The organism is Psychrobacter muriicola 2pS (assembly GCF_904846535.1).
Classification (GTDB): Bacteria; Pseudomonadota; Gammaproteobacteria; order Pseudomonadales; family Moraxellaceae; genus Psychrobacter; species Psychrobacter aquimaris.
In genome coordinates, this window is the sequence record NZ_CAJHBC010000001.1 from 519,043 (window position 1) to 570,616 (window position 51,574).

The window sequence follows — 51,574 nt, forward strand, 5'->3', positions numbered from 1 at the left end:
TTGATAAAAACGTGCAAGATTCTCGCCCTGCTCATTCGGATTTACGTTAAGGACTTTACCAAAATCTAAACCGAGATATAGCACGATATCAGCAAAGCTTAATTGTTCACCGACCAAATACTCACGACCTTCTAAAATATTTTCAAAATAAGCAAGGGCTTTAACAGCGCGGGCAACAGATGGTGCGACAAACTCTGGTACTTGCTCAACGCGTTGGGCTTTGGACGGATGGCTGTGCTGAAAAGCCAGCATAAAGTTATACAATACCTCAAACTCAGCAATGCGGCGCATAGCGCACACTTGTGCACGTTGTATCACATCATTACCCATCACCGAACGCTCACCATAGACACGGTCTAGATACTCACATACAGCCTGCGAATCATTGAGTACTGTGCCATCACCTAGTACTAGAACTGGCACGGTCTGCATTGGATTTATTTTGGTGAACTCGTCTGACATTTGCTCATTGGCAGCAAAATCAATGTCAATCACGTCAACGTCATCCATATCATCGACATCGATGCCTTTTGACGCTAACAAAATAAGGGCTTTACGTGGATTGGGCGCGGTACGAGTGACGTATAGTTTTTTCATGGAAAACTCCTTGTAAGATTGGGTAAAAGCGAGGCAACGCTATCTGGTTTTATTATGGTTATTACGCTGTTGATTATAGATAAAGACTAGCCGTACTCTACACAACAGTTATATCCTACTCTGCTCATCATAGCAAAGCCTTATTGAGCTTGCTTTTTTGATCAGAAACTAAATAAAACAAAGCCCCACAACTTTACGTCATGAGGCTTTGTTTTATTCTAATCATCCAATAACGCTACTTATTTATTGGGTGCAGGCGTGGTACGTAGATAAGGCTTAATTTCTGTATAGCCTTTAGGATATTTGGCCGCGATATCTTCGTTTTTGACACTTGGTGGAATGATGACATCATCACCGTCTTTCCAGTCAACTGGCGTGGCGATATTATATTCATCAGACAATTGCAGAGCATCAATGACACGGATAATCTCGTCAAAATTACGACCACAGCTAGCAGGATAGGTCAGCGTTAGACGAATTTTTTTGTTTGGATCAATAATGAACACACTGCGTACTGTATGCGTGCTATCTGCATTGGGATGCATCATGTCATACAGCTCAGCGACTTCCTTGTTCGGATCAGCAATGATTGGAAAGTTTAGCTCAGTACCCTGAGTCTCACCAATGTCTTTGGCCCACGCATGATGGTCATCTAAACCATCAACAGAGATACAGATTGGCTTGACACCACGCTTTTGAAATTCGCCATTCAGTGCCGCAGCACGACCAAGCTCAGTGGTACATACTGGCGTAAAATCAGCTGGATGGGAGAAAAAAACGACCCAATTATCGCCTGCCCACTCGTGAAAGTTGATGTCACCTTCCGTGGTTGCAGCATCAAAATTCGGTGCGGTATCGCCTAAACGTAAATGTGCCATGCTTAATTCCTTAGCTATGTTAGTGATGAGCACTAATATCCAAAGATATTCACGCGCTCTATTATTATCAACGTACTTCTTATTATCAACGTATCCTGTCAGATATTACATAATAACTCAAAGCACGTCAGCAAAAATTCCATTTTATCTTAGCAAACTGATTATGAATGTCTTGTGAAGGATTGTAATGCGGTTATTCTGTTTATTACTAAGTAACTTAGCATACACTTAACGAATGAATTAAACCACCATTCCAGAATCCCACAAACAAAAATCACCGAATTTACCTTTTTTACTTGTACCGCCAGCGGAACGCCCAGCATCTGTTAAAACCAACTCACCCTCTTGCTCTTGTAAATACCCCGCTGCAAGTAACTTATCATTTAACTCTTGCGTTTTAAAGCCTAATTCCTTAGCAAGCTTGGCTGTGGTCAGCTTAGAGTAATTAGGCGTTGCAGTTTGTGTGGTGGACATCATAGTCGATTGAGTATTTACACTTGCCGTTTGGGTATTAGCGTCAAACTTGCTATCAGTTTCGGTTACTTTTTCAAGGGACATTCGCACTTCATCACTGATGCGAATAATACGTTGCGCTTCCTCATAAGTATCAGCATAAAGCTTGGCATCTTCATTACGATAAATAAGTACGCCCATCTCGTTATTATTGACTTGGCTAAACTCATAAAGGTTCAAACTGGTGATAATGCATTCGTTTTCATTCAGGTAGCATTTCGCATGCAAGTTTTTGCAAAAGCTGGTACGAATAAAGGTCAGATTTTTGAGCCAGTTTATTTCTTCAGGGTGCAAATCATTCTTGCCATAAACGATTCTAATATCAATTTTGAGACGATTACGATCTTCTAGTAATTCTTTAATACGCTCATTCAGCTTTAGATAGGGACTGATGATAATCAACCTATCAGACGCATTTTTAATCAATTCTTCTAAATGATAAGTCGTCCCACTGCTGTTCAAAAATTTTGCCATGCTCACTTCCTCAAATATTACGATCAATCACTTTATAATCATGCACAAAAAAGCCCATCCCTAGCGTACTAGAAATGGGCAAACTTGCAAACTACTATTGTTCAGTAATTTTTCAAATAAGCGCTAGTGGCGCTGATAGTGATAAATTAAGCTGGCTTATAGCTGTCACGCAAACTAACAATTTGGTTGAAGACCGGTGTATCAGTGCTGTGATCTTCGCTATCAGAAATAAAGTAACCTTCACGCTCAAACTGAAAACGTGTGCCAGCGTCCGCATTAACCAATGACGGTTCAACCACGGCATTGAGTTCGGTCAACGATTTAGGATTCAATGCTTGATGGACGTCAGCGACGCTACTCGGGTCTTCGACACTAAATAGCTGCTCATACATGCGTACTGTCGCTGGCACACCTTGACTGGCTGATACCCAATGAATAACACCTTTAACCTTGCGGCCTTCAGGGTTGTTGCCCAACGTAGTAGGATCAATCGTCGCTTTTAGCTCAACGACAGTACCATTTTCATCAGTGATATGCTCAGTGACTGCCAGTACATAAGTATTACGCAGACGAATCTCAGGCTTTTCTGGAGATAGACGCTTGTAACCTGCTGGAGGCTCAATCTCATAGTCACCTTGATCGATGTATAGCGTCTCGGTAAAGGGAATCTCACGCTCACCCATATCGACATTAGGATGGTTCGGCTGAGTCAACCAAAGCGTCTGAGTCGTATCATCAAAACGCGCATTGACGCTATCGGCTTTTTGAGACTCCCAACTGCTGACCGCTTCTGCAAAGTTAGTAATCGTTACTTTTAACGGCTTAAGCACCGCCATGCCACGAGCCGTTGTCGTCTCTAATGATTGACGAATGCTAAATTCTAATAAGCGAAAATCAACGACGCTGTCTACTTTGGTTACACCCACACGCTCACAGAAGTCACGTAAACCCTCTGGTGTATAACCACGGCGACGCATGCCAGCAATCGTCGGCATACGCGGATCATCCCAACCACTAACGATATTCTCGTCAACCAACTGTTTAAGCTTACGCTTGCTGGTCAAGGTATGATCGACATTTAAGCGGCTAAACTCGTACTGATGCGGTGGTACATCAAAGCCAATTTTTTCAACTGCCCAATCATAAAATGGACGATGATCTTCAAACTCCAGCGTACACAATGAATGGGTAATGCCTTCGAGTGCATCAGAAAGCGGATGGGCAAAATCATACATGGGATAAATGCACCACTTATCACCCGTTTGGTGATGCGCTTGATGCATGACACGGTAGATGACAGGGTCACGCAGGTTCATGTTTGGGCTTGCCATATCAATCTTGGCGCGCAACACAGCTTTACCTTCTGCAAACTTACCTGCTTTCATGTCGTTAAAAAGAGTCAAGTTTTCTTCAACACTGGCATCACGATGCGGTGACGCTGTGCCTGCCTCATTAAATGAACCACGGTTTTCTTTAATTTGCTCAGGCGATTGTAAATCGACATAGGCATCGCCCTGCTCAATCAACTGCACAGCCCATGCATACAACTGGTCAAAGTAGCCTGACGCATGATGCGCATCCCCTGCCCACTCAAACCCTAGCCATCTCACATCGTTCTCGATGTTGTCGATGAAGTCTTGCTTTTCTGCGGTTGGGTTGGTGTCATCAAAGCGCAGGTTACAAACACCGCCAAACTCTTCGGCCACGCCAAAGTTTAGGCAGATAGATTTTACGTGCCCCAAGTGCAAGTAGCCGTTTGGCTCTGGTGGAAAGCGCGTCACGATTTGTGGGTATTTTTGCGCCTTGACATCGTCACGAATGATATTGCGAATAAAATCGTTTTTTTGTTCATCTTTTTGTGCATTGTTGCTTGAGTGCTCACTCATCGGGCATTGCTCCTAACGCAAATTGTCAGTTCATGCTACGTGCCATCACGCAGCATGGAAAAATCAAACCAAATCATTAAAAACAAGTTATTAAAAATGATAATAAAAAGGTAAAGTTGCGTTATTCTATCAGCTTTTGCGAACGCATTAACAGCCTGATACATGACACGGGATAAAAAAGCCGTTAGACTAGCCATAACTTTTTAACCACCAACTTTTAACCACCACTTGACAGCGTCATTTAAGGCGCTGCAATCAAAGAGGATTATCACATGGTAGACATGCCACCAGTAGTAGAACTAGACACCAATATGGGTGCGATCGTTATCGAACTCAATGAAGAAAAAGCACCGAAAACCGTTGAAAACTTTTTAAACTATGTAAAATCTGGTCAATATGACGGTACGATCTTCCATCGCATCATTGATGGTTTCATGATTCAAGGCGGCGGAATGGACGCTGAAATGAATGAAAAGCCAACCAATGCGCCTATCGAAAACGAAGCGGACAATGGTTTGAAAAACGATAAAGGTACCATCGCAATGGCGCGTACCCAAGATCCGCATTCAGCAACCAGTCAGTTCTTCATCAACGTAAAAGACAACGACTTCCTAAATCACTCTGGCAAAAACATGCAAGGCTGGGGTTACACGGTATTTGGTAAAGTAACAAGCGGTATGGACGTCATCGAAAAAATGCGCGGCGTACCGACTGGTCGTTTCGGCATGCATGCTGATGTACCAAAAGAGCCAGTGGTTATCAATTCAGCAACCATCATCACTCAGTAATCATTCTTCAATAGCCATTAATCAGTAGCGATGAGTCCGCAAAAGCTTATGAGTCGTTACTGTTTTGAAGTCACGAGGATAAGGATAAATGCAAAGTTTTGACCACCTAATTACCACCCGCCCTCATGAAGTGCGGCAAGTATTGATTAGCGATTTGCATTTATCGCCTGAAGAGCCTGCCTTAGTGCAGGCTTTTTTGGCGCTGCTTGATGATTGCCTTGCTCTGCCTGCGCTAAAACGCTTATTTATTGTAGGCGATTGGTTTGAAGTTTGGCTCGGTGATGATTTTTATTTATCTTTATCTGACGAGGAACGACAAATACATTGGCTCACTCCGCTTATCCTTAAATTAAAACAACTGCGAGTAGCTGGTTGTGAGATTTTGGTCATGCATGGCAACCGTGATTTTTTGTTAGGTCAGCCATTCTGCAATCTATTTGGTGGCGAGCTTATTTATGAGCCGTATACATTGACTGTCGGTCAGAAAAGTTATCGTCTAGAGCACGGTGATGCCTTGTGTACTGATGATAAAAAGTATCAGTTTTTTCGAAAAATAATGCGTAATCGTTTGACTCAATGGTATTTGCTCAACAAATCTTTAGAAAAACGTTTGGCTATCGCTGATAAAATGCGGAAAAAAAGCCAGCAGAATAATGCCAATAAAGCAGCACGCATCATGAATGTCAATGATGATGCTGTGCTGCAAGCCATAACGGATAGCGATGCTTTACTGCACGGACATACCCATCGTCCAGCTATTCATCACGCGACTCATGATAAAAAACGCTACGTGCTCGGCGACTGGCGATTGTTAGATAAAGACACCCGCCAGCCAAAAGTCAGTGCGGTGGTCGGCGCAGTGACAGGCGACGAGCATGCAAATGATAATGCTGAATTTAGATTGGTGGAGTTTAAATCGCTGACGTAATACATAGTACCTAAGAATACCTCTTAAATATAAAAAAGGTCTGTTGATAATTCAACAGACCTTTTTTTATATAAATGATACTGCATGATTGATGCGAATTTAAGTGTCAAGCTATTGCTAGCTCAACTCTTACTTTACGGTATTAATTTAAAGAAATGCTGGCGATAATGCTTTAGCTCACGAATAGAATCACGAATATCATCTAACGCTAAGTGACTGCCGCCTTTTTCAAAGTTTCTTAAAATATCAGGACGCCAGCGGAAGCAAAGCTCTTTAATTGACGAGACATCCAGATTGCGATAATGAAAGAATTTTTCTAATTCCGGCATTTGACGCGCCATAAATCGGCGATCTTGGCAGATTGAATTGCCACACATTGGCGACTTACCACTATCGACCCATTTATTGAGAAACTTAATGGTCTCAGCTTCGGCCTCTGCCAATGTCACGGTACTACGGCGGACACGGTCGACCAATCCTGACTGACCATGCTGCTTGGTATTCCAATCATCCATTTTATTTAACGTTTGATCCGATACTTTTATAGCGAACACTGGCCCTTCGGCAAGGACATTCAAATCTTCATCAGTGACAACGGTAGCAATCTCGATAATCTCATCATTCAAGGTATCCAGTCCGGTCATTTCTAGGTCAATCCATACCAGCCCTTTTTTGCCTTGGTTTCTGATTTTAATCTTGTTGGGGTGGTCACCGGTAGTCATAAAACATCCTATGGTCAATAAAGTTTAGTACAACTTTGGAGCAATATTAATTAGATAAATCGCCTGTCAATGTTCATGCCTAAGTAGCAAACTGTAGCAAAACTTTGCATTTACTGATTTATAACCCTTAAAACGTTACAAAATCTCTGTCTGCAGCAGGCGCTTTAGGCTGTATGTTATCAAACTTTCACGCTACACTTAGCAATATTTTTTTAATAGGTTCAAAACCCATGGCATTAATTCGGCAACGCAAACTGACTAAGCAACAGATTCGTCGCATCGACAAGCAACAGCTGGCAAGTCAAGACAGCATCGATGACAGTTTGATGGATGGCGTGGTCATGGCGCATTATGGCAAGCAGCTAGAAGTACAAGTGACCAGCTTGCCTTCGGTGATACCTGTGCAGCCGGAGATTGCCCCCGATGATCCTGAGCCGTTTTGGCAAGAGCTGGCCTTAGGCGATATTTGGCGGTGTCATGTGCGTACCAACTTACCGATGCTAGCAGCGGGCGACCAAGTACGCTGGAGTGCTGATCCTAATACTGGCTTTGGACGTATTGAATCGGTCAAGCCGCGCACCTCTCTCGTCTCGCGTCCTGACCGTTATCATAAGCTCAAGCCTGTCGCCGCCAATGTTGATATTTTGGCCATTGTCTTTGCGCCGCTACCTGCTGCTGCGCCAACTTTGATTGATCGCTATTTGGTCGTTTGTCATCATGCTGGCGTAAAGCCGCTGCTGGTGCTCAATAAAGCCGATTTATTAGCAGAAGAAAACGGCGTCGATACCAGTGAATTACTCGCACAATATGCAGCGCTTGGTTATGAAAGCGTTCTTACCTCGGTCGATTGCCCTGAAAACATCGCTAACAGTGATGAGCAAAAAGGGCTGGATGAGCTAAAACGTTATATCGATAAAAAACTGGTGATTTTTGCGGGACAATCTGGCGTTGGTAAAAGCAGCTTAATCAATGCACTACTACCTGAATCGGCACAAAGCGTCAATATCATCTCTGATAACTCAAAACTTGGTCAACACACCACCACCACCAGCCGCTTATTGCCATTTAATCCAGCCGACTTGACCCAAGGCGGTATCGTCGATACCCCAGGTATCCGTGAGTACGGCATTTGGCACCTCACACCCGATGATATCATCTCAGGCTTTGTGGAGCTTGCACCGTTGTCAGGCAACTGCCAGTTCCGCGATTGTCGTCATACTCACAATAGTAAAGGCTGTGCACTATGGCAAGCAGTTGCTGACGGCGTGGTATTGCAGCGCCGTGTGGAAAACCTCGTTACCCTAAGAGAAGAGGCAGATACTAAACCTTATTAACATTTGTATTATTAGTGTCCGCCTTATTAATCGCTGACTTATAGATAGTTAATCGCTCGGTTGACCATCGCCCGTTTACTATGGATGGTCTAATCGGTATAATAGCGCCTTGTTCAGTATCGTTAGGCTGTCTTCTCAGCTTAACCGAACACTTATTTTTTTGGAGGTATGGTTTGGATCGTGCGCTGGAATTTGTGGGCAACCACCCGTTTTTATTTGGTATATTAGCCGTACTTGCCGTGCTATTTTTTACGATTGAAAACAAACGTAGTGGCAGAAAAATATCGCCCAATACCTTGGGTATGATGGTTAACTCGCAAAACGCGCAGCTAATCGATATTCGTGCCAAAAAGAAGTTTGAGACTGGTTACATCCAAGGCAGCCGTAACATACCGTTCACCGAGCTCAAAGACCGCTTAGAAGAAATCCGCGCAATTGAGCAACCCGTGATTATCATCTGTGATATGGGTGTGCAAGCGGGCGCGGCGATTCAAATGATCGGCAAAGACAGTGTCTATCGCTTAGAAGGTGGTATCGGCGGCTGGCAAGCAGCGGGCATGCCATTGGTCGGTTTAAAAGATGCAAAGCCTAAAAATAAAGGCAAAGCCAAACCAAGTCTGCATAAGTAGTTAGCTATACTGCTATTTAAAAGATATTCAGCCCGTATCAATTGATTTATGATTGAGGCGTGTTGAATATTTACAAACAAAAAAACACCTATCGATAAGGTGTTTTTTTGTTTGTGGCATTTATGCTACCGTCAGAGCTTTTATACTCAGGCATCTTGAATTTGCTCTACTCATCCCCACTTTAATAACGAGCATCACCGAATATATCTTCAATTACTTGCTGGTAACGGATTATAAGAGTTTTTATCGAATGATTATTTATAATACTTTTTATAATAAAACGTTTACCTTCTAAACTTATAAATAAGGATTTACCATGACTGTAGCTGTTAAAGTTTATACGACGCCTATTTGCCCATATTGCTCAAACGCCAAACAACTCTTAAAAACTAAAGGCGTTGACTATGAAGAAATTGGCATGCACGATATGAGCCGCGAAGAGCGCCAAGAATTAATGAAAAAAACCAATAACTATCGTACTGTGCCACAGATTTTCGTCGGTGAGACCTTTGTCGGTGGTTTTGATGAGCTCAATCAAATGAACCAACAAGGCAAACTTGACGAGCTATTGGCAGGTTAATCTGCTACTTTTCGTTGCTGTCTGTCTTTGCCTGTGCAATGATAGACAGCGGCAAAGATAGTAATAAAAGTATCAAGATTTTTTCTCGATCTATATTACAATGAACTTTGATTAAAACGACAGTTTGTCCAACTATTTGATTCAATTTTAGAGGATTTATTTATCATGGCTGAAGAACAAGCACAACCACAATTGGCACTAGAGCGTATCTACGTAAAAGACATGTCACTTGAAGTCCCAGGCGCTAGTGTATTCACCAAAGAGTGGAACCCGGAGCTTGATATCAATTTATCTAGCAACGCTGAAAAACTGGATGACGATCATTATCAAGTCATCTTAACTGTGAGCGTTACAGCAAAAAATGCAGAAGAAGCGGCATTTATCGCTGAAGTGCATCAAGCAGGTATCTTCTTGTTGAAAGATATCCCAGAAGACCAAATTGGTCAAATCTTAGGTGCATACTGCCCGAACGTTTTGTTCCCGTATGCTCGTGAAGTCATCAGCGACATAGTAACGCGTGGTAGCTTCCCGCAGTTATTGCTAGCCCCTGTTAACTTTGACCAAGCTTACGCACAAAGCCAGCAACAAGCACAAGTTGACGCTCAAGGTAATGCATAAGCATAAATGTTAACTTGCTAAAGCATTAAGCTTAGCTAAAATAATAGTATTTAAGAGCCGTTTACTGATGATCAGTAAACGGCTTTTTTTGGATGCGGATTAAGCCCTCACTCAAAATAATCATTGAGCAATTATCATCAAACCTATATTTAAAAACACCAGACATAAAAAAACCCTGCTAATAAACAGGGTTCTTAATCGCGTCATCAATTATTCGAAATCGATAACTAGCCTTTTAACGCTGATAAGATTTGTTGCTTAACATCATCGATGCCTTGCGTACCATCAAACTTATCATAATTAGGGGCATCGGCACCTTCTTTGGCTTTGTCTTGATAAAAACCAACAAGCGCTGATGTCTGCTGATGGTAAGTGGCTAGACGATCACGAATGGTAGACTCTTTATCATCTTCACGCTGGATTAGCGCCTCACCAGTCACATCATCGATACCATCGACCTTAGGTGGATTGTGGTCAACGTGATAAACGCGACCTGAACCTGGATGCTGGCGACGGCCAGACAAGCGCTTGACGATTTCGTCATCAGGCACGCTGATTTCGATTACATGATCGATAGCAACGTCAGCATCTGCAAGTGCTTGAGCCTGTGGAATCGTACGTGGAAAACCGTCCAAAATACAACCATTAGCACAATCAGGCTTCGCGATACGTTCTTTCACTAGGTTAATAATGAGATCATCAGAAACCAAACCGCCGGCGTTCATGATGTCTTTGGCTTGTTTACCAAGCTCGCTGCCTTCTTTGATTGCTGCACGCAGCATATCACCCGTTGATATCTGTGGAATATCATACTCTTTAGAAATAAACTGGGCTTGAGTACCTTTACCGGCGCCTGGTGGACCTAGCAAAATAATACGCATCATTACACGATTCTCCTGAATTAAATGGGATTTTAGGATTAATAAAACTTAGGGATTGGCTGATTGCAGAGATACCTTACCTTGTGGCCTTGCAAACCTCAAGTATTTTCATGATTACGCTCATGAGTTGTCATGACTTAGCTGTTCATATAACGCTGTTGCACCTTTTTATGGGCAACAGCGACGATACAACAAATACTGACAACGACAGCCATTAATACTATGGGATTTGTTGATTGATTTCTACATTTGCCTGATTTTGATCGGCACTGATCACCACTGGATTGCCTGATAGGTCTCCTGACTCTGCCATTGCTGTACCACTGTGGCTAATACGAGCAATGACAGCCAATTGAACTTTATCCGCTCGAGCCGCTTTCAAAGTACGTTCAGGCATCATAGCATCCAAATCGCTTAGGCTAATACTGGCTTCACCTTGCTTGATGACACTGATCGGTAAACGTTTGGCAGCATATGGTGGGCCACCGTTGACATCACGTATGGCGACAAACAATACATCGTCGGCTTTGACTAGTGGCAACAAGCTAGCATTAACCTTGATAGTCACATCAATACCTTCAGAGGCTTGCTGTTGCTGAGCGGTCACATTAGCACTTAGCTCATCTAGACTCGCCAATGCGTTGGTATGATCTCCAGGTTTAGACGCAATACTGTCACGCAGACGCTTAATCCAGCCTTGTGCTTGATCAAAATTACTACTCCGTGCCTCACCCATTGCCATAAGCATTTGTGCGCCCTCATGCTCTGGATTTTTGGCCAACACATCTTGTAGCACTCGGCGACTATTAGCGTCCAATTGGCCTTTATTGGCAAAGAAGCTAATCTGCGCATAAGTGGTTGCAATCTCTTCATTGTCTGGTGACAAACGATAAGCACGCGACAAAGCCTCTAGTGCCGAATCCGTCGCTTCTAGTGATAAGAACAGCTCAGACAGACGCATCCAGCGGTTGGGGTCATCAGCGTGTCGATAGACATTGGTCTGCATGGCACTAATCAGCTGTTGACCATTTTCAATCGCCCAAGCAGGCGGCTGATCAATCTTGCCAGTTAACAAGTCATCAGCCACTTGACCCACTTTGTCTTCAGCTGCCCAAAGCTCGAACACAGGCGTACGATCGCTGACCATCAAATATGCCATCGCTGCCAATACAGGCACCCAGACGATAATGATTAATCGGCTTTTGATACCAGGCGCTACCATCGGTGTGACTTCACGCTGAGCATCCAATAGCTGGCGTTCAAGCTCCAGTTTTTGGTTTTGATAGTGGCTGTCATCGATAGTACCACTGTCTTTATCTGTTTTTAGTTCTGCTAGACGCTCACGGAACACAGCAAGGTTAATATCCAATAGCTGGTTGTCCACCGGTTTTTCTGGCGAGCGTGAGGCTCGCAGCCAAGGCAGGATAGTAATAACAGCGAGTATTAAGGCGATGAGTAAGCTTAGAGCAATAAATAAGCCCACAGTAGAGAATATGGTCATTTTTTGTCCTTGAGGCTTGTAATATCATGGTCGTTTTTGTCATCGCTCGCAGCACGTGATAATAGACGATCAAGTTCAGCTTTTTCAGCAACAGATAAGGCATCAGCAGTACTATTGACCGTTACTCCACTTTCACCACTAGCGACAAGCTGACGTCGTTTGCTCTGCCAGAACCAGCCTATGAGTAAAATAATGAGTAATAATGGCGGAAAAAACCACAAAATCCACGTTGATGGACGGACAGGCGGCTTATAAGTGATGAAATCGCCATAACGTTCCTGCATATAAGCGCGAATCTCGCCATCACTACGACCATCTTTTATCAAATCATACGTTTTTTGCTTTAGATCTTGGGCAATGGGCGCATCAGATCCTGCAAGATTTTGGTTTTGACATTTTGGGCAACGCAGCTCTTCAATGAGGCCACGATATTGGGCTTCTTGCTGCACAGAATCAAAGTCATAGACCTCAATAGCAGCATAGCTTGCCATACTTATTAGACAAGCTATCAATAAGCTCGCTACTTTTAACGTAATGGCTGTTATTTTATTGGCTATCATTTACACGCCTCCGCAACCTGAATCGGATCTGGGCTGACGTTGTGATCATTGGCTTCATTGAGCACCATCAAACAAGGCGTGATACGGCTTTGCCAGTTGCTTTCATTGATCTCACCAATAATATGCTGACGAATAATCCCTTCACCATCAACGATGAAAGTCTCAGGCGCACCCGTCAAACCCAAATCTAAAGCAAATTGACCAGATAGATCCTGAATGGACATCGAGAACGGATCGCCACCTCGGTTTAAGTAGCCTAGGGCATCGCCAATGTCATCTTTATAGTTGACCCCGACCAGATTGACACCGCGTTCTTCTAATTGCATGAGAAAGGGATGCTCAATAATACACGTTGGGCACCAAGAGCCCCAAATATTCATCAAAAAGGGCTTATCAGGGAGATTCTCATTGGTCATGATACGACTGGTATCTGATAATAAAGGCAACTCAAAGGCAGGCACTGGACGCTCTAGTGCCGTATTGGTAACGATGTCCGTCGGCTTACCCAAACGCATATATAGCATGATGACCAAACCGATGAAAATGATCAGCGGAATTAAAAACCATAGCTTAAGTTGCTTTTTGTTCATGGTTTTTGTGCCACTTATCTTATCCGGCTTTGCATTTTGATCAGAGGAATGCTTTGATGTGCTCATATTACTTATCCCCTGTCTTTAATGCTGGCGTATCCAAATCAGTGACGGTGGTAAAGCCTGCTTTATTCGCCGCAATTTGTGCAGGCGTCTTAGCTTTCTTAATACGATAACGGTTATCCAACATACTCAGTAGAGCACCGAACGCCATAATCAGAGCGCCAAGCCATATCCAACGAATAAGCGGTTTAACATAGATACGCACAGCCCATTCGTTGCTGTCTTCTGCGATAGGTTCGCCAAGAGCCACATATACGTCACGCATTAGGCTGGCATCAATAGCGGCTTCCGTCATCGGCATCATACTAATAATATAGTTACGTTTTTCAGGATATAAAGTCGTGACCGCACGCCCGTCTTTGGTTATCTCAACTTCAGCTTGAGTGGCATCAAAATTACTGCCTTTGACTTCACGAAAGCCTTTTACGGTAAAATCATAGCCTTGGACATGAACACTATCGTTCGGTCCAAGTGCGACATCGCGTTCAATACTCAGCGTACTGGTAAATGCGACACCAATGACAGCAATAATGACACCGATATGAGCGGTCTGCTGACCCCAATAGCTCAGACGTAACTGGCGTAAACCTTTAACAAAACTGGGTGCGTTTTTGGTTTTATCTTTAAAATCAACCACCATCCAAAACAAGACCCAAAAACTGACTGCTAGCGTCACACCAATATTGAGCATGTCAGATGAACTAACAAAATAAGTAATAATCGCCGCAAGCACCAAACTACTGACAGCAATGACCATGCCAACACCTAATAACGGGCGGCTATCTTTTTTCCAGCGAATGTTCGAGCCCATACCCATTGCCACTAATAGCAGCCACGTCAAAGGTACAAATAACGCATTAAAATAAGGAGGGCCGACAGACACCTGACCTAAATTGAAGGAGTCAGCAATAATAGGATATAGCGTACCGAGTAAGACAACTAAGGTTGAAATCAAAATAATGACGTTGTTAATGACTAAAAATGACTCGCGTGAGATCAGCTGATACTGACTTTCAACCGTTAAACGCCAGCCACGTACCGCAAACATTAGCAAGCCGCCGCCGATAATCACCCCAAGAATCACTAAGATCACCAGGCCACGGGTGGGGTCAGCAGCAAACGAATGCACCGAAGTAATAACGCCTGAGCGTACTAGGAACGTACCAAGCAAACTGAGTGCAAAAGCAAAGATTGCCAGCATGATCGTCCATGCTTTAAAGACGCCACGTTTTTCTGTGACGGCAAGCGAATGTAACAATGCCGTACCAGCCAGCCAAGGCATCAGTGAGGCATTCTCTACTGGATCCCAGAACCACCAACCACCCCAGCCAAGCTCATAATAAGCCCACCATGAGCCAAGCGCGATACCAACAGTCAAAAAGCCCCAAGCCGCCAATGCCCACGGACGCGACCAGCGTGTCCATACCGCATCCAAACGACCTTCCCACAATGCCGCCATACAAAAGGCAAACGGCACGACCAAACCCACATAGCCCATATACAGCATCGGTGGGTGAATAATCAAACCAAAATCTTGTAGTACAGGATTTAGATCCGCACCATCAACAGGTAAGTTCGGTAATGTGCGATCAAATGGCGACGAGGTAAAGATAAGCATCGCTAGCATCATCATCTGTACACCAGCCAAAATTACCAATACTCGCGCACGCATAGACAGTGGCAAACCACGGCTAAAGTAAGAGACCAGCGCACACCAAGTGGCCATAATGGTCATCCAAAGCAGCAAGGAACCCTCATGACCACCCCAGGTTGCTGATAACTTATAGTACCAAGGCAACAGCGTATTGGAATGCTGAGTGACATAAACTAGGCTGAAGTCATTGTAATAAAAGCCTGCCATCAGCGCGGCAAATGATGTGATCATGGCGGCAAATTGTGCCCACGCCAGACTTGGTGCCAGACGCTGCCACGCAACGTGGTCACGCATGACGCCGACGGTTGGTAATACCACCTGCAAAATCGCCAATATAAAGGCGGCTAGCAAGGCAAAATAACCCAATTCTGTGATTAACATACGGTCTAACCTTGTTTACCTTGATACGGTCATTGTTTATTTTAGGGATTGGTTTTTTAGGATATTCGAAAGTATCCAATAATCGCTACTACGAGTATTTATACTGCTGGTCTTTATTACTAATATTTATTATAAAATCACCATTAGCCGTTGCAGCTGAGGGCACTTACAGCAAGCTACATTAGCGTCAACTTGTCACATTTCTGTATCCACTCTGTATGCGATGTGTATAAAGAACATAAAAAATGCGCCGTTACTGAATCGCAGGGAAAAACACCAAGACCAGATGCAACCAACCCGCTAAAAAACCTGTCAAACCACCTAGCACGATCAACGTCATCTCATCTTCACGAAAAGCAGGACGTAATAAGTTCTGAAACTCATTTGGCGTTAGCGCACGAATACGGTCGCGAAACAGCCCAAATATTTTACTAGCACGGCTCTCATTCAGCTCAGGATCACGCAGCGGCACCATCGTCGCAACAATCGATTTATCAATAATAGTATTTTTTAACTGTCCATATTCGCGGCGGCCCAAGCCTACGCGCAGTGTCGTACTAATCACTGGCGACTCTAGCACTTTATATAAATGCGACTTCATCAACTCACGTGTTTGCACAGCACGGTCGCCATACATCATCTCATTCATGATGTTCTCAAGCGTCACCAAATCTTTTACGACAATCTCAGCGAAAACCTCGGAGACTTCTTCTTGGCGTTTCATAAAACCGCCTTGCAAACGATAATGGGCGATATGCGGTAATTGCGGTTTAATAAATGGAAAGCTGCTCTGGATCGCAAAAAACTTCACATAAGGAATAAATCTCGGTTCTACGGGATTAAATACCATCCAAATAGCAATCCAATTGGTGAGAAAACCCCAAATCGCAGCAAAAAATGGGACTGTCCAATGCTGCGGCACCACCAAAAATATAAACATTTGGATAATACCGAACACCAAACCAATCAAAGCACTGATATGCCAAATAAAATCAATCTCTTTTTGACCAACCTTTAAAAACATATTGACCATTAACCGACGATCGCTTTCCATCGTGTTAACAATCATTTTGCGCATATCAACCAAGTTTTCGACATTATGGGTCAGGTCAGTCACCAAAGACTGCATAATATTGGGCAGCTCTTGATGTGCTTGAGCGTAGACACGGCGTTTCAACGCATAAGGAAGATTACCCCATAGCGCAGGCGAATGATCCAGCATGATTTCATCAATCAATGCCTCAAGGTTTTTGTCCACCGTATCAGTGATAAATACCGCCATCTGCTCAGGTTCCATCGCCTGAAAGAACTCATCAAGCGAGCCGAGCTTTGACAGCGTCTGATCAACAATAACGCCTGATATTTTTCCAGCCTTACGTGGGACGATACCTTGCCAGCCGATACCCGGCAACCCAAAAAATGGGAAGTTTGGAATACGAATACCCCGAAACTTAATCGGATAAAACAGCATTTTAAGCGCCATCCACACGTGTATCCATGTGACAAATGCGGTCACAGGTGGAATGGTCAGCATGGCAAAAAACTCTGGGTGTTCAGCTATTGTCTGCCACAATGAAGTTGCATCCATGACTTATCTTGCCCCTGACAGGTTGATTGTCGTTGCTAATTAAAGACGGTTAGCAAATTAGAACGCTTTACAAAAAGACGCTCTGCCTATAATAATAATTATCAAATAAATCGCCTGATTTTAGCATACTTGCCATCCATTAGCACACGTTGAGCCTAGGCAAGTTGTGACTAGAGATGACACGTTTTATGACCTACTTTCGATAGCAACAATATTAATATAACCCACAAGGACTTTAGGCAATCACAAGCACAAAATAAATGGCGGTGTACTGCGTCTGCCCATTTGTTCTGTTATAATTTGTGATTGTATGACAGCACATAGTGATATATAGATTGATACGTTACGATTTCAACTCATATCAACCCATGTAATTGAAATTCTTATTATTATCCTTTATGCTCGCCGAACTTTGGTGAACTCCCCCGCCCTTTTATCCTGTTTTATTGACTCACTGACCGTTTGGGCTCTGACTTTATATGAATAAACCGCTAACTCCCAATACCGAACAGGTCAATCGTATTTTCACCAACCGTATCATTATCCTTGGAATTTTGATATTTATTGGTTTGAGCGGCTTGATCGTGCGTTATGGTTACTTGCAAGTCTATGCGCACGATAAGTATACGACGCAAGCAGACAACAACCGCATTAAACTGATCTCTGCACCGCCCAGCCGCGGCTATATTTATGATCGCAATGGGATAATATTGGCAGACAATCAGCCCGTATTTACAGCGATGCTAAGCCCTGATGAAGTCGAAAATCCAGAGCGTACGCTAAATTTGCTTGCGCCTATCTTTGAGCTGACAGATGAGAATATTACCGATATTTTAGCGCGTCTGAGTAAAAGTAAAAACGATCCGGTGACCATTAAAATTGACTTAACCGATGCCCAATTGGCGCAGTTTAGTGAGCGCAAACCCTTTTTTCGTGGTGTGACCATCCAAAGCAAGCTGACGCGTTCATACCCTTATGACGAGCTGTTCGCACACGTCATCGGCTATGTTGGGCGTATTAATGATAAAGAAACCAAACGCATTGACAAAGATCGCTACGCTGGCACAGATCTGATCGGTAAGATCGGTATCGAAGATTATTACGAAGACATATTGCTAGGACAACCGGGTTATCAGTCGGTAGAAACAGATGCTCATGGCAATATTTTACGTCAATTGGACACCAAACCACCAGTATCTGGCAACGACATCACGTTGAGTTTAGATTACGGCTTGCAAACGATTGCACAGCAGCAGCTAGATGGACGTCGCGGCGCTATCGTGGCCATCGACCCCAAAAACGGCGACGTACTGGCATTTGTTAGTAACCCAAGCTATGATCCCAATCCCTTTATTTCAGGTATCTCTTTTAAAGACTATGATGCACTGCGTGAAGATCCTGACGAACCATTATATAATCGAGCACTACAAGGCACGTATCCTCCTGGCTCAACCATTAAACCTTTTGAAGGCTTAGGCGGTATTCATTATGGTTTACGCAATTGGGATACGACCATTTATGACCCTGGCTATTTTAGCTTACCCGGAGATTCGCATCGTTTCCGTGACTGGAAACGCGGTGGTCATGGTACAGTAAATTTGAAAAAATCTATCGTGATGTCAGTTGACACTTATTATTATAAACTGGCCTACGAGATGGGTATTCAACGTCTTCATGACTGGATGATACGCTTTGGTTTTGGTGACCAAACGGGTATCGACTTACCCAACGAAAAATCGGGAATCATGCCTTCACCAAAATGGAAAAAAGACACCTACGATAAAGGCTGGTTGCCAGGTGAAACCATCTCTGTCAGCATTGGGCAAGGCTATTTCTTAGCCACACCGTTACAAATTGCTAATGCGACAGCCATGACGGCGAACAAAGGCTACCATATTACTCCGCATCTGCTAAAGAGGAGCGATGGCGCAGCAGCCGTTAAAGTGATTACCAAGCCTGATGGCAAAATTAATTATAATGGTAAGCCTTCTGATTGGTTACGCATGCATGATGCGATGGAAGCAACCGTTGAAAGTGGTACGGCACGTCGCGCTTATAACCCAAAGTATCGTATCGCTGGTAAATCTGGAACCGCACAGGTCAAGTCTATTGCTCAAGGCAAACGTTATGATAAGTCAGCATTAGACTCACGGCATTGGGATCATGCTTGGTTTAATGGCTTTGCGCCAGTAGATGATCCACAAATCGCTCTTGCGGTATTGGTCGAAAACGGTGGCGGTGGTGGCGCTGTAGCTGCCCCTATTGGTCGTGAGCTGTTTGATTATTGGATATTACAACGCAAAACTAACCCTATTTTGCCACCAACTGCGGATAAGCTAAAAGCCATCAAGCGCCAAAAAGCCTTTGAGAAATTGATGCGTGACGCTCAGCGTGAAAAAGAAGAAAAAGCGCTGGAAGAAAAGGCGGAAGCAGCAACCACGAACTCTGAGTAAAAATACGCTAAACGAGATACGGTAAACAACGAACATTATGAAAAAATATACAAGCGGCCGTGAGCCTAAAAACAACCATAAGACCAAAAATGCAGCAGCGGGCGACGTGCGTATCATTGGTGGTCAGTTTAAACGCCGTGTTGTACGTTTTATCGACGCAGAAGGTCTACGCCCGACCCCAGATCGCTTGCGAGAGACGCTGTTTAACTGGCTACTTGCTGATATTCATGGCGCTTATGTGCTCGATAGCTGTGCCGGTAGCGGTGTCTTAGGTTTTGAAGCACTGTCTCGTGGTGCCGCGCACGCCACTTTTATCGAAATAAATCCTGCGCAAAGCAATATGCTGCGTCAAAGTGCAGAACAATTGCATCTGAGCACTGATACCCATCAAATTATCCAAGGCACCGCAGAAAAGGTATTGATGCAAGAGCAGATTGTTCCGCGCCCTTTCAATATTGTGTTCATCGATCCACCTTATGCTCAAGATCTGTGGCAACCCATTTTAATGGCATTGATTACCCAGTCGTTAATTGATAGTGAAACACTGATTTATTTGGAAGCGGATAAAGATCTAGCACCGCAGTTGAAACAATTGGCAGCGGTCCTTAATGAAAAATCAACCATTCAGCCAACAATCGACTTTGAATGCTTAAAACAAACCAAAGTTGGACAAGTTGTTGCTGGACTTTATCGTTTATCATCGTCATAATTGTCGGGTTAATGAAAGCCATTAACAAATTTTACAAATGTTTAGAACCGCTAAAAACTGGCCAACGCTGCAGTTTAATGTATATAAGGCGAAAATAAACCCCAATGCAGCTTGCAAGCGTAGGCGCTACTGCTTATAATGTGCAGTCTGTTTTTTGAGAGCCCCGTTCCCAGCTAAACTCTCAACGAATTCTAATTTTAAGGTTTTATCATGAAAACACTTAGTGCAAAACCAGCTGAAGTGACCCATGACTGGTATGTCGTAGATGCTGACGGCAAAACCCTTGGTCGCTTAGCCACTCAAATCGCTAGTCGCTTACGTGGCAAGCATAAGCCTTCTTTTACGCCGCACGTTGACACTGGTGACTTTATTGTTGTCATCAATGCTGATAAAATCACGGTAACGGGTAAAAAAGCGCAAGATAAAAAATACTATCGTCACAGTGGCTACCCAGGTGGTATCAAGGAAACCAACTTCAGTAAATTGCTTGCAAATAAGCCTGAAGATGTTCTACACAAAGCAGTTAAGGGTATGCTTCCAAAGGGCCCTCTTGGCTATGCGATGATCAAGAAGCTGAAGCTATATGCGGGTACTGAACATCCACATACTGCACAGCAACCTAAAGAACTAGACATCTAAGGATATACTTATGGAACGCAATTACGGAACTGGTCGCCGCAAGACGTCTACTGCTCGTGTCTTTTTAGCTAAAGGTACTGGTAGCATCGTTGTTAACGGCAAGCCACTTGATGAGTATTTTAGCCGTGAAACTTCACGTATGGTTGTTCGTCAGCCTTTAGAATTACTTGACTCACCTACTGCTTATGACCTTTACATCACTGTAAAAGGTGGCGGTATTAGTGGTCAAGCTGGCGCAATCCGTCACGGCATCACGCGTGCATTGATTGAGCTGAACGAAGCCAACAAACCAGCACTAAAAGCAGCTGGCTTTGTTACTCGTGACTCACGTCAAGTTGAACGTAAGAAATTGGGTCTACGTAAAGCACGTAAACGTCCACAATTCTCGAAACGTTAATCAAAGCTATCTCTTATCTTTCTGCGGCTGTTGTCTTTATCTCAGAGCGACAGTCACAATATTAAAGAAAAGAGTAGATTTGCAAAACCTTATAAGCTGTTCGCAGCTTATAAGGTTTTTTTATGGCTGATAATTTCTGTATTAGGTAGTGGTTTTGTGCATAAACCACCTTGTAAAGCCATGCTGACTACCCCATCATGATGATAACTTTTCATTATTAGTAACAATGTTATGAAAGCGCCTGAACAATACGACCCAAGCAAACCACCTACCAAAAGCAGCCTGCCACCGCCAAGTACGCATCAGCCTGCTAAGTCCCCAGCGATACCCGCTGGCATGCCAACGATTACCCAAAACCATAAGCGCACAGCACCCATAGAAAAAAAACCTTTTCAATGGCAGTTTTTGTTGCCTAAATATTGGGGCATTTGGCTATTAGCAGCAATGATCTTACCCATCATCTTTTTGCCGCTACGTTGGCAGTTTTGGCTGGGGCGTAAGCTTGGTATATTTATCTATAAAGTGGCAGGCTCACGTCGGCGTGATACGCTTATCAACTTAAAACTGGCCTTTCCAGAAAAACCAGACGTCGAGCGCGAATTGATGGCAAAACAAGTCTTTGTCAATCAGGGCATTGGCGTGTTTGAAACCTTATGTGCTTGGTATCGTCCAAATGTTTTTACTCGTACCGTTTCAATTTCGGGATTGCAGCACATTGTCAATGCACAGAATGAGGGTCGGCCTGTTATTTTACTCGGTGCTCATTACACCATGCTAGATTTGGGTGGTTTATTTTGTGCCCAATTTTTTGCCTTAGACTGTATGTATCGCACACAAAATAACCCGCTGCTTGACTGGTTTATTTATAATGGTCGTACCAATATTTTTGGCAAGCAAATAGCCAGTCGTGACATGCGCAGTTTTGTTAAGTCAATTAAAGCTGGTCATGTGATTTGGTACTCACCTGACCAAGATTATGGTTTAAAACAAGGCGTCATGGCACCATTTTTTGGTGTGCCAGCAGCTACTATTACGGCATCACGGCGCATGGCAAAATTGGGCGACAAGGCACGTCCACCAGCGCTAATGGCGCTGCATACCTATCGGCAAACGCCTGACAGTTTACCCAAAGGCAAACGCCCACATTATCACCTAACGATTACTCCAGAGATTCAAAACTATCCAAGTAACGACGAAGTGGCTGATGCGACGCGAGTCAATGAGTTGCTAGAAGGGTTGATTCGTATTGATCCCACTCAGTGGATGTGGTTCCATCGTCGTTTTAAGAATGGTCCCGATGGTCGAACTGATATCTATAAGTAAGACCTTATTCCTACGAAAAATCGACAGGAAATTTGCTATACTTTGCAGCTCATATTTTTTCTATTGCCTGTATATAAATAACAATGAATTTATCATAAATTGAACAACGAAACTTTTATAAATAAAACTTTGATGAACCAAATAACGGATTTGCCATGAATAATAATCATATTTCTGCTAACCAGAACTCTGACAACCAAGCTTCTGATCACTCAACACAAGCCAAACGTATTTTAACGGGCATCAAACCGACTGGTACTCTGCATTTAGGAAATTACGTTGGAGCGATTCGTCCAGCCATTCAGTCTATCCAAAACAGTGACGACGAAGCATTCTTCTTTTTAGCAGATTACCATGGCATTATCGGCTGTTATGATCCTGCTATTATTCATGAGTCGACCAAGGCCATTGCGGCGACTTGGATTGCTTGTGGTCTTGATCCTGAGCGCGTCACTTTTTACCGTCAATCAGATGTACCAGAAATACCAGAGCTTGCATGGATTTTAAACTGTTCTTGTGCCAAAGGTTTAATGAATCGTGCTCATGCTTATAAAGCAGCAGTCGATATTAATATGAAAAAAGAAGATGTCGACCCTGATCAAGGTATTAATATGGGATTGTTTGGCTATCCTGTACTCATGGCAGCAGATATCTTGATGTTTAACGCCACACATGTACCTGTCGGTCGCGACCAAATTCAGCATGTTGAAATGGCACGTGATATTGCTGGTACCTTTAACCATCGCTATAAAACGCTGTTCACCTTACCAGCTGCGGTTGTAGATGACGATATCCCATTATTGACGGGTCTCGATGGTCGCAAGATGAGTAAGAGTTATGGTAATACCATCCCGCTATTTGGTGACTCTAACCCGCAAGTCAGTGCCGAAAAACAGATGAATAAAGCCATCATGAAAATTGTGACCAACTCACAACTGCCTTCCGAGCCAAAAGATCCTGACGATTCGGCTATTTTTGAGATTTACAAAGCCTTTGCTACTCCTACAGAGATTGCTGATATGCGCGCGCAGTTCGCCGCTGGTATCGGCTGGGGCGATGCAAAACAAGCCTTGTTTGAAAAAATAAATGCGGAAATAGCTCCATTCCGTGAGCGTTATCAAGAACTGATGGCAAACCCAAAAGAACTAGAAGAGATCTTACAAATGGGTGCAGATAAAGCCCGTCGCCATAGTCGCAAGCAATTAGACAAAACTCGTCGTGCCATTGGTATCCGTCCACTTGCAAAACTTAAATAATCGTTTGATGATGTTAACCAAGATGGATATTAAGCGTGCAGACTGAGCTAAAAAATGAACAAGCGGCTTTACCAAAAGCAGCTTGTTCTCTAAGTGCGCCTCAAGCCGCTAAGCCTTTAGATACCAAGCGCAAACACGAGAGTTCAGTTGTCAATGACATGTCTCTACGTATTTACCAGACATCCGTACAACATCTCCCAGAAGATCTCTATGTACCACCGCAAGCGTTTGCCATTTGGCTTGAGCAGTTTGCCGGACCCTTAGATTTTTTATTATATTTGGTCAAAAAAAATAACGTTGATCTGACCCAAATGCCGATATTGCCCATTACTGAGCAGTATTTGGCTTATATCAGCGAATTAGATACCGAACACTTTGAATTGGCCGGCGATTATTTGTTGATGGCATCAACGTTGATTGCGATTAAAACTGAGCTGTTGCTGCCCAAGCCTGAAACTCCGAGCGATGAGCGTGATCCAAAAGCAGAGCTGATTGAGCGCCTTGAAGAATATGCACAAATCAAAGTAGCCAGTCAACGCTTAGATAATCTGGTGCGTCTTGAGCGTGATGTGTTTTTGGCAATGGTCAGTATGCCCAGTCAAGATGTTATGAATGCTGAATTACCAAGCTATTCGCCAAACCTTTTGATTGATAGCTTATTTAAAATGCAGCTACAACCAGATTATCAAATGCATACCATCAAAGTCGATGCTGTTCCCCTTGCTGATCGTATTGCCAGTATTAGCCGACAACTCAGCACGGATGGTGAACACTCTTTTTATGAGCTACTAGATAAAGCACAAGGTAAAATAGGTGTGGTTGTCAGCTTCGTTGCCATACTGGAGCTGATAAAACGACAGTTGATTGGTATCGTTAATGCTGATTTGGAAAGCCATCCTACCACTGACAATGATGAGGCTGAAGACCGTCATACTAAACCCTTAACATTACAGTGGTTGGCCTAGTTATTATCCACTTGCCTATTCCTATAAATATCGATACACATTATTATTTAACAAGAGTCACTTTCTAATGACAGATACTGACAATACCAAGCAAGATCATGACAAACCATCTTCATTATCTACCGCTTTACTGTCATTGACCGATGAGCAGCGACAGCATCTAGAAGACATAAGCAAGCATATTGAAGTGCTATTACATGCGTCAGAAACGCCCCTCACCGCCACTGTTTTAAGAAAACACCTATCTTTAACCACTAAAGAGCTTACGCAGGCTTTGACGCTACTCGGACAGCGCTTGGATACGGGTGTGCTAAGCTTGCACGAAACTGCCAGCGGTTATCGACTGCAAATCGCGAATAACTACAGTGCCTTAATTCAACGCATCTTCCCGCAGCGGCAAGAACGCTTAAGCCAAGCCTTACTTGAGACGCTTAGTGTGATTGCCTATAAGCAGCCAGTGACCCGTAGCGACATAGAGCACGTGCGCGGTGTGACGCTATCCAGCAATATATTACGCCAGCTTTTTGATAAAGGATGGATTAAAGAGGATGGTTATAAAGATACTCTTGGTCGCCCAGCATTGCTACACACCACACAACAATTTTTAGATGCCTTTGGACTGAATGAGTTGAGCGAGTTACCACCGATGCCAGATATGAATGCCATCAAAGCGATATCTTGAGCCTTTAAAACGTTAAATATTTAAAAAGCGTTAAGCATTTAAAACATGGTATAGAGGAGATTGAGCGTTATTCTTCAGATAATCTCACTTAAAAAAAAAGACAGACCGCATAGGATCTGTCTTTTTTATTTAATCAAGAAAGTCTTTGATTGGCTCTCAAGAATTAACTTTTAAGAATTGTCTCTTGATAACTACCTGTTATTGATTGATAACATCAACGCCTTTTGGTGGCGTAAACTTAAACTGACTACTGCTGACGCTTGGGTTTAGCTTAATACTGCTAAATTTGATGGACGTAGTCTGACCAAGGCTATCATTTAGCACCATCATCACTGGCTTACCACCGCTAAAACTCATTGATAAGCTCTTAAAACTGGCACTATCTGATTTTGGATACAGCACGTAGTAGTTTTTATTATCATATGGCTGGGTAATTTTGAAATTCTTGTCTATTTGGCTTGGGTCGCCTGATAAAAGCAGTGCTGGCGTATTACCGACTTGGCTGTCAACGTTTTGCTTAGTTGCTTGCTCTAAGTCCTTGTCATAGACCCACATTGAGTTACCATTAGCAACGATCAATTGCTGTGACGGCGACTTTGTTTCCCAGCGAAAGTTATTTGGACGTTGTACACTCATCGTACCAGTAAAAGTACCACTGCTTGCGCCTTTGGTCGTTTGGCTAAAATTAGCCGTCATGCTTTTGGTATTTGTCAGCAGCTTGTTTAAACGCTTAGCAGCGGTTAAATTATCAGCTGGTGCAGCAGTAGCTGATTGGGTCAAAGCCATCATTGGCGCTGCGACGCCAAGCGATGTCATTAATACACCCGTTAAAGCACCGCTCATCATTTTTTGTTTTAAGGTTTTTTTTGTAGTCGTCTGTTTCGTTAGTAAAGTCATCATAAATCCTCTCTAAAAATGCATAATCGCTTAAAAGTAAAACTTCTTATTAAAATTTTTGCTTTCCATAAATGTTTATCTAGCCACCATAAAATAGCTGCTAATAAACAATGACGACAGTGTGCCAGTTTTTTTATTACACGCCTAGTCATGATTTGCAATCTTTACTACGGCTGCCATACACACTTGTAACTACTTTTTTGACCACTTTTTTGATCATAGTGGCGGCACAATCGTAAAGCGTATGGATAATGAATTTTCGACTATTCATCATTTCCTAACGTTGTTTAACAGGGTTAAGCTATTTTAGCATCCATAACCACGACGAAAACAACTAAGCAAAAAGCCCCTACTACCGAACGGTAATAGAGGCTTTTTAGTCATCGGATTATTTGAGTCAAAGACTAAAATAACCTAGATGGGCAATTATGCGCTTTCAACCATTACATAACGACGGTTGAACTTACCTTTGGTCGCAAACTTTACCACACCGTCATTCAGTGCAAATAAAGTATGGTCACGACCCATGCCAACGCCTTCGCCTGCGTGGAATTCTGTACCACGTTGACGAACGATGATGTTACCGGCAACGATGGTTTGACCACCAAAGATTTTTACGCCGAGCATTTTTGGGTTTGAATCACGACCATTACGGCTTGAACCGGCAGCTTTCTTATGTGCCATGGGAAAATCTCCTTGTTAATGTGACTTATCGCTGATGCGATAACTCTTAAGCATTTAGTGCGCTATTTAGCAGTAATTGCTAAGTGGATAATTAGGCATTAATGGCTTTGATTTTTAACAAGGTATACCATTGGCGGTGACCTTGCTCTTTGTGATAATGCTTACGACGGTTGTGCTTGACGATACGGATTTTTTCGCCGCGACCATGTTCAACCACTTCAACTTCAACGCTAGCACCTTCAACGATAGGCTGACCGATTTTGACAGTTTCACCGTCAACAATCATCAATACGTCTTCGAATTTGATTGTTGCGCCAGTTTCTGCTTTTAGTAGTTCAACTTTAAGCAACTCATCGACAACTACACGGTGCTGTTTACCACCAGTTTTGATTACTGCGTACATTGTATGACTCCGTTTAACCCGTGTGCCGTGGCTGATGTTATACCAACGCTTTTACGACGAACACGACAGGGAAAAATTAAAGGCAAGATTTTACGGCTTTTTGCTCATAAAAGCAAGCCGTCTATCTCACTTGTTTGACTGATTTTTGTAAGATAGTTAAATGAATAACCACCTCACTTTTTATTATATCTATTGCTGATTAGGAGCGCATCCAAGATGCTACTCCAACAAAAAAACACTATATAATAATAGCGGCTATTATAACTTATATAATCAGCGACTTACAGCCTTTTATGCATCTCTTGTATGACCTTAAATGTAGCCGATAAATGATCATTTATATCAGTGCGATTTCAGCCAATTTTTACAGTTTTTATGTCGATTTATATATATAGTAAATCTTATGTGAAAAATATTCGCGATGTTCTAGGCACGTTTTAACCGACAATCTAAAGGCTTAGCTATGCTATTATAGAAAATAATGCCTTATCTATCTATAAAGCCAAGGCTATAAAAAATTCTCTTTATTCTTATTAATATGACTATTTATTATGACCAGCACCCCTTCACATAAAACAGATTCAATGACTCAATCAATGCCTAATTATGCGGATATTCAAAGTATCGTGGCGGATGATTTTGAGATTATGGACAAGCAAGTATTCGGCAGTCTTAATTCCAAAGTTCAACTGGTAATGAGCGTCTCACAGCATGTGATTAATGCCGGTGGCAAGCGCATGCGCCCGCTGATTACCTTGTTATGTGCACGCATGTTTGATGACAAGCCCTCAGAAAAAGCCATGCATTTAGCAGCGATTACCGAGATGCTGCATACAGCGACCTTGGTTCATGATGATGTAATTGATGAGTCAGGACAGCGCCGTGGTAAGCCAACGGCTAATGCCACATGGGACAATGCCACCGCAGTATTGGTCGGTGACTATCTGATTGCTCGTGCCTTCAACTTATTAGTTGGCTTTCAAAGCTTGCCATTATTACAGGTATTTTCAGATGGTACCTGTGATATTGCTGAAGGTGAAGTATTACAGCTCCAGCATCAGCATAATCCTGCCGCGACAGAAGAGGACTACTTACGCATTATTGACGGTAAAACCTCGCGTCTGTTTATGATGGCCACTCAGGGCGCTGCGATTTTACAAGACAGAGTAGAACATATGCAGGCTTTAGGCGATTTTGGTCAGCACTTTGGTAATGCCTTCCAAATTATAGACGATGTTCTTGATTATAGTGGTGATAGCGAGCTGATGGGCAAAAACCTTGGTGATGACTTGGCGGAAGGCAAGCCAACCCTGCCTACCATCAAAGCCCTTGAGCTCTTAAAAGACAATGACAAGGCAGGCTATGAGCAATTGCGTGTCGCTGTACAGACAGGAAAGACACCGAACGCTGAGCAACTTATTGCATTGGTACGTGGGTCAGGCTCGTTAGATTACTGTAAACAGCGGGCATGGGAAGAAACTAAACTGGCGCAACAAGCACTGAGTACGCTACCTGACAATCGTTATCGTACCGGCTTATATCAATTGACTGAATTGGCTAGCGCACGCTTGCTGTAATGAGTATTGTCGTAACAGCCGTTAATACTAGCGGCTATTACGGAGATACAGCGGCAATTACTGTTGACCAAGACTATTAATGGGCAATTATGTTAATGGTCACACTTAATAGTTGCTAAAATTTTTGTTTTGTTTACAAGCCTTATTTATCATCGTTTAAAGACCTTAATATCTGTATGGATATGCTATTTTCACAAAAGTTTACAATTATTTCTCATTGTCCATTGTATGACTGTGCATTAGCTGTTAATGGAGATGGCGCTTGCCATGACAGCATTTAATTTATTCACAAAAGCTGATATTACTGTGTCTAACCATAAATCCTGCGCTCAACTACTTGACTGTGGGGTTATCCCTATAGTTTATAATTACTCGTTAAATTTACTAATCAAAATTGTGGTTGAGCTACATCTTTGATGCTGAAGAGTCTTACACCGATACTTGATACTTATATCGCTATTAGGAGTTCTAGTAGTGATGTTTTGCTAAATTCATATTATTAAGAACAAATTTAGCCAAGAAAGTATGGGTGATTAGAGTCAATACTAATTTTTATATTCAATACGCTTAGATTTATTGATAAATTTTTTATACTGTCATTACTTATTTTATACCTATTGCCGAGGACATTGATGAAGCACTCTACTCTTGCGCTTGTAATAGCATCTGTACTATCTGGAGCTGTACTGATTGGCTGTGACAAAAACGAGGACGCCGCTGGCACAGATGCCGCACAGCAGCAGATGCCGCCTGCGGTTGTCAACGTCCAGACTATTACTCTTGATACTGTACCTCAAGTACAGACTTTCTCTGGACGTACCACAGCTTATCAGACTGCCGACGTCCGCCCACAAGTTAATGGCGTTATTGACGAAGTATTGTTCCGTGAAGGCAGCAACGTCAAAAAAGGCCAGCCACTTTATCGTATCAATACTGATAACTACGCTTCTTCTGTCGCCAGTGGTCAAGCAGCGGTGCAACAAGCACAAGCCAACTACCAGACAGCACAAGCAAATAATGCCAATGCAAAAGCCGAGCTAGCCAGCCGTCAGGCATCATTGGCCCAAGCACAGAATGATTTACAGCGTTTACAAGGCTTGGTCAGCATCGACGCCATATCAAAGCAGCAGTATGAACAAGCACAAACACAAGTACGTACTGCACAAGCAGCGGTACAAAGTGCGGCCGCCGCTGTTGGACAGACACAAGCAGGTATCGAAAGTGCAAAAGCTGGTATTCAAACTGCTCAAGCGGGTTTAGATGCTAGTAATCTAGATCTTAACCGTACCATCGTACGTGCTCCGCTGACAGGTCGTACGGACCGCTCTAGTGTCACGGCTGGTACTTTGGTCAGCGCAGGTCAGCCTGATCCGCTGGTGACTATCTCACGCTTAGATCCTATCTATGTTGACATCAGTCAATCATCCTCTGAGCTATTAAAACTGCGTCAGCAAATCGCTGAGGGCAAAGCACAGCCAGGTATGAATTCGGTTGAGTTGGTATTAGAAGATGGCTCGGTCTACCCAGAACGTGGCAAGCTTGCTTTGTCTGAAGCAAAGGTTGATGAATCAACAGGCGCTGTGACCTTGCGTGCTATTTTCCCAAACAGCAATAATATCTTGCTGCCTGGTATGTACGTAACGGCACGTTTGACACAGAGCGTGATTACCAATGCTGCATTGGTACCGCAAAGCGCAGTCATGCGTACACCAAAAAGTGAGACGCAAGTTTACATCGTTGATGAAAATAATAAAATCCAAGTGCGTCCTGTCACTATTAATGGTACCTATGAAGGCCAGTGGGTTGTCACTGATGGCTTACAAGCAGGGGACAAGGTAGTTGTTATCGGCGGCTCAAAAGTTAAGCCTGAACAAGAGGTAGTCGTTAAGCCATTAGAGAATCCAAACCCAGCACCAGCTCAAGAAGGTGCTCCTAATGCCCAGACGCCGCCGCAAGCTGCTAAAGCGATGGATAAGCCAGCTAGCAAAGATGCCACTGCTCAGAAACCAGCAGACTCTACCGCTAACTAATTCCATTCAAAGATAGGAAGACTAGGGATATACTATGTCACGTTTTTTTATTAATCGCCCTATTTTTGCATGGGTCATGGCTATTTTAGTCATGCTCATCGGGGTGATATCGGTTATTAACTTACCGATTGAGCAGTATCCACGTATTGCACCACCGACGATTTCAGTCAGCGCAACCTATCCTGGTGCTAACGCTCAAACGGTTGAAGACTCAGTTGTTCAGATTATTGAGCAACGCATGAAGGGTCTTGATGGTCTGATGTATATGTCATCATCGAGCTCCTCGAATGGTGGTGCATCAATCACGCTCACTTTCGAAAACGGTACAGATCCTGACACGGCACAGGTACAGGTACAGAATAAACTCCAAGCCGCCATGAGCTCACTGCCCGAACCCGTACAACGTCAAGGCGTCAACGTTAATAAATCCTCTAGCAGCTTTTTAATGGTGCAAGGCTTTATTTCTGAAGATGGCAGTATGGATCGTGCGGATATCGCTGATTATGTTAACTCAAATGTTGTTGATCAGTTAAGCCGTGTCGAAGGGGTTGGTGAAGTACAAGTATTTGGTTCTGCTTATGCCATGCGCATCTGGTTAGATCCAGCCCGCTTGCGCAGTTATAGCATGGTGCCATCTGATGTGGTTGATGCAGTACGTGCACAAAACGCGCAAGTATCTGCAGGTCAGTTAGGGCAAGCACCTGCTGATACTACTCAACAGGTTATCAATGCTACTGTTACCGTTCAAAGCTATCTACAAACGCCTGACGAATTTAAAAACATTCTACTAAAAACTGATTCTTCTGGTGCAAAAGTGCGCTTAGGTGATGTGGCAGATGTTGAGATTGGTAGTGCAGACTACGGTGTCGTGTCGCTATACAATGGTAAAGAAGCAGCCGGTCTTGGTATTTCATTGGCTGGTGGTGCAAACGCTCTCGAGACTCGTGAAGCCGTTGGTGCCCGTATGGCAGAGCTGGAAAAAAACTTCCCAGCGGGTCTAACGACAGTAATTCCTTATGACACCACGCCATTTGTGCGTCTGTCTATCGAACAAGTGGTTATGACACTGATTGAGGCAATTGTCCTCGTGTTTATCGTCATGTTCATTTTCTTACAGAACTGGCGTGCAACGATTATCCCTACTCTCGCTGTACCTGTGGTACTACTTGGTACTTTTGCTGTCCTTTATATTGCTGGTTTTAGTATTAACGTCTTGACCATGTTTGCAATGGTGCTATCCATCGGTCTGCTGGTCGATGATGCCATCGTCGTCGTCGAAAACGTCGAGCGTATCTTGGAGGAAGATCCTGATATTTCCATCAAGGATGCTACCGTACAATCGATGGGTGAGATCAGTAAAATCGTTATCGGTATTGCATTGATTCTATCTGCCGTATTTGTACCGATGGCGTTCTTTGGTGGCTCAACGGGTGTGATTTATCGTCAGTTCTCCATCACCTTGATTACCAGTATGGTGCTGTCGGCCTTAGTGGCGCTTATCTTTACCCCTGCCCTCTGTGTGACCTTACTAAAACGTAGTAAGAGCCATGATAAGAGCAATACCGAAGAGCAGAAAGGCTTCTTTGGTTGGTTCAACCGCTCTTTTTATAAAACCAGCCGCAGTTACGAAAACTTCGTTGGCAAAAGCTTCCGTTTTAAGTGGTTATATTTAATTCTTTATGCAGCCATTATCGGTATTATGGCGGTGGTATTCTTACGTATCCCAGGCTCGTTCCTACCAGAAGAAGATCAAGGTATTATGTTTACCTTGGTTCAGCTACCTGCTGGTTCAACGCTTGATGAAACGCAAGAGGTACTCGATAAAGTCAGTGATTATTACTTTACCCAAGAAAAAGACAATATTGCCTCAGTCTTTACGATCGCAGGTTTCAGTTTTGCAGGACAAGGGCAAAATATGGGACTGGCCTTTGTACGTTTATCTGATTGGGCTGATCGCCCTGGTGAAGAAAACACTGCACAGGCGGTCGCTGATCGCGCCATGGGTTACTTCTTTACCCAATTAAATGAAGCACAAGTATTTGCGATTGTACCGCCAGCCATTACCGAACTTGGTAACGCCAGTGGTTTTGACTTAATGATTCAGGACACCGGTAACCTTGGACATGAAGGTCTACTCGAAGCACGCAATATGCTGCTTGGTATGGCTGCGCAAAACGACCAAGTTGCGGGCGTCCGTCCAAATGGTCAAGAAGATGCACCACAGCTAAAAGTGAATATTAATCAGGAACAAGCCGCCGCTTATGGCTTGTCACTAGCTAGTATTAATAGTGTTATTTCTACCGCTTGGGGCTCAAGTTATATTAATGACTTCGTCGATCGTGGCCGTATTAAACGCGTCTTTATCCAAGGTGAACCGAGCAGTCGTACTAATCCTGAAGATATCGGCAAGTGGTATGTGCGTAACGATATAGGTGAAATGATTTCATTTGATGCTTTCTCTAGCAGCGAATGGCAGTCTGGCTCACCACGTCTGACCCGTTATAACAGCTTACCGTCAATGAATATTCAAGGTAGTGCTGCACCTGGTCTGAGTACTGGTGAAGCGATGGGTGCGATGGAAGCGATGATGGAGAAGCTACCTGAAGGTGTGGGCTATGAGTGGACAGGTATGTCACTTGAAGAGCAAAAGTCAGGTGCCCAAGCGCCGATGCTTTATGCGCTTTCAATCTTAGTAGTATTCTTATGTCTAGCAGCCTTGTATGAGAGTTGGTCTATCCCCTTCTCTGTACTACTGGTCATCCCACTTGGGGTATTAGGGGCAGTCATCTTTACGTGGCTACGTGGCTTTAGTAATGATATTTATCTGCAGGTAGGTCTACTCACAGTCGTCGGTCTATCCGCTAAAAACGCCATCTTGATTATTGAGTTTGCAAAAGAGCACCAAGAGGAAGGTTATAGTCTGAGAGAGGCTGTTATGACAGCCGCGCGACAACGTTTGCGTCCGATTATCATGACCTCGCTTGCCTTTGGACTGGGGGTTGTGCCATTATTCATCGCCACAGGCCCTGGCTCAGGCAGTCAAAACGCCATCGGTACTAGTGTACTTGGTGGGGTTGTTACCGCGACATTGTTAGGTATTTTCTTTATTCCTATGTTCTATATTTGGGTACGGAGTTTGTTCCCGCACAAATACGAGAATAACAAGCCAAATGATAAAGATGATGGTCATGGTACGCCTGACCCACAAAACCCAACGCCTTCTGAGAGTTATCAGCCTGCAAGCTTTGGAGACAACACACAATGAGTGCTCAAAAAATATTTAACACCAACTCAGCAGCGGTAGCGAGCATGACTACCACTGCACAACCAGTGCGCTCACGAATGCGCAGAAATGGTGGTCGTCTAATTGGTTTGACCGCTTTAGCACTGAGCATGGCTGCTTGTAACACGATTCCAAAAGCAGATATGCGCCCTGTGCTTGCTGAGCCAAATATCCCTATCGAACAGACCTACGGGGCGTTCGATAAAGAAACGGTGAGTAGTGCCGATCAAGCAAGTATTGCAGGTCAGCGCTGGCAGAATTACTATAGCGACGAGCGTTTAAAGGGTCTGATTGCGTTAGGTCTTGAAAACAACAAAGACTTTGAAAGTGCTCGTTTAGCGATTGAAAAAGCACGTGCCCAGTATCAAATTACTGACCTTAATGACCTACCAGCTATTAATGGTAGTGGTGGCTACACACGTCAAGCACAAAATAGAACCAACAAAAATCCCAGCAGTAGTTATAACGTCAATCTAGGACTGGCTAATTACGAGCTGGACTTTTGGGGTAAAATTGCTAGCTTAAAAGATCAGGCGCTACAGAATTTCTTGGCCACCACAGCGGCCAAAGATTCGACCCAAATCAGCCTGATTAGTAACATCGCTCAAAGCTATGCTAACTTGAGCTATAGCTTAGCGCAGTTAAAGCTGGCAGAAGCCACGGTTGAAAGTCGTGAGACATCACTGTTTATCGCGGACAAACGCTATGAGGCAGGCATTGATCCTAAGCTGCCATCTTTGCAAGCTAGCGCGTCCTTAGAAAATGCCAAGCTTGCTGTCCTACGGGCGCAAAGCGGCATTTTAAAATCACGTAACGCCTTGCAGTTTTTGGTGGGTGGACCGATTCCAACCAATCTGATTCCAACACCAGCTGTCAGTAACATCACTAGTCAGCAGATATTTAGTGCTGGCTTACCAAGTGAATTACTACGTTATCGCCCAGATGTACTGCAAGCAGAATATAACCTAAAAGCCGCTGGTGCCAATATCGAAGTGGCACGTGCATCTTACTTCCCGTCTATCAGCCTAGCCAGTAGTATTGGGGTCAGTAGCGGCAGTTTAGATGATTTATTCAAAAGCGGCGCTGTCGGCTGGTCATTTGGTCCAAGCATTAGCGTGCCTATCTTTGATGCTGGTCGTTTGGATGCCAATTACGATGTGGCTAAAATTGAGCGTGAACAAACGCTCGCAGGCTACGAGAAGTCTATCCAAACTGCGTTCCGTGAAGTATCAGACGTACTAGCGACACGAGCCACATTGGGCGAGCAGCTCGAAGCACAGTATCGCTTGCAAGACAATTTTGAGCAGACCTATCAGATTGCCGATGCACGCTTTAAAGCAGGTATTGACAACTATTTGGACGTGCTCGATGCGCAGCGCTCTTTATTCTCAACCCAGCAAGGTATTTTGGACTTAGAGCTGCAAAAAATCGTCAGCCAAGTCGAGCTATACCAAGTGCTGGGCGGCGGTGCTAATCTGGATGTACCTACGGTGATTCCTGTTCCGCATAAGAACTTAGTGCAATTGGTGAATCTACCTGCCAATAGCAATAAAGCAAAAGCGGCGAACGCTATCGATGCAGCTAGCTCAGCGCGAGTTGCCTCTGCACAAGAAGCAAAAGCCATTAAGCAGGCGCAACCATCGGAAACGGCTACCTTTAGGCCAACCGCTGTCGTTGATGTCAATAATGATGGTAAAAAAGACGCTGCCGTAGGCGTGGTTACCAAACAGACGACTTTTAACGAAACCAGTGTTGAGCAAGTACCAGTCACGCAGATTGTTGAGCCTTAAACACTCATAAATAGTGTGAGGTGATTTCCTTCACATTGATAGTCGATATGTACAAAAAGCCCTACCGACTTGGTAGGGCTTTTTGCTTTTATAATGTACTTTTGGTTATAGTAGAAAAATGACATTAAAGGCATACCCTAGCGCCCTTTCTATAGAAAACATATGCTGTAAAACAGCTTGTTTAATCAAGCTGATAAATAACAATGATTAAAATCAAATAAGGAAACATCATGACTTATACCTTTAACCGCCAATACCCCGCCACTCGCTTGCGTCGTCTACGCTATAACGACAATGTACGAGCAATGATTCGTGAAGTCGAACTACATCCCAAGCACTTTATCGCGCCTGTCTTTGTATTAGAAGGCGACAATCAGCGCGAGACGATCTCTAGCATGCCGGGTGTTGAGCGTTTATCAATCGATTTGCTTATTAATTATGCCAAAGAGCTCTTGGCAGAGGGTGTCACCACCATCGACATCTTCCCTGTCATTGACAATGCATTAAAAACCCCTGATGGTAAAGCTGCTTACGACGAGGATGGTCTTACTGCACGTGCAGTCAAAGCGGTCAAAGATGCCGTACCAGAGATGGTCGTCATGACTGATGTAGCACTAGACCCTTATACATCGCACGGTCAAGACGGTTTGCTCGACGATAGTGGCTATGTGATCAACGATGCAACCACCGAAGTATTGGTCAAGCAAGCCCTAGTACATGCCCGTGCTGGTGCTGATATCATCTCTCCTAGTGACATGATGGACGGGCGTATCAAAGCTATGCGTGATGCATTTGAAGCAGAAGGCTTTGTTAATACTGCAATCATGGCTTACTCAGCCAAATATGCTTCTGCTTACTATGGTCCATTCCGTGATGCTGTTGGTAGCGCTGGCAACTTAAAAGGTGGCCACAAAAAGCAGTATCAAATGGACTTTGGCAATCGTGCTGAGGCATTGCATGAAGTCGCGATGGATATCAATGAAGGCGCTGACATGGTCATGATCAAGCCAGGTCAGCCATACTTAGACCTCATCCGTGAAGTCAAAAACACCTTTGGTGTACCGACCTTTGCCTATCAAGTCTCTGGTGAATATGCCATGCACATGGCTGCTATCCAGAACGGCTGGTTGAGTGATGCTGTGATTTTAGAATCTCTGATTGGTTTCCGCCGTGCTGGTGCCGATGGTATTTTGACTTACTTTGCGTTAGAAGCAGCCCGTCAGCTAAACAATGCTTAATATCAATTAAAATGCCTTTTACATCGTAAAACACCCCAGCTGCTTCATAGTCGCTGGGGTGTTTTTTATATTGAGATTCTATTTATGCTGAGCCGTTTTTGCTCACACGTATAAAACAAACATGTCTATAGCTGATCACGATTATGTGCTGTCGTAAAATCAATAGCAGGGCCAATAGGGATGATACGAGTGGGGTTTATATTGGCGTGGCTGGTGTAATAGTGTTGCTTGATGTGCTCCATATTTACTGTCTCAGCGATACCTGGTACTTGATACAAATCACGCAGATAGCCCCAAAGGTTTGGATAGTCGATAATTCGGCGCAGGTTGCATTTAAAATGCCCCACATAGACAGCATCAAAACGAACTAAGGTGGTAAACAGTCGCCAATCAGCTTCGGTGATAGTGCTCCCTGTGAGGTAACGTTTATCTGCTAGGCGCGCTTCAAGTGTATCTAATGCGGCAAACAGCTCAATCACCGCCTCTTCATAAGCCTCTTGTGTGGTCGAAAATCCAGCCTTGTACACACCATTATTAATCGTCGTATAGACAAACGCATTAATGTCATCGATTTCTTGCAACAACGATGCTGGCGAAAAATCACCTGCTAGTGCGCCCACCTCATCAAAAGCTGAATTAAACATACGAATGATCTCTGATGACTCATTACTCACAATCGTATTGGTCTTTTTATCCCATAAAACCGGAACAGTAACTCGTCCCGTATAGTTGGGTTTTGCTTTAATATAAAGCTCATAAGCATAATCTGCATGGATAAGCGGATCAGCAATCACGCCTTTACCCTCTGCAAACGTCCAGCCGTGCTCTCCCATAAAGGGATGAACCACAGATATCGGAATGATGTCCTCTAGACCTTTGAGCTTACGATAAACCAAAGTGCGGTGTGCCCAAGGACAGGCTAACGACACATATAGATGATAGCGATCGGGTTCAGCTTTAAATCCGCCAACACCTGTAGGCCCTGCACTGCCATCTACCGTTACCCAGTTCCTAAACCCGGCATCTTCACGCTCAAATCGACCACCATTTTCTTCCGTGTCGTACCATTTATCTTGCCACTTACCATCTACCAATAAGCCCATGTTATTCTCCGACTAATTCTATTTTGATATAATTTTATGGAACATGCATACTATGAAATCATTATCACAATAAACACTCTACTTTGAGAATTATGATACCAGTTATGTATTGCCTATCCATTAGCCTTTACTATTCTGTTGACAATAAAACATAAACCAACTTTACTGACTATTTAATATAACTACATAAAAACAATCTAAGTTCGCTCCATATAAAAGCGTAATAATAAGTATTATGCTAATAAAAGAATTTTATTAGAAATAAAGCTTGCAAAATCCTCAAAACTTGCTAAAATGCTCAACCTAAATAGGCGTATAGCTCAGTTGGTTAGAGCGCTACCTTGACATGGTAGAGGTCAGCAGTTCGAGTCTGCTTATGCCTACCAAATATTTAGAAAGCCCCGATCTCACGATTGGGGCTTTTTTTGTCTGTAATATATGGGCTGTAGAAGAAAAGGAAACTATACATCGATTCAAACCTCCTCTTTTGTCACTTTCGGCAAACGCTATCAAAAAACTTGTGTGCCCAATTTGGGCCTAAGTTGTGCCTGCTCTCTATTTCGCCTGTCTTTCAGAGTAGCAATTTCGACCTCTATCGTGAACTTCTAATTAATATTTATTTTTCGTTGTTCTCTGCTTTTATCTCTTCTACATATTCAAAAGTATCGAAATCAATCCTAGATGATTGATCGTTATGTATTTTGTACAAATTAATATCGGTGGCAACTCAAACAAATTTATCTTTACCTTATCATCGGGTCAGCGCCCTATTGATGACCATGTTCCGTTGCAGTTGCTCAAACGAGTCTTAAAAGACATATCGGTAGATGATAATGTAGCAGAGCATACCTTTCATGGGTTTAGGCATACGGCAGTGAGCAACCTATCTTTAGCGCTAGTAGGCCATTCAGATCTCGTAGAAGCCCTCACCGATTATGACGAAATCGACGTACTGCGTATAAAAACAGGCCTACTTGGAGAGCGTACAAATGCACAAGATCGCTGGTACGCTCTATCAGGTATTATGGGGCACTTATCGCCTGAGCGTAGCTTTGAGTATTACAATCACTTTGCTACTCTGATGGCTACTTATGCGTTAAGCGTCTCTAATATAAAACTACCTAAACAAACACTAATTAACCTTACCAAATCTACTAAAATTAACGAAAGAAAGATCAATGATAATGCTGACATTGATGATAACGGTATGATCAATATGCCTAGTATACGTACGCTGTTATTTAAAAATATCATAGAAGGTAAACGCAAGTCACCGAAATTCACGATCGAAAACTGTGATAAGCAATTTCTCTTGAGTACCAATACGCCAGCCACTGATGAATTGTTTGGTCGTTATGGTCTAAACCGAGTACAGCTGCTACTACAAACCTATGATAAAGAGATTCCTTTAAGTAAAGCAGCCCAGTTAGCAAATATTTCTATTCACGATGCAAAGGTTCTAATAGAACGTGCGAGCGAGATTGCCAACATCACTACCAAACACGGTAAACCTCGTTTTGTAAAGCTCATAGACTCAGAAACTACTGTCTTAAGTCCACTGAACATTCAATACCAAAGTGATTTAAGACTGCTATCGCTTTTGTTAAGTAATGCCTATCGTCTACGAGAAAAATCAGAGACTGACTGGACTTGGTTTATTGAGATATGTCGTGAAAAACTGTCTAATAGCAGAGCATACCTACCATTTGGAAAAAGAGATGAGAAAGAGTTGCAGCGGTTCATTGATATTGCTGAGAAACTGCTGCCTTTGAAACGTTGGCTGATGAGTAGCAACGAAGCTTTATTGATGAAAACTATGTCATCTACTGACTATCAAGATATTAAGCAACAATCTAATGATTCGAAAAACGCTCTCCATATCGGTATTGCTAGTCAAGACCATAGAGAACGGACGAATAAATGGCAATACTCGCCGCTACTACGGTTTTTTGTGCATATGATGCTAATCACTGATGAATCGCTATCCATTGTGAATTAGGTTTTTGTATCAAATCCATTTACCATAACGTTTCTTGTGGGAACAAGTGCAACTCCCCCATGTGGGTACCATGATTTATAGGTAAATTACTGATATTTATATTATTAACTGTAGATTATTACTGTCAGTGTACATCACCGTGTGCTTGTTGATGATATTTCGAGGTGTTTTGATGGGTTCGGCCTCAAGTCGAGGGTGTGAAGCAGTTTACCTTAAAATTTTAGAAACGCTCTGACGTAAATGTGCATATGTTATTAGACCTTGTATCAGCATGAAGAATGTCCATTACACCAATAAATTAGAGAAACTTTTTAATTATTCGTCATAGTATATATCAAGATAATTAAAACAGTCATATGAATAATTTGGGTTGGAACAAAAGCAAGTGCGTATTGAAAGCCACCAGTAACTGCCGCATTAATTGATTTAGAAATTGCATGTGTAGCTAAACCTAATAATAAGGCGAGCAATAAAATATGGTTAGTTGGGTTCCCTTGCATTACTACGGCAGCCATTGCTGCATGCATCTCAAAGATAGAAGTAAGTACGGTTCCTGCAATAAGACCAGCGTCACCCAGCCATAAACTTAAACCATAAACAAGTACTTGAATAATAGTGAGTGTAGCTACAATGATACCTGCCTCTTTTAAACTAAACATGGGGGTATCAGCTAGCTCAACTTTCTCTCCGGATCGAGTTTTTCTCATCAACCATATTCCAGGAATAATTAAAATTATAATTGCAATAATAGATGGGAATAGTAAAATTTTAAGCCAAGTAAAACTTACACCTGCAACGATAATCAGAAGTTGTACCAATGTTGCGACACAAGATATAAGGGCAGCTCCAGCATTTTCTTTTGCATCTGCACGACCATGACGAACTTCTATTCCAAGGCTTGCAATCGTAGCTGTACTGGATACAAATCCTGATGCTAAAGCAGATAAAAACATAGCGTGGCGTGATGATAGAAGCCTCTTTGCCATATGTGCTAGTGCTTGAATTGTTAAAACCAATATCAATAATTTTAAAATAATATAAGGATTTAGTACTGAACCCCAAAGATCTCTATTGGGGGTTAAAGGAAGTGCAATTAAAAGTAAAGCAAGTAAAAAGATACCATCTTTGAATTCAAGCTCAGTAATCCATTTAATCGCTACTCCATGCATTGAATGCTTTGTCATTAGAAGGAAAGTAAGAACTACTGTAAGTGCAGCTGCATAAGAAATATCCCATAAACATAGTCCACCTATAAAATAGGTGAGTATAAAAGCAAGTTCAGTTGTTACACCTAGATCTTCAATTTGTTTATTAATAGAGATGATACTTATACCACCTACTATCAATGCCCCTATGAGTCCTATAAAAGAACTGAAAGAGAAACAAATTGCCCCTAATAGAGAGCAAATTGCAAAAGATCTAATACCTGCAAAGCTGTGTTGATTTTCACGTTGTTTGCTACGCTCTCTTTCTAGGCCAATGAGTAGTCCACAGCCTAGTGCTGCAGTAGCTGCATTAATTAAATTTTGGACAGGTTCAACCGTAAATGTATTAACAATTATAAAACTCATCCCGCTCTCCATGACCTCTGCTGTCAAATCCGTATCACTAAACTTGGAGAATTACTATCTTAAAATAGTCTGATTAATTAAAAGAAGAAGAATACTCCCGTTCTTTTTTCATAAGCAACTTGGAACAAATCGTTGAGATTTCTAAGTAGTATATTTCTTGGATGTTTACCAAGATAACACTCCATAAAATCTTCTAAATTTTTTAGCTTATCCTCTAATACTTCTTCGGATTCGTAGTCATCAATTATCAATCCTAATTTATCATTTAGTTCAGCGAAAAATTCTATATCATATAATTCGTCAAATTCCTTCTCATTCAAATTATATTCAATTAAATCATTATCTGTACATTTATCATAATCTAGTCTTTGCTCTGCCTCTTTTGAAGTTGGTACGACTATTAATCTGTCTTTCATAGCGTTCACTCTATATTTGCTAACCATTTATCATAACATCCGTTATGGGAATAAGATAAAAGTTATTAATGTGAAAGGTCAGCTGTATCTATAGAGCACTGTGAGTTATTGTATTAACGCATCAGTAGGGTTTATGGCGCTGACTGTATTCCACTATTTCTAAATTTGGACGTTTGATAGTATTTCTTGTACGCTAAGGTTATATAAATATCTACAAATATTTTATAATAGCAATCATAATATCCATAAAAACAACAAGTAACCTTTGATATGCATACCAAGATAAATATACACAGCCACGACAAACTAGAAGAATCTATGAGTGATACCCCGGCAAACGCGCTCATAAGATTGATCTACGTTAGTGGTGTCAATACCACCGATAGCTCAGTGTTTGCACATATACAGCGTCACTCAGAGTCTTTTAATAAAGAGAACAAGATCGTAGGGTTTTTGTGCAATAACAATGACAGCTTTTTGCAATGTCTAGAAGGCACAAAGGAGGTTGTTTCCTCCCTGATGCAAAGAATTTTTAAAGACGAAAACCATAAGGATGTGGATGTCGTTTTTTCTAAAAAGATCAGCAGTTATAGCTTTACAGATTGGCGTATGCACAGTATTAATCTCAATGACAGTAACTGGAAAAAGTTCTCAAAGCATACTCAGCTAAGTGATAGCTCCCCATTCAAACCGCATCATTGGCCGAATTGGTTCGTCGATCATTTTATCGATACCGTAAAAACCATTGATTACTTCAACTTAGATAAAGACCTGATTACCTTTGATAAGCTAGGGTATTCCGATGTCCAAAAGACGTTGGTCAGTAATAATGTTTTGTTCTATATCTTTTTGAGCGTGTTGATCAGCTCTGCTGTAGTGATCTTGCTGTTTAGATATAATGTCATTGATTGATGCTAATCATTGCTTGAGATTAGGGCGTGTCCTCAGTCTGAACGAGAGCGCCTAAATGGGCTAAACATAGGCACATCAAGGCACGATGAGTCATAGGACAATATTCTTTCAGACTACGTTCGTGCCCGCACTCAAGCAGGGCTTTGTCTTGCACTCGGACAACGCCATGTGCTTTGATTATTTATTCATCACCACCCGTTTCTCCCTCATAAATAATACCTTCATCAGTGCCTTTTTTTGCTGTAAATCGTCAAGCGTCGCCAATTTCGCTTGTAATGCCAGACGATCCGTGCACACCGCGACTAGATTGATCTAGTTTTATTCCTCAAAGGCATCACTACGCTGCTCTTGATATTGTTCCGGTGTGACGGCATGGGAACCCATATTTATCAAAATGCTAGCTAAACTAAGTGATAAAACACTCAACGTATGATTTGCAATGCGCCCTTTTGAAATATTTATACACATAAGTCCACTGCTAATATAATGGTGGACTTATGCTACCGATAGATGTTCAAAAAAAGCTATTTAAAAGCACTCCTAACAATAGTAGGTGTATTCATTATTATTTCGCTTATAATCTCTAGCAAAAGATACTTCTCTACACGCTTATTAGCATGTCTTATTTAATCGATCACCATAACTACTCATCATTTATTTAAGAATATTTAACCCTTTATCTTACTTCCTGTGATAAATCCGTTCATACTTCATACACATAAATTGCAAAAAAGCCCCTATAACTGCCACTATGCTTGCGCCTACTGGCAACGTCCGTACAGGAAGATTTAATACCAAAACCATACCTCCTAAGCCTGCTCTAATCGCGCTACCCAAATAAAGCGCAGATTCATTTAAGGCGACAGCGAAATTGCTATCCCCTCCAGACTCTCTAACGCCTATCAGTTGATTGTTCTGCGGTACTTGCAATCCCTAACCAACTGCGCCCCAAATAACAATCGGAACCATAGCAAACCAAGGATTCCAAAAGGCAATGAAAGGTAGTAAAATTAAAGACAATGCCAATATCAGCATAATAAATAGCGTCATGAAAGGCGCTAAGAAGGTATATATACCAAGGCTGGCGATGGCCGCAAGCAAAGATACCAAAAGAATCACGAGGACTTGACGATCAAGCAGTAACGACATTTTTTTGCGTAGCGCAATACTCTCTGAAATAGGCAATGTGGGTAATCGCCAAAACAGTCCTACAAAGGCAATAATGCCAAGTAACGTAACCAAAACGCTGATGCCCAGCCCAAGCGCTAGGCGAAAACAATACCCAGAGCCACCCCTAAGACCGTCTCTGCAGCCATACCACCTATGATAATAGAGATGGCTTTTGCTCGTCCAAATGGCTATATTGTAGCCACTGCCGCAATACCAACTGCTAAGTAAACGCCTGACCCAATACCTACTAATGCTCGAAAAATAAGTAACCAAGAAAAACTTGTTGATAAGGCGCTGGCCGCATTGCCGAGTACAAAAATACCAAGCGCCAGCAGAAATACTGAAGGCCAGTTCGATTATGGGAATAAGTCCAGCCGTGACATAAGACGCTATCCCCAATGCAAAAGCGCATAGCGCAATCAAATACACCATAAGTGCATTGGTCTGAGTTGAACATACTTCAATGATGTTGGATGCAGACCGCCACTTGCGCCTAGTCGTCTTTGCGCAAAAATAGCTATTTAAAGAAACACTCCTGCAAACTCATATTACCTGCAAATACTGCCAATACTTTATTCATGCGCGCGGTTCTCTATTAGGAATAGCAATCGATGACCAATTGTCCGCGACTTCTTGTACCTTTGACGCCTGTACCGCTCTAAGATCGCGAGCATAATCTACCCCTTCAGCTTCCATGGCGCGGGTTGCATGAAACTGTCCGTTGGCGGCGCGAAGTATCCAGCCACCTTTTCTGCGGGCTTCGGACGCAAGATACGCGACCCATGATGCCACTTCAGCGGTCAGCAGTTCGAGTCTGCTTATGCCTACCAAATTTAGAAAGTCCTAATCTCACGATTGGGGCTTTTTTTGTCTGCAAAATATGGGCTATAGAGGAAAATATTTACTCGTAACACTCTGTAATCATCACTACTCATGCTCTTTTAAACTGCTCAAAAAAACGACGGTGACCAAATGATAGCCAAAAAGTGACCAGCCTTTTAAAACACTCCAAATTAAAGGGCTGTAGTAGATAAGGATTAACTATCACACCATTTTCTCCGCGTTTTAAGCTGACTAGATGGTGACCCGTAGTTGAATCTGAACTCACACTCTTTTAAAAATAAATGGAAATTCTTCTTATCGATCCCATTATATTTTCTGAGTGTTCGTTTAGACTGATTCCAAAAGTTCTCAATACCATTGATGTGATTGTTTTTACCGCAAGTAAACTCTTTAGAGTGATTGACTCTGAAATGTTTAAACTCGCTCACATCTAATGCATTGTAACTTCGATAGCTATCAGTATAAACAAAGCTGTCAGGCTTGATTTTACGCTTAATAACAGGCATTAGAGTAGTCTGTTTGGTGTCTGCTACGACAATGGTATAAACCTTACCATTTCGTTTTAGAATGCCAAATACGGCGGTTTTACCAGCAGCCCCGCGACCTCTTTTGCCTTTGCGTACGCCGCCAAAGTAACTTTCATCTAATTCGACTTCACCATCAAAGAGCTCATCAGCTTGTAATGAGAGATGGTGATCTATCACAAGTCTGATTTTATGATAAAAAAGCGTAGCAGTGTTAGGTTGGATATTGAATAAATCTGCGGCTGTTCTAGCGGTTACTGCAGCCGTGAAAAACGCTAAAAGCCTTCGCTGTACTTTTTTACTTAGTTTACAACGGGTTATCTTCATAAAAATAGTCTAGCATAGTGCTTATCTACTACAGCCCCAAATATATCCTTTCTTTTAGTTATCACTTTTATCTTAAAGTATACTAATAACGAACAACAAAGTTTCGTGGAGAGAATTTATTACAAATACTGAATAATAGCAAAACCCCAACAATCATGCCAACCCACGCTCCCGTCAAATCACTTGAAGCATCAACTAGAACACCCGCTATGAAAGGGAAAGCAGAGGCAATTAAGTATCCACCACCTTGTACAAACGCTAATAAAGTCGCTGCTTGCTTGGCGCTAGAGGCATAATCAAGTGCTACGATTAAGGATAAAGGAAATAAAGCACCGATCCCCAACCCTAAAATTATCACAGTTAAAAAAGCAAGCTTTGAGGGAATATAAATAAGCAACACTAGACCAACCAATATGAGCGATAGAGTGATAAATAAAGGCTTGCGGCGATCGGTGAATTTTTTGATGAATATAGAAATTAAGATACCAGAAATCACTTCTGCTACCGTCAAAATACTGAGTAAAGCACCAGAGGCGTCTCTACTCCATCCAAGCTGCGTATAGTTTAACGGCAACCAAGCTAAAACTAATGTATAGGCGCCAGTACCTATACCGAAGAAAAGCATTAGCAACCATGCATTTTTAGACTTTAGAGGTAAAGGTAAATAACCGTTTCTACTACTTTCGATACGTGGCATACCAGAAGCAAACAGTATAATTGCTAATATGGTAGGGATAGCCATAATCGATAAAGCGATATTCCATCCAAACACTCCTTCTAAGGGGGATGCTGTAGCAGCTGAGATCGCAGCCCCAGCCATAATACCCGTTGTAAACAACCCCATAAAAACGCTGGCATTTTCTGGCGTCATTCTTTTTAGGTAAGCTGGCATTAAAGTTTGGATGATTGCTATACCAATACCTCCAATAAGTGAAGTTATCAGTAGAAGTAATACAGAATCAACAAAAAATCGATAGGTACAAGAAAGCGCTATAGCCAACAATCCAGCCAATATGCCTAAATACTCACTTACTCTAGATTGAATTCTGGGACCTAAAAGCGCAAAGCACCCCATCATTGCAACTGGCACAGTAGTCAATAGACCGGCAGTTTGATTATTGATTCCTACAGCATCTGTTAAAACGGGTATGATTGGAGATATCGAAGCCATAATGGGTCTAAGGTTAAGACCTACAAGTATTGTTATGGTGGCTAGTATCCATTGATTATAACCAAGCTTACTCATTGACTACCTCATGCGATGGATTACGTGTGGCAATTGCTTGTGGTTTTACTGGTAAGTTATTATCTAAAAAATAAGTGAAATGATGTTTGCTAGAAATTCGTTGCAGACTGGCTAAGTTGTACTGAGGCATACTTTTTATCCTTTTAAATATTGTTAAATAGAAGGTCATTAATCTCACTGTATTACGGGTTATCAGATTTTTTGAATGAATTTAAAAAGGAGATCAAACTTGCTAATTCTAGGTTTTATCAGGCACTTCAACTTTTTATTGCAATAGATGCCATCATCTTCATTCCACCCCATGTAACAAGTACGACACCGATTATGATCAAGGATGCACCTAGAACTAGTCCGTCCGGCGGGGATTCACCTTGTAAAAAAATAGCAACAGGAACACCCACAACGGCCCCAACAGACCCTAGTAAGCTTAGTAAAACCGGACCACCCGTTTTTTGAAGTAGAAACAATAATTGAAACTGAGCAGCGAAGATAAAGGCCTGCAAGGCGATCAAACCAAGTGGTAGGAAATCTCCCAGTGGGACAGCAAGTGAGAATATTGGTAAGAGACTTGTTGCGCCAAGTAATATCACAGCCGCAATAAGCATTCCTGGAGCAAGTGCATTGGGGGATGCTCCTTTCGGCCAGCGCAATGTACGATAGAGATTGCCAATGGCAAGCAAAACAGGACCGCACAGTGCTATAAAAATCCAAAATACACTGGCATCTGGTGCAGAAAATTTACGTGCAGCTAGTACACCTGCACCGGCAAGTGCCGCTGCAACCCCAAGCGCTCGAACAGTTTGAAATCGTTCCATCCCTAACGCTAATGCCCCTAGATAGGTGAGAAGTGGTGGTAAGGAAATAATTAGGGCTACAAAGCCAGCACCAACATGAGGAATAGCGGAGAAGAAAATTAAGTTAGACCCTGCAACGCTGACCAAAGCAGAAATAAAGTAATACTCAAAGCTGCGTTTGTTGAGAGGTGGAAGTTCATGGCGTAGTAACGCAATAGCTAACAAGATTGTGGCAGCACCAGCAATTGACCAAAATAAAAAGGCAAGCGGAGATAAACCGATTTCACCCGCATATTTTGCAACATTGGTAGAGATACCAAGTAACGCGCCTCCAACCAGAAGACAAATTAAAGGAACTAACCATACACTTCTACAAGGAGAGCTATTTCGCTCTGTAAACTTAGTCATACAATATCCTAACGGCCGAAAATGACCTTGATGTCAGAATATCATTTAATATCTCTATGTCAAGATAAAAATATTGCTATTATTACTGCTTAAGAGTAATTTTCTCAGTAGAAATAGACATTTTAATATCTCCAAAATCATAAAAATTTTGATCGTAACGAGGAATAAATCAATGCAAACTGAAGGGTGCAAACAAGAAGATGCAGTACAGCAGATTATTAGCCAGTGGCAAAACCAAGGGTTTTCTAATGATGATTTGTTGGCAATGGAGACTATAGGCCGCATCAAGCGGTTAGAAGTGATATTGATGCGAAAATTATCTGCTAACTATAAGATAAATTACCAGATATCGCATTGGGAATTCGACGTGTTAGCGACATTGCGGCGCACAGGAGCTCCATACTTAATGAGCCCAACTGTTTTGTTTGATAGCATGATGGTTAGTTCTGGAACGATGACCAATCGCTTACAACATTTAGAAAAGAAGCAACTCATTGAGCGCGTTGATAACCCAGAGGATAAACGAAGCTTATTAGTTAAACTAACTTCCGAAGGTCTTGACTTGATTGATAGAGCCGTCGCATCACACGTGCAACTGGAGAATGACTTGATGAGTGATATTAGTAAGGAAGAGCTACTTATCATCAATTTACTATTAAAGAAAATTGAGAATAAACTTCCTATTATTTAGATATAAAAAATACCTCTATATAGAGGTATAATATATATAGCGACAATAATCGAAAACAACTGAACTTATCCTCGAAAAGCTTACTTAATGTATATGACAAGTACACCGTAATTCCATAACTTACGAAAGATATCGATATCAGTAGCCTACAGCCTAATATCCAAGTCCTCACCAAGGTACCGAACTCATTGAATCAGTTCAGCAATTACCAGCTCATTAAATTGGTTCAATGGGATATACAGTCATCGAAATATTAAGGTTATTGTCTACATATTTAACAGCATAGATCAAAAAGCACTATGAATACATTGATGATCAGCAGGCTCTTATTGATAATAGGTATACGTTGTTAGATTGAGTCATTGTTCTAGGTGGTTCTGCTAACTTCTTTCGTTAAGTTCTGAATTGGGCACACTAATAATTAATTGTCTCAGCCAATTATGCGCCGCATCGCCCTCACGGCGTTGATGCCATAGTAATTTAAAATCGAATGATTCAATTGGAAAAGGCGGTTCGAATATTTGAACCTGTGAGTTGCTATAAGTCATATCAAAGCTACGCCGCGCCGCTGTCAAGATCAAGTCAGTACCAGCCACTAATTGATTGGCAATTCCCCAGTGTGGCAAAGTCATTACAACTTGACGACTTAATCCTGTGCCACTAAGAGCACGTTCAATCTCATTATTGGCACCTGATTGCATCGCAACGAGGATATGCGGTCGAGCCAACCAACTATTCTTGTCGAGATTACCACTCTCTGGTAAGGTATTTTTGTCTGCTAAACAAGCAAAAGACTCAACAAACAGGGTGTGCATACGAAGCGCTTCTGGCACTTTATCTGGGAAGACACCGAAAGCCATATCAGTTTCACCATCGAACACATCCGCCATCATCGCTTCGCGGCTTCCTTGACTCACCTCAAGCTCAATGCCAGGCGCAAGCACTCTTAATGAGCGCACCAAACTAGGCATAAATACACGCGCGCCATAGTCAGACATAGCCAGACGAAATACTCGCTTCACACTGAGAGGATTGAATTCTGGTGTCTCAATCAACGTACCGAGCTGCTCCAGAGCATCCGTCAACGGCAGAATCAACTCGCTCGCTCGCGAAGTCAATTCCAATTTTCCTGAACGTCGCACCAATAGAGGGTCATCAAATATGGTACGTAAATGAGCCAACGCGTGGCTAACTGCCGGCTGACTTTTATGTAACCGGAGAGCGGCTCGTGATACGTGCTTTTCCATTAATAATGCGTGCAACGTCACGAGCAAATTAAGGTCGATACGTCTTAAGTTATTCATATGACGAATAGTGAAGTAAAAAAACAATAATTTCAATTCAAATTTTTAATATGAAATAATTCCTCTAGAAAAGTAAATAAATCTGGAGTAAACGTATGAATCTATCACTTACTGGCATCTCTTTTGCCATTATCGCCCTAGTTGCCGGCGCTTTAGTTCCTCTCCAAGCTGCGAGTAATGCTGAACTAGGTCGTGCTCTTGGGCATCCTCTTTGGGCGACAGTAGTGTCGTTATTAGTGAGTGTGGTTATAGCAATACCTGTCATTCTCGCTATGCGTGTCCCTGCGCCACTATTGAATCAAATCGGACAATTACCAATATGGGTGTGGTTTGGTGGAATTGCTGGCGTCATCTATATTACATCTGCATTAATTCTAGTTCCTCGTTTAGGCGCAACTCGCTTCATTGTTTGCGTGATAGCGGGTCAAATGCTTATTTCATTAATATTAGACCAATACGGTCTTATGAATTTACCGGTGAAAGAAATAAATGCTGGACGTTTAGTTGGTGTCTCTTTTGTTTTAATAGGCATGATTATGGTGCTGTGGCTCACTCCTTCATCTCCCAATTTAGGCGATGTTAAGGCTAACATAACGGACAATTTGAATACGACAGAAAGTACGGCGACAAGCAGTACTAAGTCTATTTTGAACCGCCCCGGGATTGTCGGAGACTCAACTTTCTGAGAGAATACGACAATGAAAAGACAAACCTACACTCCTGAGATTAAAGAGCGCGCCGTTCGCATGCTTATTGAATCAGCAAATGACTATCC

The 51,574-nt window shown here is 42.6% G+C and carries 47 protein-coding genes and 1 tRNA gene (1 of these 48 cut by a window edge); 24 read left to right on the forward strand and 24 right to left on the reverse strand.

Features of this window, described 5'->3' with window-relative positions:
• The 4 genes from JMX93_RS02160 to JMX93_RS02175 form a co-directional block, all read right to left on the reverse strand.
• Nucleotides 1-597 carry the 5' portion of a glutathione S-transferase family protein gene (locus JMX93_RS02160; protein ID WP_499203704.1) on the reverse strand. The gene continues 66 nt to the left of window position 1, outside the view, so the window shows 597 of its 663 coding nt (coding positions 1-597); it begins with the start codon at nucleotides 595-597; the stop codon falls past the left edge of the window.
• 239 nt (nucleotides 598-836) lie between these two features.
• Nucleotides 837-1,475 (reverse strand): peroxiredoxin, encoded by a 639-nt coding sequence (locus JMX93_RS02165; protein ID WP_198331169.1) that lies wholly within the window; start codon nucleotides 1,473-1,475, stop codon nucleotides 837-839.
• Nucleotides 1,476-1,715: 240 nt separating this feature from the next.
• Nucleotides 1,716-2,462, reverse strand: a complete 747-nt coding sequence (locus JMX93_RS02170; RefSeq protein WP_499203705.1) for a phospholipase D family protein — start codon at nucleotides 2,460-2,462, stop codon at nucleotides 1,716-1,718.
• A 146-nt stretch (nucleotides 2,463-2,608) separates the two neighbouring features.
• Nucleotides 2,609-4,348 (reverse strand): glutamine--tRNA ligase/YqeY domain fusion protein, encoded by a 1,740-nt coding sequence (locus JMX93_RS02175; protein WP_499203706.1) that lies wholly within the window; start codon nucleotides 4,346-4,348, stop codon nucleotides 2,609-2,611.
• Nucleotides 4,349-4,620: 272 nt separating this feature from the next.
• Here JMX93_RS02175 and JMX93_RS02180 point away from each other — a divergent pair, with 272 nt between their 5' ends.
• Both JMX93_RS02180 and JMX93_RS02185 read left to right on the forward strand, forming a co-directional pair.
• Nucleotides 4,621-5,136, forward strand: coding sequence for a peptidylprolyl isomerase (locus JMX93_RS02180; protein ID WP_198331166.1), 516 nt, complete (start codon nucleotides 4,621-4,623; stop codon nucleotides 5,134-5,136).
• A gap of 88 nt (nucleotides 5,137-5,224) precedes the next feature.
• A complete protein-coding gene (locus tag JMX93_RS02185; protein WP_499203707.1) occupies nucleotides 5,225-6,064 on the forward strand; it encodes a UDP-2,3-diacylglucosamine diphosphatase in 840 nt (279 codons plus the stop codon).
• Nucleotides 6,065-6,198: 134 nt separating this feature from the next.
• Here JMX93_RS02185 and orn read toward each other — a convergent pair whose 3' ends face one another.
• The gene (gene orn, locus JMX93_RS02190) at nucleotides 6,199-6,786 is read right to left on the reverse strand and encodes an oligoribonuclease (RefSeq protein ID WP_443558439.1); all 588 of its coding nucleotides are present in this window, start codon (nucleotides 6,784-6,786) and stop codon (nucleotides 6,199-6,201) included.
• A gap of 230 nt (nucleotides 6,787-7,016) precedes the next feature.
• Here orn and rsgA point away from each other — a divergent pair, with 230 nt between their 5' ends.
• From rsgA to secB, 4 genes are all read left to right on the forward strand, one after another.
• Entirely contained in the window at nucleotides 7,017-8,120 is a 1,104-nt protein-coding gene (gene rsgA / locus JMX93_RS02195; protein ID WP_499203708.1) for a ribosome small subunit-dependent GTPase A, read from the forward strand.
• A gap of 173 nt (nucleotides 8,121-8,293) precedes the next feature.
• Complete coding sequence (locus JMX93_RS02200; protein WP_045446990.1) at nucleotides 8,294-8,749, forward strand: rhodanese-like domain-containing protein; 456 nt, start codon at nucleotides 8,294-8,296, stop codon at nucleotides 8,747-8,749.
• A 316-nt stretch (nucleotides 8,750-9,065) separates the two neighbouring features.
• On the forward strand, nucleotides 9,066-9,329 hold the full coding sequence (grxC, locus tag JMX93_RS02205; protein ID WP_045446994.1) for a glutaredoxin 3: 264 nt from the start codon (nucleotides 9,066-9,068) through the stop codon (nucleotides 9,327-9,329).
• Between the two features lie 165 nt (nucleotides 9,330-9,494).
• Nucleotides 9,495-9,947, forward strand: coding sequence for a protein-export chaperone SecB (secB, locus tag JMX93_RS02210; protein WP_193011173.1), 453 nt, complete (start codon nucleotides 9,495-9,497; stop codon nucleotides 9,945-9,947).
• A gap of 227 nt (nucleotides 9,948-10,174) precedes the next feature.
• On the opposite strand, the gene adk is transcribed toward secB, so the two are convergent.
• From adk to JMX93_RS02240, 6 genes are all read right to left on the reverse strand, one after another.
• Nucleotides 10,175-10,831 (reverse strand): adenylate kinase, encoded by a 657-nt coding sequence (adk, locus tag JMX93_RS02215; RefSeq protein WP_193011172.1) that lies wholly within the window; start codon nucleotides 10,829-10,831, stop codon nucleotides 10,175-10,177.
• A gap of 217 nt (nucleotides 10,832-11,048) precedes the next feature.
• Entirely contained in the window at nucleotides 11,049-12,329 is a 1,281-nt protein-coding gene (ccmI, locus tag JMX93_RS02220) for a c-type cytochrome biogenesis protein CcmI (protein ID WP_499203709.1), read from the reverse strand.
• Complete coding sequence (locus tag JMX93_RS02225) at nucleotides 12,326-12,820, reverse strand: cytochrome c-type biogenesis protein (protein ID WP_404816034.1); 495 nt, start codon at nucleotides 12,818-12,820, stop codon at nucleotides 12,326-12,328. Before JMX93_RS02225 ends, ccmI begins: the two co-directional genes overlap by 4 nt.
• A 65-nt stretch (nucleotides 12,821-12,885) precedes the next feature.
• Complete coding sequence (locus JMX93_RS02230) at nucleotides 12,886-13,545, reverse strand: DsbE family thiol:disulfide interchange protein (RefSeq protein WP_198331160.1); 660 nt, start codon at nucleotides 13,543-13,545, stop codon at nucleotides 12,886-12,888.
• A 1-nt stretch (nucleotide 13,546) separates the two neighbouring features.
• Nucleotides 13,547-15,577 (reverse strand): heme lyase CcmF/NrfE family subunit, encoded by a 2,031-nt coding sequence (locus JMX93_RS02235; RefSeq protein WP_499203710.1) that lies wholly within the window; start codon nucleotides 15,575-15,577, stop codon nucleotides 13,547-13,549.
• Nucleotides 15,578-15,830: 253 nt separating this feature from the next.
• Complete coding sequence (locus JMX93_RS02240; RefSeq protein WP_499203711.1) at nucleotides 15,831-17,165, reverse strand: hypothetical protein; 1,335 nt, start codon at nucleotides 17,163-17,165, stop codon at nucleotides 15,831-15,833.
• Between the two features lie 479 nt (nucleotides 17,166-17,644).
• Here JMX93_RS02240 and mrdA point away from each other — a divergent pair, with 479 nt between their 5' ends.
• The 8 genes from mrdA to scpB all read left to right on the forward strand — a co-directional run bounded on the left by mrdA (nucleotide 17,645) and on the right by scpB (nucleotide 25,589).
• A complete protein-coding gene (gene mrdA / locus JMX93_RS02245; protein ID WP_198331157.1) occupies nucleotides 17,645-19,618 on the forward strand; it encodes a penicillin-binding protein 2 in 1,974 nt (657 codons plus the stop codon).
• Between the two features lie 37 nt (nucleotides 19,619-19,655).
• Nucleotides 19,656-20,327: a 16S rRNA (guanine(966)-N(2))-methyltransferase RsmD gene (gene rsmD / locus JMX93_RS02250; RefSeq protein WP_499203712.1), complete on the forward strand. Its 672-nt coding sequence runs from the start codon at nucleotides 19,656-19,658 to the stop codon at nucleotides 20,325-20,327.
• Between the two features lie 210 nt (nucleotides 20,328-20,537).
• A complete protein-coding gene (gene rplM / locus JMX93_RS02255) occupies nucleotides 20,538-20,966 on the forward strand; it encodes a 50S ribosomal protein L13 (protein ID WP_193011164.1) in 429 nt (142 codons plus the stop codon).
• A 10-nt stretch (nucleotides 20,967-20,976) separates the two neighbouring features.
• Nucleotides 20,977-21,363, forward strand: a complete 387-nt coding sequence (rpsI, locus tag JMX93_RS02260) for a 30S ribosomal protein S9 (protein WP_045451158.1) — start codon at nucleotides 20,977-20,979, stop codon at nucleotides 21,361-21,363.
• 231 nt (nucleotides 21,364-21,594) lie between these two features.
• Entirely contained in the window at nucleotides 21,595-22,686 is a 1,092-nt protein-coding gene (locus JMX93_RS02265) for an LpxL/LpxP family acyltransferase (RefSeq protein ID WP_499203713.1), read from the forward strand.
• 155 nt (nucleotides 22,687-22,841) lie between these two features.
• Entirely contained in the window at nucleotides 22,842-23,942 is a 1,101-nt protein-coding gene (locus JMX93_RS02270) for a tryptophan--tRNA ligase (protein ID WP_499203714.1), read from the forward strand.
• A gap of 158 nt (nucleotides 23,943-24,100) precedes the next feature.
• On the forward strand, nucleotides 24,101-24,907 hold the full coding sequence (locus tag JMX93_RS02275; protein ID WP_499203745.1) for a segregation and condensation protein A: 807 nt from the start codon (nucleotides 24,101-24,103) through the stop codon (nucleotides 24,905-24,907).
• A 136-nt stretch (nucleotides 24,908-25,043) separates the two neighbouring features.
• The gene (gene scpB, locus JMX93_RS02280) at nucleotides 25,044-25,589 is read left to right on the forward strand and encodes an SMC-Scp complex subunit ScpB (RefSeq protein WP_499203746.1); all 546 of its coding nucleotides are present in this window, start codon (nucleotides 25,044-25,046) and stop codon (nucleotides 25,587-25,589) included.
• Between the two features lie 198 nt (nucleotides 25,590-25,787).
• Here the strand turns inward: scpB and lolA are convergent, their stop codons facing one another.
• The 3 genes from lolA to rplU form a co-directional block, all read right to left on the reverse strand.
• Nucleotides 25,788-26,486, reverse strand: a complete 699-nt coding sequence (gene lolA / locus JMX93_RS02285; protein WP_193011203.1) for an outer membrane lipoprotein periplasmic chaperone LolA — start codon at nucleotides 26,484-26,486, stop codon at nucleotides 25,788-25,790.
• A 426-nt stretch (nucleotides 26,487-26,912) separates the two neighbouring features.
• A complete protein-coding gene (gene rpmA / locus JMX93_RS02290; RefSeq protein WP_193011160.1) occupies nucleotides 26,913-27,170 on the reverse strand; it encodes a 50S ribosomal protein L27 in 258 nt (85 codons plus the stop codon).
• Between the two features lie 91 nt (nucleotides 27,171-27,261).
• Nucleotides 27,262-27,573 carry a 50S ribosomal protein L21 gene (rplU, locus tag JMX93_RS02295; RefSeq protein WP_010199185.1) on the reverse strand — a complete coding sequence of 104 codons (312 nt, stop codon included), beginning with the start codon at nucleotides 27,571-27,573 and terminating at the stop codon, nucleotides 27,262-27,264.
• Nucleotides 27,574-28,124: 551 nt separating this feature from the next.
• Here rplU and JMX93_RS02300 point away from each other — a divergent pair.
• The 5 genes from JMX93_RS02300 (at nucleotide 28,125) to hemB (ending at nucleotide 37,491) form a co-directional block, all read left to right on the forward strand.
• Complete coding sequence (locus JMX93_RS02300) at nucleotides 28,125-29,150, forward strand: polyprenyl synthetase family protein (RefSeq protein WP_499203715.1); 1,026 nt, start codon at nucleotides 28,125-28,127, stop codon at nucleotides 29,148-29,150.
• 632 nt (nucleotides 29,151-29,782) lie between these two features.
• On the forward strand, nucleotides 29,783-31,180 hold the full coding sequence (locus JMX93_RS02305) for an efflux RND transporter periplasmic adaptor subunit (RefSeq protein WP_193012913.1): 1,398 nt from the start codon (nucleotides 29,783-29,785) through the stop codon (nucleotides 31,178-31,180).
• A 34-nt stretch (nucleotides 31,181-31,214) separates the two neighbouring features.
• A complete protein-coding gene (locus JMX93_RS02310; protein ID WP_499203716.1) occupies nucleotides 31,215-34,445 on the forward strand; it encodes an efflux RND transporter permease subunit in 3,231 nt (1,076 codons plus the stop codon).
• On the forward strand, nucleotides 34,442-36,253 hold the full coding sequence (locus JMX93_RS02315) for an efflux transporter outer membrane subunit (protein WP_499203717.1): 1,812 nt from the start codon (nucleotides 34,442-34,444) through the stop codon (nucleotides 36,251-36,253). The genes JMX93_RS02310 and JMX93_RS02315 overlap by 4 nt, the downstream gene beginning before the upstream one ends.
• A 230-nt stretch (nucleotides 36,254-36,483) precedes the next feature.
• Nucleotides 36,484-37,491 carry a porphobilinogen synthase gene (hemB, locus tag JMX93_RS02320; RefSeq protein WP_499203718.1) on the forward strand — a complete coding sequence of 336 codons (1,008 nt, stop codon included), beginning with the start codon at nucleotides 36,484-36,486 and terminating at the stop codon, nucleotides 37,489-37,491.
• Between the two features lie 125 nt (nucleotides 37,492-37,616).
• Here the strand turns inward: hemB and JMX93_RS02325 are convergent, their stop codons facing one another.
• Entirely contained in the window at nucleotides 37,617-38,594 is a 978-nt protein-coding gene (locus JMX93_RS02325; protein WP_499203719.1) for a glutathione S-transferase family protein, read from the reverse strand.
• Nucleotides 38,595-38,903: 309 nt separating this feature from the next.
• On the opposite strand from JMX93_RS02325, the gene JMX93_RS02330 reads away from it, so the two are divergent.
• Both JMX93_RS02330 and JMX93_RS02335 read left to right on the forward strand, forming a co-directional pair.
• A tRNA-Val gene (locus JMX93_RS02330) sits at nucleotides 38,904-38,980 on the forward strand.
• Nucleotides 38,981-39,288: 308 nt separating this feature from the next.
• Nucleotides 39,289-40,593 carry a hypothetical protein gene (locus JMX93_RS02335; RefSeq protein WP_499203720.1) on the forward strand — a complete coding sequence of 435 codons (1,305 nt, stop codon included), beginning with the start codon at nucleotides 39,289-39,291 and terminating at the stop codon, nucleotides 40,591-40,593.
• A gap of 311 nt (nucleotides 40,594-40,904) precedes the next feature.
• Here JMX93_RS02335 and JMX93_RS02340 read toward each other — a convergent pair whose 3' ends face one another.
• Both JMX93_RS02340 and JMX93_RS02345 read right to left on the reverse strand, forming a co-directional pair.
• Nucleotides 40,905-42,164: an MgtC/SapB family protein gene (locus tag JMX93_RS02340; RefSeq protein ID WP_499203721.1), complete on the reverse strand. Its 1,260-nt coding sequence runs from the start codon at nucleotides 42,162-42,164 to the stop codon at nucleotides 40,905-40,907.
• A gap of 77 nt (nucleotides 42,165-42,241) precedes the next feature.
• The gene (locus tag JMX93_RS02345) at nucleotides 42,242-42,580 is read right to left on the reverse strand and encodes a hypothetical protein (RefSeq protein ID WP_499203722.1); all 339 of its coding nucleotides are present in this window, start codon (nucleotides 42,578-42,580) and stop codon (nucleotides 42,242-42,244) included.
• Between the two features lie 318 nt (nucleotides 42,581-42,898).
• Between JMX93_RS02345 and JMX93_RS02350 the strand changes: the two genes are divergently transcribed.
• On the forward strand, nucleotides 42,899-43,492 hold the full coding sequence (locus JMX93_RS02350; protein WP_443558546.1) for a BLUF domain-containing protein: 594 nt from the start codon (nucleotides 42,899-42,901) through the stop codon (nucleotides 43,490-43,492).
• 933 nt (nucleotides 43,493-44,425) lie between these two features.
• Here JMX93_RS02350 and JMX93_RS02355 read toward each other — a convergent pair.
• The 6 genes from JMX93_RS02355 to JMX93_RS02380 all read right to left on the reverse strand — a co-directional run bounded on the left by JMX93_RS02355 (nucleotide 44,426) and on the right by JMX93_RS02380 (nucleotide 48,804).
• Nucleotides 44,426-45,094: a hypothetical protein gene (locus JMX93_RS02355; RefSeq protein WP_499203723.1), complete on the reverse strand. Its 669-nt coding sequence runs from the start codon at nucleotides 45,092-45,094 to the stop codon at nucleotides 44,426-44,428.
• A gap of 144 nt (nucleotides 45,095-45,238) precedes the next feature.
• A complete protein-coding gene (locus JMX93_RS02360; protein ID WP_499203724.1) occupies nucleotides 45,239-45,493 on the reverse strand; it encodes a hypothetical protein in 255 nt (84 codons plus the stop codon).
• 206 nt (nucleotides 45,494-45,699) lie between these two features.
• Entirely contained in the window at nucleotides 45,700-46,356 is a 657-nt protein-coding gene (locus JMX93_RS02365; protein WP_499203725.1) for an IS1595 family transposase, read from the reverse strand.
• Between the two features lie 82 nt (nucleotides 46,357-46,438).
• Complete coding sequence (locus JMX93_RS02370; protein ID WP_499203726.1) at nucleotides 46,439-47,602, reverse strand: MFS transporter; 1,164 nt, start codon at nucleotides 47,600-47,602, stop codon at nucleotides 46,439-46,441.
• Nucleotides 47,595-47,732: a hypothetical protein gene (locus tag JMX93_RS02375; RefSeq protein ID WP_499203727.1), complete on the reverse strand. Its 138-nt coding sequence runs from the start codon at nucleotides 47,730-47,732 to the stop codon at nucleotides 47,595-47,597. Before JMX93_RS02375 ends, JMX93_RS02370 begins: the two co-directional genes overlap by 8 nt.
• Nucleotides 47,733-47,859: 127 nt before the next feature.
• Nucleotides 47,860-48,804, reverse strand: a complete 945-nt coding sequence (locus JMX93_RS02380; RefSeq protein ID WP_499203728.1) for a DMT family transporter — start codon at nucleotides 48,802-48,804, stop codon at nucleotides 47,860-47,862.
• 172 nt (nucleotides 48,805-48,976) lie between these two features.
• Here JMX93_RS02380 and JMX93_RS02385 point away from each other — a divergent pair, with 172 nt between their 5' ends.
• Complete coding sequence (locus JMX93_RS02385; protein ID WP_499203729.1) at nucleotides 48,977-49,495, forward strand: MarR family winged helix-turn-helix transcriptional regulator; 519 nt, start codon at nucleotides 48,977-48,979, stop codon at nucleotides 49,493-49,495.
• 380 nt (nucleotides 49,496-49,875) lie between these two features.
• Here JMX93_RS02385 and JMX93_RS02390 read toward each other — a convergent pair whose 3' ends face one another.
• Nucleotides 49,876-50,799 carry a LysR family transcriptional regulator gene (locus JMX93_RS02390; protein WP_499203730.1) on the reverse strand — a complete coding sequence of 308 codons (924 nt, stop codon included), beginning with the start codon at nucleotides 50,797-50,799 and terminating at the stop codon, nucleotides 49,876-49,878.
• Nucleotides 50,800-50,894: 95 nt separating this feature from the next.
• On the opposite strand from JMX93_RS02390, the gene JMX93_RS02395 reads away from it, so the two are divergent.
• Nucleotides 50,895-51,485 (forward strand): DMT family transporter, encoded by a 591-nt coding sequence (locus tag JMX93_RS02395; RefSeq protein ID WP_499203731.1) that lies wholly within the window; start codon nucleotides 50,895-50,897, stop codon nucleotides 51,483-51,485.
• The last annotated feature ends 89 nt before the right edge of the window (nucleotides 51,486-51,574 follow it).

Coding starts and splice junctions, on each gene's coding strand:
- JMX93_RS02165 (WP_198331169.1), bottom strand. CDS start 1,475: ATGGCACATTTACGTTTAGGCGATACCGCACCGAATTTTGATGCTGCA.
- JMX93_RS02170 (WP_499203705.1), bottom strand. CDS start 2,462: ATGGCAAAATTTTTGAACAGCAGTGGGACGACTTATCATTTAGAAGAA.
- JMX93_RS02175 (WP_499203706.1), bottom strand. CDS start 4,348: ATGAGTGAGCACTCAAGCAACAATGCACAAAAAGATGAACAAAAAAAC.
- JMX93_RS02180 (WP_198331166.1), top strand. CDS start 4,621: ATGGTAGACATGCCACCAGTAGTAGAACTAGACACCAATATGGGTGCG.
- JMX93_RS02185 (WP_499203707.1), top strand. CDS start 5,225: ATGCAAAGTTTTGACCACCTAATTACCACCCGCCCTCATGAAGTGCGG.
- orn (WP_443558439.1), bottom strand. CDS start 6,786: ATGACTACCGGTGACCACCCCAACAAGATTAAAATCAGAAACCAAGGC.
- rsgA (WP_499203708.1), top strand. CDS start 7,017: ATGGCATTAATTCGGCAACGCAAACTGACTAAGCAACAGATTCGTCGC.
- grxC (WP_045446994.1), top strand. CDS start 9,066: ATGACTGTAGCTGTTAAAGTTTATACGACGCCTATTTGCCCATATTGC.
- secB (WP_193011173.1), top strand. CDS start 9,495: ATGGCTGAAGAACAAGCACAACCACAATTGGCACTAGAGCGTATCTAC.
- adk (WP_193011172.1), bottom strand. CDS start 10,831: ATGATGCGTATTATTTTGCTAGGTCCACCAGGCGCCGGTAAAGGTACT.
- ccmI (WP_499203709.1), bottom strand. CDS start 12,329: ATGACCATATTCTCTACTGTGGGCTTATTTATTGCTCTAAGCTTACTC.
- JMX93_RS02225 (WP_404816034.1), bottom strand. CDS start 12,820: ATGGCAAGCTATGCTGCTATTGAGGTCTATGACTTTGATTCTGTGCAG.
- JMX93_RS02230 (WP_198331160.1), bottom strand. CDS start 13,545: ATGAGCACATCAAAGCATTCCTCTGATCAAAATGCAAAGCCGGATAAG.
- JMX93_RS02235 (WP_499203710.1), bottom strand. CDS start 15,577: ATGTTAATCACAGAATTGGGTTATTTTGCCTTGCTAGCCGCCTTTATA.
- JMX93_RS02240 (WP_499203711.1), bottom strand. CDS start 17,165: ATGGATGCAACTTCATTGTGGCAGACAATAGCTGAACACCCAGAGTTT.
- mrdA (WP_198331157.1), top strand. CDS start 17,645: ATGAATAAACCGCTAACTCCCAATACCGAACAGGTCAATCGTATTTTC.
- rsmD (WP_499203712.1), top strand. CDS start 19,656: ATGAAAAAATATACAAGCGGCCGTGAGCCTAAAAACAACCATAAGACC.
- rplM (WP_193011164.1), top strand. CDS start 20,538: ATGAAAACACTTAGTGCAAAACCAGCTGAAGTGACCCATGACTGGTAT.
- rpsI (WP_045451158.1), top strand. CDS start 20,977: ATGGAACGCAATTACGGAACTGGTCGCCGCAAGACGTCTACTGCTCGT.
- JMX93_RS02265 (WP_499203713.1), top strand. CDS start 21,595: ATGAAAGCGCCTGAACAATACGACCCAAGCAAACCACCTACCAAAAGC.
- JMX93_RS02270 (WP_499203714.1), top strand. CDS start 22,842: ATGAATAATAATCATATTTCTGCTAACCAGAACTCTGACAACCAAGCT.
- JMX93_RS02275 (WP_499203745.1), top strand. CDS start 24,101: ATGTCTCTACGTATTTACCAGACATCCGTACAACATCTCCCAGAAGAT.
- lolA (WP_193011203.1), bottom strand. CDS start 26,486: ATGACTTTACTAACGAAACAGACGACTACAAAAAAAACCTTAAAACAA.
- rpmA (WP_193011160.1), bottom strand. CDS start 27,170: ATGGCACATAAGAAAGCTGCCGGTTCAAGCCGTAATGGTCGTGATTCA.
- rplU (WP_010199185.1), bottom strand. CDS start 27,573: ATGTACGCAGTAATCAAAACTGGTGGTAAACAGCACCGTGTAGTTGTC.
- JMX93_RS02300 (WP_499203715.1), top strand. CDS start 28,125: ATGACCAGCACCCCTTCACATAAAACAGATTCAATGACTCAATCAATG.
- JMX93_RS02305 (WP_193012913.1), top strand. CDS start 29,783: ATGAAGCACTCTACTCTTGCGCTTGTAATAGCATCTGTACTATCTGGA.
- JMX93_RS02310 (WP_499203716.1), top strand. CDS start 31,215: ATGTCACGTTTTTTTATTAATCGCCCTATTTTTGCATGGGTCATGGCT.
- JMX93_RS02315 (WP_499203717.1), top strand. CDS start 34,442: ATGAGTGCTCAAAAAATATTTAACACCAACTCAGCAGCGGTAGCGAGC.
- hemB (WP_499203718.1), top strand. CDS start 36,484: ATGACTTATACCTTTAACCGCCAATACCCCGCCACTCGCTTGCGTCGT.
- JMX93_RS02325 (WP_499203719.1), bottom strand. CDS start 38,594: ATGGGCTTATTGGTAGATGGTAAGTGGCAAGATAAATGGTACGACACG.
- JMX93_RS02335 (WP_499203720.1), top strand. CDS start 39,289: ATGTATTTTGTACAAATTAATATCGGTGGCAACTCAAACAAATTTATC.
- JMX93_RS02340 (WP_499203721.1), bottom strand. CDS start 42,164: ATGAGTTTTATAATTGTTAATACATTTACGGTTGAACCTGTCCAAAAT.
- JMX93_RS02345 (WP_499203722.1), bottom strand. CDS start 42,580: ATGAAAGACAGATTAATAGTCGTACCAACTTCAAAAGAGGCAGAGCAA.
- JMX93_RS02350 (WP_443558546.1), top strand. CDS start 42,899: ATGAGTGATACCCCGGCAAACGCGCTCATAAGATTGATCTACGTTAGT.
- JMX93_RS02355 (WP_499203723.1), bottom strand. CDS start 45,094: ATGGTGTATTTGATTGCGCTATGCGCTTTTGCATTGGGGATAGCGTCT.
- JMX93_RS02365 (WP_499203725.1), bottom strand. CDS start 46,356: ATGAAGATAACCCGTTGTAAACTAAGTAAAAAAGTACAGCGAAGGCTT.
- JMX93_RS02370 (WP_499203726.1), bottom strand. CDS start 47,602: ATGAGTAAGCTTGGTTATAATCAATGGATACTAGCCACCATAACAATA.
- JMX93_RS02375 (WP_499203727.1), bottom strand. CDS start 47,732: ATGCCTCAGTACAACTTAGCCAGTCTGCAACGAATTTCTAGCAAACAT.
- JMX93_RS02380 (WP_499203728.1), bottom strand. CDS start 48,804: ATGACTAAGTTTACAGAGCGAAATAGCTCTCCTTGTAGAAGTGTATGG.
- JMX93_RS02385 (WP_499203729.1), top strand. CDS start 48,977: ATGCAAACTGAAGGGTGCAAACAAGAAGATGCAGTACAGCAGATTATT.
- JMX93_RS02390 (WP_499203730.1), bottom strand. CDS start 50,799: ATGAATAACTTAAGACGTATCGACCTTAATTTGCTCGTGACGTTGCAC.
- JMX93_RS02395 (WP_499203731.1), top strand. CDS start 50,895: ATGAATCTATCACTTACTGGCATCTCTTTTGCCATTATCGCCCTAGTT.